41 protein-coding genes and 3 rRNA genes (2 of these 44 cut by a window edge) are annotated in these 57,671 nt (G+C 70.5%); 37 read left to right on the plus strand and 7 right to left on the minus strand.

Features of this window, described 5'->3' with window-relative positions:
• The 3 genes from ACSMTC_RS24910 to ACSMTC_RS24920 all read left to right on the plus strand — a co-directional run.
• Positions 1 to 937, plus strand: the 3' portion of a protein-coding gene (locus tag ACSMTC_RS24910) for a gamma-aminobutyraldehyde dehydrogenase (protein WP_436561938.1). It extends 539 nt beyond the left edge of the window; 937 of the gene's 1,476 nt are visible here — the last part of the coding sequence; its start codon lies beyond the left edge, outside the window; it ends in the stop codon at positions 935 to 937.
• Positions 938 to 1,101: 164 nt separating this feature from the next.
• Positions 1,102 to 2,460: an aspartate aminotransferase family protein gene (locus ACSMTC_RS24915; RefSeq protein ID WP_436561939.1), complete on the plus strand. Its 1,359-nt coding sequence runs from the start codon at positions 1,102 to 1,104 to the stop codon at positions 2,458 to 2,460.
• Positions 2,461 to 2,566: 106 nt separating this feature from the next.
• Positions 2,567 to 3,721 (plus strand): ABC transporter substrate-binding protein, encoded by a 1,155-nt coding sequence (locus ACSMTC_RS24920; RefSeq protein ID WP_436564800.1) that lies wholly within the window; start codon positions 2,567 to 2,569, stop codon positions 3,719 to 3,721.
• Between the two features lie 7 nt (positions 3,722 to 3,728).
• On the opposite strand, the gene ACSMTC_RS24925 is transcribed toward ACSMTC_RS24920, so the two are convergent.
• A complete protein-coding gene (locus ACSMTC_RS24925; RefSeq protein WP_436561940.1) occupies positions 3,729 to 5,378 on the minus strand; it encodes a PucR family transcriptional regulator in 1,650 nt (549 codons plus the stop codon).
• 296 nt (positions 5,379 to 5,674) lie between these two features.
• Here ACSMTC_RS24925 and ACSMTC_RS24930 point away from each other — a divergent pair, with 296 nt between their 5' ends.
• From ACSMTC_RS24930 to ACSMTC_RS25015, 18 genes are all read left to right on the plus strand, one after another.
• Positions 5,675 to 7,192, plus strand: a complete 1,518-nt coding sequence (locus ACSMTC_RS24930) for a gamma-aminobutyraldehyde dehydrogenase (protein WP_436561941.1) — start codon at positions 5,675 to 5,677, stop codon at positions 7,190 to 7,192.
• Positions 7,189 to 7,734, plus strand: a complete 546-nt coding sequence (locus ACSMTC_RS24935) for a hypothetical protein (RefSeq protein ID WP_436561942.1) — start codon at positions 7,189 to 7,191, stop codon at positions 7,732 to 7,734. The genes ACSMTC_RS24930 and ACSMTC_RS24935 overlap by 4 nt, the downstream gene beginning before the upstream one ends.
• Entirely contained in the window at positions 7,731 to 8,879 is a 1,149-nt protein-coding gene (locus ACSMTC_RS24940) for an ABC transporter ATP-binding protein (RefSeq protein WP_436561943.1), read from the plus strand. The genes ACSMTC_RS24935 and ACSMTC_RS24940 overlap by 4 nt, the downstream gene beginning before the upstream one ends.
• Positions 8,876 to 9,802 carry an ABC transporter permease gene (locus ACSMTC_RS24945; RefSeq protein ID WP_436561944.1) on the plus strand — a complete coding sequence of 309 codons (927 nt, stop codon included), beginning with the start codon at positions 8,876 to 8,878 and terminating at the stop codon, positions 9,800 to 9,802. The genes ACSMTC_RS24940 and ACSMTC_RS24945 overlap by 4 nt, the downstream gene beginning before the upstream one ends.
• Positions 9,802 to 10,605 carry an ABC transporter permease gene (locus ACSMTC_RS24950; protein ID WP_436561945.1) on the plus strand — a complete coding sequence of 268 codons (804 nt, stop codon included), beginning with the start codon at positions 9,802 to 9,804 and terminating at the stop codon, positions 10,603 to 10,605. The genes ACSMTC_RS24945 and ACSMTC_RS24950 overlap by 1 nt, the downstream gene beginning before the upstream one ends.
• Before the next feature lie 64 nt (positions 10,606 to 10,669).
• Positions 10,670 to 12,064 carry an NAD(P)/FAD-dependent oxidoreductase gene (locus tag ACSMTC_RS24955; protein WP_436561946.1) on the plus strand — a complete coding sequence of 465 codons (1,395 nt, stop codon included), beginning with the start codon at positions 10,670 to 10,672 and terminating at the stop codon, positions 12,062 to 12,064.
• A gap of 525 nt (positions 12,065 to 12,589) precedes the next feature.
• Positions 12,590 to 14,113, plus strand: coding sequence for a CoA-acylating methylmalonate-semialdehyde dehydrogenase (locus tag ACSMTC_RS24960; RefSeq protein ID WP_436561947.1), 1,524 nt, complete (start codon positions 12,590 to 12,592; stop codon positions 14,111 to 14,113).
• Positions 14,114 to 14,929: 816 nt separating this feature from the next.
• A 16S ribosomal RNA gene (locus ACSMTC_RS24965) occupies positions 14,930 to 16,453 on the plus strand.
• 284 nt (positions 16,454 to 16,737) lie between these two features.
• Positions 16,738 to 19,848, plus strand: a 23S ribosomal RNA gene (locus ACSMTC_RS24970).
• A gap of 81 nt (positions 19,849 to 19,929) precedes the next feature.
• Positions 19,930 to 20,046 (plus strand): 5S ribosomal RNA (rrf, locus tag ACSMTC_RS24975).
• The 16S, 23S and 5S rRNA genes sit together here, the layout of an rRNA operon.
• A 181-nt stretch (positions 20,047 to 20,227) precedes the next feature.
• Positions 20,228 to 21,667, plus strand: coding sequence for a sensor histidine kinase (locus tag ACSMTC_RS24980; protein ID WP_436561948.1), 1,440 nt, complete (start codon positions 20,228 to 20,230; stop codon positions 21,665 to 21,667).
• Entirely contained in the window at positions 21,619 to 22,272 is a 654-nt protein-coding gene (locus ACSMTC_RS24985; RefSeq protein ID WP_436561949.1) for a response regulator transcription factor, read from the plus strand. Before ACSMTC_RS24980 ends, ACSMTC_RS24985 begins: the two co-directional genes overlap by 49 nt.
• 192 nt (positions 22,273 to 22,464) lie before the next feature.
• The gene (locus tag ACSMTC_RS24990) at positions 22,465 to 24,225 is read left to right on the plus strand and encodes a DUF2637 domain-containing protein (protein WP_436561950.1); all 1,761 of its coding nucleotides are present in this window, start codon (positions 22,465 to 22,467) and stop codon (positions 24,223 to 24,225) included.
• Between the two features lie 227 nt (positions 24,226 to 24,452).
• Entirely contained in the window at positions 24,453 to 25,739 is a 1,287-nt protein-coding gene (locus tag ACSMTC_RS24995) for a DUF6986 family protein (protein ID WP_436561951.1), read from the plus strand.
• Between the two features lie 175 nt (positions 25,740 to 25,914).
• Positions 25,915 to 26,568, plus strand: coding sequence for a YigZ family protein (locus ACSMTC_RS25000; RefSeq protein ID WP_436561952.1), 654 nt, complete (start codon positions 25,915 to 25,917; stop codon positions 26,566 to 26,568).
• Positions 26,569 to 26,848: 280 nt separating this feature from the next.
• Positions 26,849 to 28,894, plus strand: coding sequence for a hypothetical protein (locus tag ACSMTC_RS25005; protein ID WP_436561953.1), 2,046 nt, complete (start codon positions 26,849 to 26,851; stop codon positions 28,892 to 28,894).
• A 347-nt stretch (positions 28,895 to 29,241) separates the two neighbouring features.
• Positions 29,242 to 30,852, plus strand: coding sequence for a restriction endonuclease (locus ACSMTC_RS25010; RefSeq protein ID WP_436561954.1), 1,611 nt, complete (start codon positions 29,242 to 29,244; stop codon positions 30,850 to 30,852).
• A gap of 443 nt (positions 30,853 to 31,295) precedes the next feature.
• On the plus strand, positions 31,296 to 32,051 hold the full coding sequence (locus ACSMTC_RS25015) for a ZIP family metal transporter (RefSeq protein ID WP_436561955.1): 756 nt from the start codon (positions 31,296 to 31,298) through the stop codon (positions 32,049 to 32,051).
• Positions 32,052 to 32,078: 27 nt separating this feature from the next.
• On the opposite strand, the gene ACSMTC_RS25020 is transcribed toward ACSMTC_RS25015, so the two are convergent.
• Positions 32,079 to 32,978: a LysR family transcriptional regulator gene (locus ACSMTC_RS25020; RefSeq protein WP_436561956.1), complete on the minus strand. Its 900-nt coding sequence runs from the start codon at positions 32,976 to 32,978 to the stop codon at positions 32,079 to 32,081.
• A gap of 126 nt (positions 32,979 to 33,104) precedes the next feature.
• On the minus strand, positions 33,105 to 33,584 hold the full coding sequence (locus ACSMTC_RS25025; RefSeq protein WP_436561957.1) for a MarR family winged helix-turn-helix transcriptional regulator: 480 nt from the start codon (positions 33,582 to 33,584) through the stop codon (positions 33,105 to 33,107).
• A 227-nt stretch (positions 33,585 to 33,811) separates the two neighbouring features.
• On the opposite strand from ACSMTC_RS25025, the gene ACSMTC_RS25030 reads away from it, so the two are divergent.
• On the plus strand, positions 33,812 to 34,135 hold the full coding sequence (locus tag ACSMTC_RS25030) for a DUF2218 domain-containing protein (protein ID WP_436561958.1): 324 nt from the start codon (positions 33,812 to 33,814) through the stop codon (positions 34,133 to 34,135).
• Between the two features lie 34 nt (positions 34,136 to 34,169).
• Here the strand turns inward: ACSMTC_RS25030 and ACSMTC_RS25035 are convergent, their stop codons facing one another.
• Complete coding sequence (locus ACSMTC_RS25035) at positions 34,170 to 34,787, minus strand: phosphatase PAP2 family protein (RefSeq protein WP_436561959.1); 618 nt, start codon at positions 34,785 to 34,787, stop codon at positions 34,170 to 34,172.
• Positions 34,788 to 35,183: 396 nt separating this feature from the next.
• The gene (gabT, locus tag ACSMTC_RS25040; protein WP_436561960.1) at positions 35,184 to 36,542 is read right to left on the minus strand and encodes a 4-aminobutyrate--2-oxoglutarate transaminase; all 1,359 of its coding nucleotides are present in this window, start codon (positions 36,540 to 36,542) and stop codon (positions 35,184 to 35,186) included.
• 230 nt (positions 36,543 to 36,772) lie between these two features.
• Between gabT and ACSMTC_RS25045 the strand changes: the two genes are divergently transcribed.
• The 8 genes from ACSMTC_RS25045 (at position 36,773) to ACSMTC_RS25080 (ending at position 48,240) form a co-directional block, all read left to right on the plus strand.
• On the plus strand, positions 36,773 to 38,824 hold the full coding sequence (locus ACSMTC_RS25045; RefSeq protein ID WP_436561961.1) for an ATP-binding protein: 2,052 nt from the start codon (positions 36,773 to 36,775) through the stop codon (positions 38,822 to 38,824).
• 183 nt (positions 38,825 to 39,007) lie between these two features.
• Positions 39,008 to 40,579: a PucR family transcriptional regulator gene (locus ACSMTC_RS25050; protein ID WP_436561962.1), complete on the plus strand. Its 1,572-nt coding sequence runs from the start codon at positions 39,008 to 39,010 to the stop codon at positions 40,577 to 40,579.
• Positions 40,580 to 40,920: 341 nt separating this feature from the next.
• On the plus strand, positions 40,921 to 42,363 hold the full coding sequence (locus ACSMTC_RS25055; RefSeq protein ID WP_436564801.1) for an aldehyde dehydrogenase family protein: 1,443 nt from the start codon (positions 40,921 to 40,923) through the stop codon (positions 42,361 to 42,363).
• Positions 42,364 to 42,466: 103 nt separating this feature from the next.
• The gene (gene dxr / locus ACSMTC_RS25060) at positions 42,467 to 43,696 is read left to right on the plus strand and encodes a 1-deoxy-D-xylulose-5-phosphate reductoisomerase (RefSeq protein ID WP_436561963.1); all 1,230 of its coding nucleotides are present in this window, start codon (positions 42,467 to 42,469) and stop codon (positions 43,694 to 43,696) included.
• Positions 43,697 to 43,742: 46 nt separating this feature from the next.
• Positions 43,743 to 45,047: a M50 family metallopeptidase gene (locus ACSMTC_RS25065; protein ID WP_436561964.1), complete on the plus strand. Its 1,305-nt coding sequence runs from the start codon at positions 43,743 to 43,745 to the stop codon at positions 45,045 to 45,047.
• Positions 45,048 to 45,188: 141 nt separating this feature from the next.
• Entirely contained in the window at positions 45,189 to 46,349 is a 1,161-nt protein-coding gene (gene ispG / locus ACSMTC_RS25070) for a flavodoxin-dependent (E)-4-hydroxy-3-methylbut-2-enyl-diphosphate synthase (protein ID WP_436561965.1), read from the plus strand.
• Between the two features lie 175 nt (positions 46,350 to 46,524).
• Positions 46,525 to 47,400, plus strand: a complete 876-nt coding sequence (locus tag ACSMTC_RS25075) for a GNAT family N-acetyltransferase (protein ID WP_436564802.1) — start codon at positions 46,525 to 46,527, stop codon at positions 47,398 to 47,400.
• Positions 47,401 to 47,670: 270 nt separating this feature from the next.
• Positions 47,671 to 48,240, plus strand: a complete 570-nt coding sequence (locus ACSMTC_RS25080) for a GNAT family N-acetyltransferase (RefSeq protein WP_436561966.1) — start codon at positions 47,671 to 47,673, stop codon at positions 48,238 to 48,240.
• Here ACSMTC_RS25080 and ACSMTC_RS25085 read toward each other — a convergent pair.
• Positions 48,213 to 49,136, minus strand: a complete 924-nt coding sequence (locus ACSMTC_RS25085; RefSeq protein WP_436561967.1) for an aminoglycoside phosphotransferase family protein — start codon at positions 49,134 to 49,136, stop codon at positions 48,213 to 48,215. The two genes, ACSMTC_RS25080 and ACSMTC_RS25085, sit on opposite strands and share 28 nt — an antisense overlap.
• 299 nt (positions 49,137 to 49,435) lie before the next feature.
• On the minus strand, positions 49,436 to 50,530 hold the full coding sequence (locus tag ACSMTC_RS25090; protein WP_436561968.1) for a ferritin-like domain-containing protein: 1,095 nt from the start codon (positions 50,528 to 50,530) through the stop codon (positions 49,436 to 49,438).
• Between the two features lie 277 nt (positions 50,531 to 50,807).
• On the opposite strand from ACSMTC_RS25090, the gene rimP reads away from it, so the two are divergent.
• The 7 genes from rimP to ACSMTC_RS25125 all read left to right on the plus strand — a co-directional run.
• Complete coding sequence (gene rimP, locus ACSMTC_RS25095; RefSeq protein WP_436561969.1) at positions 50,808 to 51,356, plus strand: ribosome maturation factor RimP; 549 nt, start codon at positions 50,808 to 50,810, stop codon at positions 51,354 to 51,356.
• A gap of 47 nt (positions 51,357 to 51,403) precedes the next feature.
• The gene (gene nusA, locus ACSMTC_RS25100) at positions 51,404 to 52,405 is read left to right on the plus strand and encodes a transcription termination factor NusA (RefSeq protein ID WP_436561970.1); all 1,002 of its coding nucleotides are present in this window, start codon (positions 51,404 to 51,406) and stop codon (positions 52,403 to 52,405) included.
• A gap of 64 nt (positions 52,406 to 52,469) precedes the next feature.
• Positions 52,470 to 52,769 carry a YlxR family protein gene (locus ACSMTC_RS25105; protein WP_436561971.1) on the plus strand — a complete coding sequence of 100 codons (300 nt, stop codon included), beginning with the start codon at positions 52,470 to 52,472 and terminating at the stop codon, positions 52,767 to 52,769.
• A gap of 196 nt (positions 52,770 to 52,965) precedes the next feature.
• Entirely contained in the window at positions 52,966 to 56,109 is a 3,144-nt protein-coding gene (infB, locus tag ACSMTC_RS25110) for a translation initiation factor IF-2 (protein ID WP_436561972.1), read from the plus strand.
• A 133-nt stretch (positions 56,110 to 56,242) separates the two neighbouring features.
• Complete coding sequence (locus tag ACSMTC_RS25115; RefSeq protein ID WP_436561973.1) at positions 56,243 to 56,539, plus strand: DUF503 domain-containing protein; 297 nt, start codon at positions 56,243 to 56,245, stop codon at positions 56,537 to 56,539.
• Between the two features lie 153 nt (positions 56,540 to 56,692).
• Entirely contained in the window at positions 56,693 to 57,136 is a 444-nt protein-coding gene (gene rbfA / locus ACSMTC_RS25120; protein ID WP_436561974.1) for a 30S ribosome-binding factor RbfA, read from the plus strand.
• Between the two features lie 179 nt (positions 57,137 to 57,315).
• Positions 57,316 to 57,671, plus strand: the beginning of a protein-coding gene (locus tag ACSMTC_RS25125) for a DHH family phosphoesterase (RefSeq protein ID WP_436561975.1). It continues 619 nt past the right edge of the window; the window shows 356 of its 975 coding nt (coding positions 1-356); it begins with the start codon at positions 57,316 to 57,318; its stop codon lies beyond the right edge, outside the window.

Here is a 57,671-nt window from a genome sequence, read left to right on the forward strand (position 1 = left end):
GGGCAACACCGTGGTCCTCAAGCCCTCGGACACCACCCCGGCCTCCACCGTGCTGCTGGCCGAGATCATCGGCGGCGTGCTCAAGGAGCTGGAGCTCCCGGCCGGCGTCTTCAACGTGCTCTGCGGCGACCGCGAGACCGGCAAGCTGATGGTCGAGCACAGGACCCCCGCGATGGCCTCCATCACCGGCTCGGTCCGGGCAGGCATCCAGGTCGCCGAGTCGGCGTCCAAGGACGTCAAGCGGGTGCACCTGGAGCTGGGCGGCAAGGCCCCGGTCGTGGTCTTCGAGGACGCCGACATCGCCGAGGCCGTCGAGGGCATCTCGGTGGCCGGCTTCTTCAACGCCGGCCAGGACTGCACCGCCGCCACCCGGGTGCTGGTGCACGAGTCCATCCACGACGCCTTCGTCGAGGCGCTCGCCAAGGCCGCCGCCGACACCAAGACCGGCGGCATCGACGACGAGGACGTGCTGTACGGCCCGCTGAACAACGCCAACCAGCTGAAGCAGATCTCCGGCTTCATCGAGCGGCTGCCCGCGCACGCCAAGGTCGAGGCCGGTGGCCACCGGGTCGGCGAGGCCGGCTACTTCTACGCTCCGACCGTGGTCTCCGGCCTGAAGCAGGACGACGAGATCATCCAGCACGAGGTCTTCGGCCCGGTCATCACCGTGCAGAAGTTCACCGACGAGGACCAGGCCGTCGAGTACGCCAACGGCGTGGAGTACGCGCTCGCCTCCTCGGTCTGGACCAAGGACCACGCCCGCGCCATGCGGATGTCCCGCCGCCTGGACTTCGGCTGCGTCTGGATCAACACCCACATCCCGCTGGTCGCCGAGATGCCGCACGGCGGGTTCAAGAAGTCCGGCTACGGCAAGGACCTGTCCTCGTACGGCTTCGAGGACTACACCCGCGTGAAGCACGTGATGACCGCGATCTAGCAGGTCCCCACCGATCGGGCCCTGCCGCCCGATCCCATCCGCGGCCCAGGGCCCGGGCCGTTCGTACGGCCCGGGCCCTGGGCCTGTCAGGCTGTCGCCACAGGGGAGAACCGTCTGACACGATGCAACTGCAGGCCTGCGGAGCGATTCCCTACGCTTGCGCCATGAGCATCCCCACCGCTGACCCTGCCGCCGGGCAGGCCGTCAAGGCCGCCGACCGCGCGCACGTCTTCCACTCGTGGTCCGCCCAGGCACTGATCGACCCCCTCGCGGTGGCCGGTGCCGAGGGCTCGTACTTCTGGGACTACGACGGGAACCGCTACCTCGACTTCTCCTCGCAGCTGGTGAACACCAACATCGGGCACCAGCACCCGAAGGTGGTCGCCGCGATCCAGGAGCAGGCGGCGAAGCTCTGCACCATCGCGCCCGGCTTCGCGGTGGAGTCGCGCAGCGAGGCGGCCCGGCTGATCGCCGAGCGCACCCCGGGCGACCTCGACAAGATCTTCTTCACCAACGGCGGCGCCGAGGCGGTGGAGAACGCCATCCGGCTGGCCCGGCTGCACACCGGCCGGCACAAGGTGCTCTCCGCCTACCGCTCGTACCACGGCGCCACCGCCAACGCGATCGCGCTGACCGGCGACCCCCGCCGCTGGGCCAGCGAGACCGGGGTGTCGGGCATCGTGCACTTCTGGGGTCCGTACCCGTACCGCTCCAACTTCCACGCCGAGAACGAGGCGCAGGAGTGCGAGCGCGCGCTGGCCCACCTGGAGCAGACGATCGCCTTCGAGGGCCCGGGCACGGTGGCCGCGATCATCCTGGAGACCGTGGTCGGCACGGCGGGCATCCTCGTCCCTCCGGCCGGCTACCTGGCCGGGGTGCGGGAGATCTGCGACCGGTACGGGATCGTCTTCATCCTGGACGAGGTGATGGCGGGCTTCGGCCGGACCGGTGAGTGGTTCGCCGCCGACCACTGGGGTGTGGTGCCCGATCTGATGACCTTCGCCAAGGGCGTGAACTCCGGGTACGTCCCGCTGGGCGGGGTGGCGATCTCCGCCGAGATCGCGGCCACCTTCGCCGAGCGGCCCTTCCCCGGCGGGCTCACCTACTCGGGACACCCGCTGGCCTGTGCCTCCGCCGTCGCGACCATCGAGGTGATGGCCGAGGAGGGCATTGTCGAGAACGCCAGGCACATCGGGGAGAATGTGCTCGGCCCCGGCCTGCGCGAGCTGGCCGAGCGCCACCCGTCGGTCGGCGAGGTGCGCGGCCTCGGTGTCTTCTGGGCGCTCGATCTGGTGAGGAACCGCGAGACCCGCGAGCCGCTGGTGCCGTACAACGCCGCCGGTGCCGACAACGCGCCGATGGCCGAGCTGGCCGCCGCCTGCAAGAAGCAGGGCCTGTGGCCCTTCGTCAACATGAACCGCTTCCACGTGGTTCCGCCGTGCACCATCACCGAGGAGGAGGCCAGGTCCGGTCTGGCGATCCTTGACGAGGCGCTCACGCTGACCGACGCGTACACCGTCTGACGACTGCGTACCGACGCGGCCCCGGGCACCCCCATGGCCCGGGGCCGTCCCCTGCCCCGCCCTCCTCCCCACGTTCTCTGCCCAGGAGTACGCCATGCGCTCAACCATGTCCCGCCGCGCCGTCCTCGGTGCCACCGGTCTGTTCGGCGCGGCCGCGCTGTCGGGCTGCGGCATCCCCGCCGCGTACGTACCGGAGGAGCGGCGCTCGACGCCGGACCGCTCGGAGCGGGACAGGACGCTGACCTTCTCCAACTGGACGCAGTACATCGACGTCGACAAGGCAGGTCACCGGCCCACCCTGGAGGAGTTCACCAGGCGGACCGGCATCGCGGTCACCTACACCGAGGACATCAACGACAACGACGAGTTCTTCGGCAAGATCAGCCCGGTGCTGGCCCAGGGCGGCAATCCGGGCCGGGACCTGATGGTGATCAGCGACTGGATGGCCGGACGCTACGTCAACCTCGGCTGGGTGCAGACGATGGACCGGGGCCGGATGCCGAACGTCACCAAGTACCTGGACCCGCAGCTGCGGAACCCCGCCTTCGATCCCGGGCGGAAGAGCAGCGTGCCGTGGCAGTCGGGCATCACCGGTATCGCCTACAACCGCAAGGCGCTGGGCCGGGAGATCAAGTCCACCGCCGACCTGTGGGCGCCGGACCTTAAGGGCCGGGTCACGCTGTTCTCCGGGATGGACGAGGCACTGGGCCTGCTGATGCTCTCCCAGGGCACCGACATCACCAGGTTCACCGCCGACGACGCCCACAAGGCGATGGACCTGGTGCAGAAGATGGTGGACCGCAAGCAGATACGCCGGTTCACCGGCAACGACTACACCAGTGACCTGGCCTCCGGCGCGGCGATAGCCTGCCAGGCGTACTCGGGGGACGCGATCCAGCTGAAGGCGGACAACCCGGACATCGAGTTCGTGGTGCCCGAGGAGGGCGCGGAGCTCTGGGCCGAGAGCCTGATGATCCCGAACAAGGCCGAGCACAAGCAGAACGCCGAGCTCTTGATCGACTACTACTACCAGCCCGAGGTGGCCGCGAAGCTGGCCGCGTTCGTGCAGTACATCTGCCCGGTCCCGGCCGCGCGAGAGGTGCTGGCCCAGAGCGATGACCAGGACACCGCGGCGCTCGCCGACGAGCCGCTGATCTTCCCGACCGACGAGATCCGGCGCAAGCTGCACACCATGCGGGACGTCAAGGCCGACGAGCGGCCGGGCCTCCACCAGGTCTGGGGCAAGGTGGCGGGCGTCTGAGCGGCCGTCAGCGCCGCACCGCGTCCAGCGCGAGCAGCGCGACGTGCAGGGAGAGGCAGGACTCCACCTGGTCGAGGTCGACGCCCAGGATGCGCTCCACCTTGTGCAGCCGGTCGTAGAAGGACGGCCGGGACAGGTGCGCCGCATCGGCGGCCGCCGACTTGTTGCGGCCCTGGTCCAGGTAGATCCGCAGCATCCGCACCAGCTGACCGCCGTGCTCCGCGTCGTACGCGAGCAGCGGGCCCAGCTCGCGCTCGACGTAGGTCTGCAGGCGGGCGTCGTCGCGCAGCAGGTGGAGCAGACCGCGCAGCCGCACGTCCGGCAGACGGTAGTAGGAGGAGGTCCGGCTGCCGTCGTGGAGAGCGGCGTCGGCGACCTGGGTGGCCTCCAGCAAGGTGCGCCGGGCGTCCCGGACCGAGCCCACCGAGGAGCCCACGGCTATCACCGGCTCGGGTGCGGGGGCCGAGGCGTCCCGGGAGCTCTCGGCCACCAGCCGGCGCAGCGCGGTGGCGAAGGAGTCCAGCGCGGTGTGCTCGTCCTGCTGTGAGCCGAGCGCGATCAGCACGCCGACGCCCTCGTCGTCCAGCGCGCCGACCAGGGCGGTCAGCCGGCAGGTACGGATCGCGCCGGCGGCCAGCTCGGTGAAGTCGCGCAGTCTGGCCTGGGCCTCCAGGGCGGCCGGGATCGGTCCGCTGCGCCGGCGCAGCACCACCCCGACCAGTCGGCGGCTCTCCAGCGGCACGCCCAGCGCCTGGGCTCGCAGGGCCACCTCGGAGACGGTCAGCGAGTGGGTGAGGATGCCGGAGAGCAGGGTGCGGTGGGTCTGCCGCTCCAGGCTCTCCCGGTCGCGGACCACCAACCGGTTCAGGGCCAGGGTGGCGGCGCCGCGCTCCAGCAGCATCGCGTGCGGATGAGGGGTGCCGACGGGCAGCGGTACGGGCTCCTCGACCAGCACCAGCCGGCCCCAGTCCTGGCCGCGCGCCCCGACCGCGGTGACCAGCCAGCCGCTGCGCGGGTCGTAGCCGGTGCGGCCCTGCGGGCCGACCCCGCGCGAGCGGTGCTCCCAGCCCTCCAGCAGCTCGCTCTCCGAGCGGCCGGCCGGGTCATGGGTGAGCACCTGGTGCGCCAGGTTCTCCAGCACCACCGGACGGCCGGCCATCCGGGCCACCTGGCGGACCACCTCGGCCGGTTCGGCGCCCTCGACGGCCAGTTCGTTGAAGACCTGGTGGACCGCCTCCGAGGTGCGCAGCTGCTCCAGCTGGGCGTTGACCACCAGGGCGTGCACCGCCTCGGTGACGGCGACGAAGCGCAGCTCGCGGCGGAGCGCGACCAGCGGCAGTCCGCGCTGCTCGGCGGCGTGCACCAGGGCGCGCGGCAGGGTGTCGAAGTAGCGCCGGCCGAACTCGATGACCAGCCCGGCGACCCCGACCTCGTCCAGCTCCCGGACGTACCTGGCGAGCCCGTCGCGGTCCTCGGGCAGTGCGATGCCGGTGGTCAGCACCAGCTCACCGCCCTGGAGCATGCCGGCCACGTCGGGCAGCTCGCTGACGTGCACCCAGCGCACCGGGCGCTCCAGCTGGGCCGCGCCGGCCACCACCTCGGGCAGACCGCGCCGCATCACGTCCAGGTCGAGTACTCGGGCGACGGTGGGGAGCATCGCGGACCTCCAGAGTGGTCAGGGTGTCAGGAAAATCATCCATCGACCGGACGTTCTGTCGGCCTTGCATGTTGTAAGGCCGTTGCCGGGCGGCCTGCCGGAGTGACCCTTGTCACCTCTGTGCCCCAGCGGGCAAGGTCAGCGGAACGGTAAGCGGAGCAAGCCGGGCATCACCGCCGAATCCGTGGCGTGACCAGAAGGCGACAGCGGAATCCCTTGTGGACGCCAGGGGTACCTGCCAGGATCGCGCATCCTGGTGGGCGGCCGTCGAATCACCGGGCACATGGAGGAACCTGATGGACCTGACCAGTCTCAGCGCGGGCGCGCAGTACATCGCGGGCCGGCTGACCGAGGGCACCGGCACGGAGCCTTTCCAGGTCGTCAACCCCGCCGACGGCAGTGTGGTGCGGGAGGTCCTGCTCGCGTCCGCCGCCGACGTGGACGCGGCGGTCGCCGCCGCGAAGGCCGCCCTGCCCGAGTGGGCCGGTGCCACCCCCGGGGCCCGTTCGCAGGCGCTGCTGAAGCTGGCGGGCGTGCTGGCCGGGCGGGCCGAGGAGTTCGCCCGGGTGGAGACCGCTCAGACCGGCAAGCCGATCAAACTCTCCACCGAGTTCGACGTGCCGGGCACCATCGACAACACGTCCTTCTTCGCCGGAGCGGCCCGCAATCTGGAGGGCAAGGCGGCGGGGGAGTACTCCGGCGACCACACCTCGTACGTGCGGCGCGAGGCGATCGGCGTGGTCGGGTCCGTCTCCCCCTGGAACTACCCGCTGCAGATGGCGGCCTGGAAGATCCTCCCGGCGATCGCCGCGGGCAACACCATCGTGCTCAAGCCAGCCGAGCTGACCCCGCTCACCTCGCTGATGTTCGCCCAGGCGTGCACCGAGGCGGGCATTCCGGACGGCGTGGTGAACGTGGTCACCGGGGCCGGGCGCACCGCCGGTGAGCGGCTGGTCTCCCACCCCGACGTGGCGATGGTCTCCTTCACCGGCTCCACCGCGGTCGGCAGGCGGGTCGCCGAACTGGCCACCGCCACCGTCAAGCGCACCCACCTGGAGCTCGGTGGCAAGGCCCCGTTCGTGGTCTTCGACGACGCCGACCTGCAGGCCGCGGTGCACGGCGCGGTGGCCGGCGCCCTGATCAACAGCGGCCAGGACTGCACCGCCGCGACCCGCGCCTACGTCCAGCGCCCGCTGTACCAGGCCTTCGTGGCGGGTGTCGCCGAGCTGTTCGAGACGATCCGTCTGGGCGACCCGCTGAACCCGCAGACCGACCTCGGCCCGCTGGTCTCGTACACCCATCGGGACCGGGTGGCGGGCTTCGTCGAGCGTGCCCGCTCCCAGGGCGCCACCGTCGTGACCGGCGGACGGGCCCTGGACAAGGGGCACGACGGCACGGACCTGACCCTCGGCGCGTACTACCCGCCCACCCTGATCACCGGTACCGCCCAGGACAGCGAGGTGGTCCAGGGCGAGATCTTCGGCCCGGTGCTGGTGGTGCTGCCCTTCGACAGCGACGAGGAGGGGCTGCGGCTGGCCAATGACACCCCGTACGGGCTCGCCGCCTCCGCCTGGACCGGAAACGTCCACCGTGCGCTGCGCGCCACCCGGGAGATCGCGGCCGGCTGCGTCTGGGTGAACGACCACATCCCGATCCTCAGCGAGATGCCGCACGGCGGCTACAAGTCCTCCGGCTACGGCAAGGACATGTCGCAGTACTCCCTGGACGAGTACACCCAGGTCAAGCACGTCATGTACGACACCACGGCGGTGGCCCGCAAGGACTGGCACCGCACGGTCTTCGGAGACAGATGACCCGGCCGCTCAGGGGCGTGGACGGCAGGCGGATCCGCGAGTTCACCGGAAACGACTACGGTCGGCAGCTGTCCTCCGGGGACATCGCCGCCTGCCCGGCCCGGGGCGGCGAGCTGATCCGGCTCCGGGCGGACGGAACCGGCACCGAGTTCGTCATTCCCGAGCAGGGGTGTGCCGCCTCGACCGGCTACCTGCCGATCCCCGCCAGGGCTCGGCACGAGAAGAACATCGAACTGCTGATCGACTTCTACTATCAGCAGAAGATCGCAGCCGAACTCACGGCAGGGATCAACCACGTGTCCCCGGTCGCCGGCACCAAGGACGAGCCCGCCAGGCTCGCCCCCGACGTCGCCGAGAACCCACTGATCGTCCCACCCCTGGAGACGGCCACCAAGGTCCACGCATTCCGTACCCTCTCCGAGGCGGAGGAGACGGACTCCGGGGCAAGTTCTCCATGCCGATCGGCGCCGAACCGATCGGCGCCCGACCCCCACATCGGCCCCTGCACCTGTAGTACGGCACCTGACAGAGAGACACCATGACGACTGAGCAGCTGCGCGACGCGGCTTCGGCCGGCGGTGACGTCCGCCTCACCGGCATAGGCAAGACCTACGGCGACTTCACCGCCGTCCATCCCCTGGACCTCACGGTGCCCCAGGGCTCCTTCTTCGCCCTGCTCGGTGCCTCCGGCTGCGGCAAGACCACCACCCTGCGGATGATCGCCGGTCTGGAGGAGCCCACGACCGGCACCGTCGTGATCGGCGGGCAGGACGTCACCGCACTGCCGCCCTACAAGCGCCCGGTGAACACCGTCTTCCAGAGCTACGCGCTCTTCCCGCACCTCGACATCTTCGAGAACGTCGCCTTCGGCCTGCGCCGTCGCGGCAAGAAGGAGGTCAGGAAGCAGGTCGAGGAGATGCTCGACCTGGTCGAGCTCGGACCGCTGGCCCGGCGCAAGCCGCACCAGCTCTCCGGCGGCCAGCAGCAGCGCGTCGCGGTCGCCCGCGCACTGATCAACCACCCCCAGGTGCTGCTGCTGGACGAGCCGCTCGGCGCCCTCGACCTCAAGCTGCGCCGCCAGATGCAGCTGGAGCTCAAGCGGATCCAGACCGAGGTCGGCATCACCTTCGTCCACGTCACCCACGACCAGGAGGAGGCCATGACCATGGCCGACACCATCGCGGTGATGAACGGCGGCCGGGTCGAGCAGCTCGGTGCCCCCGCCGAGCTCTACGAGAACCCCGCCACCACCTTCGTGGCCAACTTCCTCGGCCAGTCCAACCTGATCCCCGCCGAGGTCACCGGCCGCAGCGGCGAGGACCTGCTGCTCAGCGCCGCCGGGGTCCGGCTCGCCGTGCCCAAGGCCCGCTGCTCCACCGAAGCCACCCGGATCCACCTGGGCGTGCGCCCGGAGAAGATCACCATCTCGCACGCCGACGAGACCGTCCCCGAGGGCCGGAACAAGATCACCGGCACGGTGTCCGACTCCAGCTTCATCGGCGTCTCCACCCAGTACGTGGTCCGCTCCGAGGCCGGCCAGGAGATCGCCGTCTTCGAGCAGAACATGGAGCGCGACAGCCGGATCACCCCCGGCGCCCCCGTCGTCCTGCACTGGAACCCCGCCCACTCCTTCGGCCTCGACGCCTCCCAGGCGATCGACGCGGGCACCGGGGAGGAGACGGCGTGACCACCACCACCGAGGCCGCACCGCCCCAGGTGATACCCCTCCCCGACGCGCCCGGAAAGCGCCGCAGGCTCACCGCCTACTGGCTGCTGCTCCCCGGTATCGCCTGGCTGGTGGTCTTCTTCGCCGTGCCGCTGCTCTACCAGGCGTCCACCTCGCTGCAGACCGGTTCGCTGGAGCAGGGCTTCAAGCTGACCTGGCACTTCGCCACCTACTGGGACGCCCTGAACGAGTACAAGTGGCACTTCGTCCGCTCGTTCAGCTACGCGGCCATCGCCACCGTGCTCTGCCTGGCGATCGGCTACCCCCTCGCGTACACCATCGCCTTCAAGGCCAACCGGCGCTGGCGGAACGTCATCCTGATCCTGGTGATCGCGCCGTTCTTCACCAGCTTCCTGATCCGCACCCTGGCCTGGAAGACCATCCTCTCGGACAGCGGCCCCGTGGTGGGCGCGCTCAACAGCCTGCATCTGCTGAGCCTCACCGACGCCGTCGGCCTGACCTCCGGCCACCGGGTGCTCGCCACCCCGCTCGCCGTGGTCTGCGGTCTGACCTACAACTTCCTGCCGTTCATGATCCTGCCGCTCTACACCTCGCTGGAGCGGATCGACCCCCGGCTGCACGAGGCCGCGGGCGACCTGTACGCGCGGCCGTTCACCACCTTCCGCAAGGTCACCTTCCCGATCTCGCTGCCCGGTGTGGTGGCGGGCACGCTGCTCACCTTCATCCCGGCCTCCGGCGACTACATCAACGCCCAGCTGCTCGGCTCGCCGAGCGAGCAGATGGTCGGCAACGGGATCCAGAAGCAGTTCCTGAACGTGCTCGACTACCCGAGCGCCGCCGCCCTGAGCTTCATTCTGATGGCCCTGATCCTGGGCATGGTGACCGTCTACATGCGCAAGGCCGGGACGGAGGAGCTGGTCTGATGTCCCGAGTCTTCAAGTGGATCCGCGAGCACCTGGTGGTGCTGGCCGGCATCCTCGCCCTCGCCTACCTGGTGCTGCCCAACCTGGTGGTCTTCGCCTTCTCGTTCAACAAGCCCGCCGGCAAGTTCAACTACGAGTGGTCGCAGTTCTCCACCGACGCCTGGACCCACCCGTGCGACGTCGCCGATATGTGCGGCTCGCTCTCGCTGAGCCTGCAGATCGCGACGCTGGCCACCATCGGCGCCACCGTGCTCGGCACCATGGTCGCCTTCGCCCTGGCCCGCTACCGCTTCCGAGGCCGGGCCGCCACCACCGCGCTGATCTTCCTGCCGATGGCCATGCCCGAGGTGGTGATGGCCGCCTCGCTGGGCACGCTCTTCCTCAACATGCGGATCCAGTTCGGCTTCCTGACCATCCTGATCGCGCACATCATGTTCTGCCTCAGCTTCGTGGTCACCGCGGTCAAGGCACGTGTGATGTCCATGGACCCCCGGCTGGAGCAGGCCGCCCAGGACCTCTACGCCACTCCGACCCAGACCTTCCTGAAGATCACCCTGCCGCTCGCCGCCCCCGGTATCGCGGCCGGCGCGCTGCTCAGCTTCGCGCTCTCCTTCGACGACTTCATCATCACCCAGTTCAACTCGGGCCCGACCACGGTCACTTTCCCGATGTTCGTCTGGGGCGCCTCCCAGCGCGGTATCCCGGTGCAGGTCAACGTGATCGGTACCGCGATGTTCATCGCCGCGGTGGTGCTGACGATCGCCGGCCAGTGGGTCGGCAACCGTCGGAAGGCGCGGTCCTGACCCATGTTCCATCTCTTCCACCACTACTGATCACTACAAATCATTAGAAAGTAGCTGATACAGCATGGACTCTGCCCGTGCGCTCAGTGATGCTCAGCCCACCCCCTTCTGGCTGGAGGACCCCGGTCGGCCGCAGGCCCTGCCCGCGCTGGTCGGTGACACCAAGTGCGACCTGCTCGTCGTCGGTGGCGGCTACTCCGGCCTGTGGACCGCGCTCATCGCCAAGGAGCGCGACCCCTCGCTGGACGTCGTCCTGGTCGAGGGCCACGAAGTGGGGTGGGCGGCCTCCGGGCGCAACGGCGGATTCTGTGCCGCCAGCCTGACCCATGGTTTCGGCAACGGCCTGGCGCGCTGGCCCGGCGAACTCGCCGAGCTGGAGCGCCAGGGCACGGCCAACCTCCAGGCCATCGAGGACACCCTCAAGCGCTACGGCATCGACGCCGAGTGGGAGCGCACCGGCGAGATCGACATCGCCACCCAGCCGCACCAGCTGGAGGAACTGCACGAGGTCGTCGAGGCCGTCGGCCAGTACGGCATAGAGCTGACCTTCCTCGACACCGACGCACTGCGCGCCGAGGTCGACTCGCCCACCTTCCTCGGCGGCCTCTGGGACAGGAACGGCGTGGCCATGCTCCACCCCGCCAAGCTCGCCTGGGGCCTCAAGGAGGCCTGCCTCACCCAGGGCGTCCGCGTCTTCGAACGCACCAGGGCCCTGGACCTCTCGGAGTACGGCAGCGGCATGGCCGTCCGTACCTCCTACGGCCGGGTCTTCGCCCGCCGGGTCGCGCTCGGCACCAACGTCTTCCCGAACCTGGTGAAGCGGGTGCGGCCGTACATCGTCCCGGTGTACGACTACGCGCTGATGACCGAGCCGCTCACCGGGGAACAGCTCGCCGCCGTCGGCTGGGCCAACCGGCAGGGCCTCAGCGACAGCGCCAACAAGTTCCACTACTTCCGGCTCTCCGCGGACAACCGGATCCTCTGGGGCGGCTACGACACCATTTACCACTACGGTGGCCAGGTCCGAGCCGAGTACGACCAGCGGCCGGAGACCTTCCGCACCCTGTCGCGGCAGTTCTTCCAGACCTTCCCGCAGCTGGACGGCATCCGCTTCACCCACGCCTGGGGCGGTGCGATCGACACCTGCAGCCGCTTCTCCGCCTTCTTCGACACCGCCTACAAGGGGCGCGTCGCCTACGCGGCGGGCTTCACCGGGCTCGGCGTGGGCGCGACCCGGTTCGGCGCGGAGGTCATGCTCGATCTGCTGGCGGGCGAGCTGACCGAGCGGACCGCACTGGAGATGGTCCGCAGCAAGCCGCTGCCGTTCCCGCCCGAGCCGGTCCGCTGGGCCGGGATCGAGATGACCAAGTGGTCACTGGACCGATCCGACCACAACGGCGGGCAGCGCAACGTCTGGCTGCGTGCGCTCGACCGGCTCGGCCTCGGCTTCGACAGCTGACGCCAAGGTGCCGGCCCGGATCCGCTGCTCCGGTGCCGGTCAGGAGCTGATGCTCCGCTGTAGGTATGGGGGCGCGTTCCACTCTGGGACGCGCCCCCAATCCGTTCGCCCAATCCGTCTGTGCTCCGACCGCGAACGGGTGAGAACCGCAGCCGGCTCTCCTCTTCTTCCCGGTGACCGTCCGATTCCCCGCAGCCGTCGAAAACCTGCCGTCTGGGAGAAGACGCCGTACCGAAGGAGGCGCTGTGGAGAGCGGAAGAAGGCCGAACCGGCCGCCCTGGAACCGGCCCGGGCCAAGGCCGAGCTACCCGACAGGGCGGTCGGTGCCGTCAGCAGGCAGGCCCTCCGACGACCTGTAAGGCTGAATCCCGGATCCCCGTCATGCTGTTCGTTGAGCCCGGAGCCCCCGGTCCGCAGACTGGAATCGGGCGCGGCAGCGCCGAAATCCGGTCGCCCGGCCGAGGCCGGGAGGCGCCGCACAAGGGCCGGCGGCAGGCGAGCCGTACGGGACTTCGGAGGATTACCTTGAGCAAGCACATCACCCACTGGATCGACGGCGCACCCGTCACCACCGCCGCCGCCGCGCCGCGCCGGGGTGACATCTTCGACCCGGCCACCGGCCAGGTGACCGGCCAGGTGGACTTCGCCGAGATCGCCGAGGTCGACCAGGCGGTGGCGGCCGCCGCCTCGGCCTTCGCCGAGTGGCGCAACGCCTCGGTCGCCAAGCGCACCCAGGTGCTCTTCGCCTTCCGCGAGCTGTTCAACGCCCGCAAGGACGAGCTCGCCTCGATCATCGTCTCCGAGCACGGCAAGGTGCACTCGGACGCACTCGGCGAGCTGGCCCGCGGCCAGGAGGTCGTCGAGTTCGCCTGCGGCATTCCGCAGTTGGCCAAGGGCGGCTTCACCGAGCAGGCGTCCACCGGTATCGACGTCTACTCGATCCGCCAGCCGCTCGGCCCGGTCGCGATCATCTCGCCGTTCAACTTCCCGGCCATGGTGCCGATGTGGTTCTTCCCGATCGCCATCGCGAGCGGCAACACGGTCGTGCTGAAGCCCTCGGAGAAGGACCCGTCCGCCGCCAACTTCCTTGCCCAGCTGTGGAAGGAGGCCGGACTGCCCGACGGTGTCTTCAACGTCGTCCACGGCGACAAGGTGGCCGTCGACCGGCTGCTGGAGCACCCCGACATCAAGGCCGTCAGCTTCGTCGGCTCCACCCCGATCGCCCGCTACGTCTACGAGACCGGCACCCGCTACGGCAAGCGCGTGCAGGCCCTCGGCGGTGCCAAGAACCACATGCTGGTCCTCCCGGACGCCGACCTCGACCTCAGCGCCGACGCCGCAGTCAACGCGGGCTTCGGTGCGGCCGGCGAGCGCTGCATGGCCGTCTCGGTCCTGGTCGCGGTCGACCCGATCGGCGACGCGCTGGTCGAGAAGATCAAGCAGCGGATGGCGACCCTCAAGGTCGGGCCCGGCTGCAACGGCGACTCGGAGATGGGCCCGCTGGTCACCGGCCAGCACCGCGACAAGGTCACCTCCTACGTCGAGTCCGGCATCGCCGACGGCGCCGAGCTGGCCGTCGACGGCCGGAAGCACGTGATCGCCGCCGAGGACGCCACCGGCACCCCGACCGCCGACGGCTTCTGGCTCGGCCCCACCCTGTTCGACCACGTCAAGCCCGGCATGTCCGTCTACAACGACGAGATCTTCGGCCCGGTGCTGTCGGTCGTCCGGGTCTCCTCCTACGAGGAGGGCCTGGCGCTGATCAATGCCAACCCGTACGGCAACGGCACCGCGATCTTCACCAACGACGGCGGCGCTGCCCGGCGCTTCCAGCACGAGGTGGAGGTCGGCATGGTCGGCATCAACGTCCCGATCCCGGTACCGGTCGCCTACTACTCCTTCGGCGGCTGGAAGGCGTCCCTGTTCGGCGACGCCCATGCCTACGGCCCCGACGGCGTCCAGTTCTTCACCCGCGGCAAGGCCGTGACCCAGCGCTGGCTGGACCCCTCGCACGGGGGGATCAACCTGGGCTTCCCGACCAACACGTGAGCCGCGGGCCCTTGTCGGGATGACCTCCGGGCGAACGGCGGTCCGGCGGTTGGGGCTGTACAGGCCGTAAGCCACCGGGTGGTGCGGTCGCCTGGTCGCCCGGTAGTGAGGGCCGCTTGACCGTGAGAGCTGCCTGGTACGACTTCGCACTCGGTGGATGTGCGGGGCGGACCAGGCAGCTCTCACGGTTTGCATCGGGTCGCGAAGAAGGGTAGTGTTCTCTAGTCGCTCGACAGGGAGCACCGGACACGCATCGGCGCGGACGGTCCCGGGGCGGCCAATCCTCTGAAACACCACTTCTTCTGTTCGAGCCGAGTCGTGCATTGTTGCGGCTTGGTGCGAATTGTCGTGTTGTTTTTCTGGATTGTGGCTGGATTCGCTTTTCGGAGCGGGGGTCGGCTAAAGTTTTGAACGTCGGACGGGCCGTCAGGTCGGGTCCGGCGGAAAGCCTCCTGAAGGCCGGGAAGCGCAAAAGGCTCTGATAGAGTCTGGAACGCCGAAAGGCCGAAGGAAAGCGGATCGGGTGAGTGAAACTCCGGAAAACGGAGCGGAAAACATCTGATAAGCTGGAAACACGAAAGAACGAAGCGCCCGGAGGGCCCGCTGGAAGGCGGCTCGAAGGAAGCGTCCGTTCCTTGAGAACTCAACAGCGTGCCAAAAGTCAACGCCAGATATGTTGACATCCCCGGCGAGACCATCCGGTCTTGTTGGAGATTCCTTTTGTAATACACAGCGAGGACGCAGTGCGCGGGATCACCTCATTCCGGTGGTTGCCGTGCCGCTCAACGCGAGTGTTGACCCGATCACGGGTAATCATTCACGGAGAGTTTGATCCTGGCTCAGGACGAACGCTGGCGGCGTGCTTAACACATGCAAGTCGAACGGTGAAGCCCTTCGGGGTGGATCAGTGGCGAACGGGTGAGTAACACGTGGGAAATCTGCCCTGCACTCTGGGACAAGCCTTGGAAACGAGGTCTAATACCGGATATGACCTTCCTCTGCATGGGGGTTGGTGGAAAGCTCCGGCGGTGCAGGATGATCCCGCGGCCTATCAGCTTGTTGGTGGGGTAATGGCCTACCAAGGCGACGACGGGTAGCCGGCCTGAGAGGGCGACCGGCCACACTGGGACTGAGACACGGCCCAGACTCCTACGGGAGGCAGCAGTGGGGAATATTGCACAATGGGCGAAAGCCTGATGCAGCGACGCCGCGTGAGGGATGACGGCCTTCGGGTTGTAAACCTCTTTCAGCAGGGAAGAAGCGAAAGTGACGGTACCTGCAGAAGAAGCACCGGCTAACTACGTGCCAGCAGCCGCGGTAATACGTAGGGTGCGAGCGTTGTCCGGAATTATTGGGCGTAAAGAGCTCGTAGGCGGCCTGTCGCGTCGGATGTGAAAGCCCGGGGCTTAACCCCGGGTCTGCATTCGATACGGGCAGGCTAGAGTGTGGTAGGGGAGATCGGAATTCCTGGTGTAGCGGTGAAATGCGCAGATATCAGGAGGAACACCGGTGGCGAAGGCGGATCTCTGGGCCATTACTGACGCTGAGGAGCGAAAGCGTGGGGAGCGAACAGGATTAGATACCCTGGTAGTCCACGCCGTAAACGTTGGGAACTAGGTGTTGGCGACATTCCACGTCGTCGGTGCCGCAGCTAACGCATTAAGTTCCCCGCCTGGGGAGTACGGCCGCAAGGCTAAAACTCAAAGGAATTGACGGGGGCCCGCACAAGCAGCGGAGCATGTGGCTTAATTCGACGCAACGCGAAGAACCTTACCAAGGCTTGACATACACCGGAAACTGGCAGAGATGTCAGCCCCCTTGTGGTCGGTGTACAGGTGGTGCATGGTTGTCGTCAGCTCGTGTCGTGAGATGTTGGGTTAAGTCCCGCAACGAGCGCAACCCTTGTTCTGTGTTGCCAGCATGCCTTTCGGGGTGATGGGGACTCACAGGAGACTGCCGGGGTCAACTCGGAGGAAGGTGGGGATGACGTCAAATCATCATGCCCCTTATGTCTTGGGCTGCACACGTGCTACAATGGTCGGTACAAAGGGCTGCGATGCCGTGAGGCGGAGCGAATCCCAAAAAGCCGGCCTCAGTTCGGATTGGGGTCTGCAACTCGACCCCATGAAGTTGGAGTTGCTAGTAATCGCAGATCAGCATGCTGCGGTGAATACGTTCCCGGGCCTTGTACACACCGCCCGTCACGTCACGAAAGTCGGTAACACCCGAAGCCGGTGGCCTAACCCGTAAGGGGAGGAGCCGTCGAAGGTGGGACCAGCGATTGGGACGAAGTCGTAACAAGGTAGCCGTACCGGAAGGTGCGGCTGGATCACCTCCTTTCTAAGGAGCACATAGCCAGATCTGAGCGAATGCCTCAGATTGGTTGCTCATGGGTGGAACGTTGACTATTCGGCACGGTTCGGAAGCTTCCGCTAGTACTGCCCTTTGGGGCGTGGAACGTGGTGTGTGACTGGATTGTGTCGGGCACGTTGTTGGGTCCTGAGGGAACGGCCGTATGGCTGTTACCTCGAGGATGCCGGTCCTACTGACAGCATGGCTTGTCCGTGTCGTAGGTGGGTGACTGGTCGTTGTTTGAGAACTGCACAGTGGACGCGAGCATCTGTGGCCAAGTTTTTAAGGGCGCACGGTGGATGCCTTGGCACCAGGAACCGATGAAGGACGTGGGAGGCCGCGATAGTCCCCGGGGAGTCGTCAACCAGGCTTTGATCCGGGGGTTTCCGAATGGGGAAACCCGGCAGTCGTCATGGGCTGTCACCCGCTGCTGAACACATAGGCAGTGTGGAGGGAACGCGGGGAAGTGAAACATCTCAGTACCCGCAGGAAGAGAAAACAACCGTGATTCCGGGAGTAGTGGCGAGCGAAACCGGATGAGGCTAAACCTTGAGCGTGTGAGACCCGGCAGGGGTTGCGCTTGGGGGGTCGTGGGAATGAGCTTCAGTCGTCTGCCGGCGGCTGGGCGAGTCAGAAACCGTATGGGTAGTCGAAGGACATGCGAAAGGTCCGGCGTAGAGGGTAAGACCCCCGTAGACGAAATCTGTACGGCTCGCTTGTTCATCTCCCAAGTAGCACGGGGCCCGAGAAATCCCGTGTGAATCTGGCGGGACCACCCGCTAAGCCTAAATATTCCCTGGTGACCGATAGCGGATAGTACCGTGAGGGAATGGTGAAAAGTACCGCGGGAGCGGAGTGAAATAGTACCTGAAACCGTGTGCCTACAAGCCGTGGGAGCGTCGTCACTTCGGTGGCCGTGACTGCGTGCCTTTTGAAGAATGAGCCTGCGAGTTTGCGGTGTGTAGCGAGGTTAACCCGTGTGGGGTAGCCGTAGCGAAAGCGAGTCCGAATAGGGCGACCCAGTTGCATGCCCAAGACCCGAAGCGGAGTGATCTAGCCATGGGCAGGTTGAAGCGTGGGTAAGACCACGTGGAGGACCGAACCCACCAGGGTTGAAAACCTGGGGGATGACCTGTGGTTAGGGGTGAAAGGCCAATCAAACTCCGTGATAGCTGGTTCTCCCCGAAATGCATTTAGGTGCAGCGTCGCGTGTTTCTTGCCGGAGGTAGAGCACTGGATAGGCGATGGGCCTTACCGGGTTACTGACCTTAGCCAAACTCCGAATGCCGGTAAGTGAGAGCGCGGCAGTGAGACTGTGGGGGATAAGCTCCATGGTCGAGAGGGAAACAGCCCAGAACACCGACTAAGGTCCCTAAGCGTGTGCTAAGTGGGAAAGGATGTGGAGTCGCAGAGACAACCAGGAGGTTGGCTTAGAAGCAGCCACCCTTGAAAGAGTGCGTAATAGCTCACTGGTCAAGTGATTCCGCGCCGACAATGTAGCGGGGCTCAAGCACATCACCGAAGTCGTGTCATTGCAGCAATACTCCTAACGGGGGCTGTGATGGGTAGGGGAGCGTCGTGTGCCGGGTGAAGCGGCCGAGGAATCGAGTCGTGGACGGTATACGAGTGAGAATGCAGGCATGAGTAGCGATACAAGAGTGGGAAACTCTTGCGCCGATTGACCAAGGGTTCCTGGGTCAAGCTGATCTGCCCAGGGTAAGTCGGGACCTAAGGCGAGGCCGACAGGCGTAGTCGATGGACAACGGGTTGATATTCCCGTACCCGCTTTGAAGCGCCAACGCTGAACCCTCTGATGCTAAGCCCGTGAAGCCGTCCCGGAGTCTTCGGACAAAGGGGAGTGGTGGAGCCGGTGACCCGAGGTGGTAGTAGGTGAGCGATGGGGTGACGCAGGAAGGTAGTCCAGCCCGGGCGGTGGTTGTCCCGGGGTAAGGGTGTAGGACGTAGGGTAGGCAAATCCGCCCTGCAATAGTCTGAGACCTGATGCCGAGCCGATTGTGGTGAAGTGGATGATCCTATGCTGTCGAGAAAAGCCTCTAGCGAGTTTCATGGCGGCCCGTACCCCAAACCGACTCAGGTGGTCAGGTAGAGAATACCGAGGCGTTCGGGTGAACTATGGTTAAGGAACTCGGCAAAATGCCCCCGTAACTTCGGGAGAAGGGGGGCCATTCCTGGTGATGAGTCTTGCACTCTGAGCTGGGGGTGGCCGCAGAGACCAGCGAGAAGCGACTGTTTACTAAAAACACAGGTCCGTGCGAAGCCGTAAGGCGATGTATACGGACTGACGCCTGCCCGGTGCTGGAACGTTAAGGGGACCGGTTAGTCATGATTCGTCATGGCGAAGCTGAGAACTTAAGCGCCAGTAAACGGCGGTGGTAACTATAACCATCCTAAGGTAGCGAAATTCCTTGTCGGGTAAGTTCCGACCTGCACGAATGGCGTAACGACTTCTCGACTGTCTCAACCATAGGCCCGGTGAAATTGCATTACGAGTAAAGATGCTCGTTTCGCGCAGCAGGACGGAAAGACCCCGGGACCTTTACTATAGCTTGATATTGGTGTTCGGTTCGGCTTGTGTAGGATAGGTGGGAGACTTTGAAGCTGTGACGCCAGTCATGGTGGAGTCGCCGTTGAAATACCACTCTGGTCGTGCTGGATGTCTAACCTGGGTCCGTGATCCGGATCAGGGACAGTGTCTGGTGGGTAGTTTAACTGGGGCGGTTGCCTCCTAAAGGGTAACGGAGGCGCCCAAAGGTTCCCTCAGCCTGGTTGGCAATCAGGTGTTGAGTGTAAGTGCACAAGGGAGCTTGACTGTGAGACTGACGGGTCGAGCAGGTACGAAAGTAGGGACTAGTGATCCGGCGGTGGCTTGTGGAAGCGCCGTCGCTCAACGGATAAAAGGTACCCCGGGGATAACAGGCTGATCTTCCCCAAGAGTCCATATCGACGGGATGGTTTGGCACCTCGATGTCGGCTCGTCGCATCCTGGGGCTGGAGTAGGTCCCAAGGGTTGGGCTGTTCGCCCATTAAAGCGGTACGCGAGCTGGGTTTAGAACGTCGTGAGACAGTTCGGTCCCTATCCGCTGTGCGCGTAGGAGTGTTGAGAAGGGCTGTCCCTAGTACGAGAGGACCGGGACGGACGAACCTCTGGTGTGCCAGTTGTTCTGCCAAGGGCATGGCTGGTTGGCTACGTTCGGGAGGGATAACCGCTGAAAGCATCTAAGCGGGAAGCCTGCTTCGAGATGAGCACTCCCACCTCCTTGAGAGGGTAAGGCTCCCAGTAGACGACTGGGTTGATAGGCCGGATATGGAAGCCTCGTGAGGGGTGGAGTTGACCGGTACTAATAGGCCGAGGGCTTGTCCTCAGTTGCTCGCGTCCACTGTGTTGTTCTGAAACAACGACCCCGACCCTGTGTGGGTTGGTGCGGTTGATAGTTTCATAGTGTTTCGGTGGTCATAGCGTGAGGGAAACGCCCGGTTACATTCCGAACCCGGAAGCTAAGCCTTACAGCGCCGATGGTACTGCAGGGGGGACCCTGTGGGAGAGTAGGACGCCGCCGAACAATTATTCAGAGCCGTGGCTCCCAGTGATTTCACTGGGAGCCACGGCTTTTTCTATTTTCATACCGATGGCTGGGGGTGGTGCTAGGTCCACCTCAAAGTCGGGTCCAGGGACCAGTGCGCCCGCGGAACGGCCTGGCCAGACTGATACCCGAAGCGCAAGGAACGAGCGGAGGGGTCCGGATGGCGAGTCAGAGCCTGCCGGCGGTCGTCAGGTGGACGGGCGTGGGGCGAGAGCGGGCAGTAGAAGGGCTGCAAGCGCAGCTCCGGTGTCTGCAGCTGGTGTTTCAGGCCGGGTTGGCTCCGTTCGTGTTGCTGACATGGGCGGTGCTGGTGCTTGCCGGACTGTTTTCGGCGGGGCCGTCCGATGGTCAGGCGGATCCACTGTTCGCCTTTGTAGCCCTGCTCGCCTGGCCGGTGGGGTTGGTCTGGGGGAGCAGGCTGAACACCCGTTGGTCGCGGCACCGGGCGGAGCTGTGGTTCGGCATACGAATTCCGCAGCGCTATGCGGAGACCCCGAGCCCGACCCAGGACGAGCGAGGGCACTGGTGGACGGGGCATTCGTACCACCGGGACAGGAGGACGGCCGAGTTGGCGCTTTTCGTGCGCACGGTGGCAACGGATCCGCAGACCTGGCGCGATCTCAAGTGGCTTGCGGCGAACCTGGCAGCGGCCGTGGTCATGGCGCTGCCCTGCCTGGGACTTCTGGCGATCGGGGTGGTCACGGCGATTGTCCAGCTGCTGGCCGCGTACGGGGGTTTCAACCCGTCGACCGTCTTCTCGCCCTCTTCGATCCCGGCCGCTCTGGGGGACTTGGCCGTGGCCGTAGTGGGGTTGGCGATCGCGGCCGGCGGTCTGCTGGCAGCGCCGCACGCGGTTCGGCGGTACGGGCCGTGGATGCAGCGGGTGCTCGACTCGGAATCACCGAACGGCTGGGATAAGGCCCGGCTGACCCGGCGAGTGGAGCATCTCACCACCACACGGGCCGACGCGGTCGGCAGCCAGGCCGCGGAACTCCGTAGGATCGAGCGGGACCTGCACGACGGGGCACAGGCCCGGTTGGTGGCGATCGGGATGACACTGGGCACGATCGAGCACCTGATGGAGAACGACCCGGAAGGCGCACGGCAACTGCTGGCAGAGGCGCGCCAGTCCTCTGCCAAAGCCTTGCAGGAACTTCGCGACCTGGTGCGCGGTATACATCCGCCCGTACTGGCCGAGCGCGGGCTCGGCGATGCCGTGCAGGCACTCGCCCTCGACGGCGCACAGAGTACGGAAGTGACCGTGAGCCTGCCGGCCAGGCCGGAGGCGTCGGTTGAGGCGGCGGCGTACTTCTGCGTCAGTGAACTGCTGGCCAATGCCGCCAAGCACTCGGGGGCCCAGCAGGTCTGGGTGGACATCCTCTTCCGGGCCGGTCAGTTGCGGATCACCGTGACGGACGACGGGCACGGCGGGGCCAAGCCGGAGCGTGGAAGCGGACTGCGCGGTATCGAGAGGCGGTTGGGTACCTTCGACGGAGTCATGTCGCTCAGCAGTCCGCCGGGCGGTCCGACCACGATCACCATGGAGTTGCCGTGCGTGTTGTCCTCGCAGAGGACCTCTACCTCCTCCGGGAAGGCCTGACCCGCCTGTTGGAGGCGCATGGCTTCACCATCGCGGCGGCGGTCGAGACGGGTCCCGAGTTGCTGGAGGCCTTGCTTGAGCACCGACCCGACGTCGCGGTGGTGGACGTCCGGCTGCCTCCGACGCTCACTGATGAGGGGCTCCAGGCGGCGCTGGCCGCGCGTCGGGAGATACCCGGTCTGCCAGTGCTGGTTCTCTCGCAACACGTCCAACAGCTTTATGCACGCGAGCTGTTGGCGGACGGCTCCGGTGGGATCGGGTATCTGCTGAAGGACCGGGTCTTCAACGCGGGCCAGTTCATCGACGCCGTCCGCCGAGTGGCCGCCGGGGGCACTGCGATGGACCCGGACGTCATCGGCAAGTTGCTGCAGAGCCGATCCCGTTCGGAGCCGCTCCAGAGGTTGTCGCCGAGGGAGCGGGAGGTACTGGAACTGATGGCGGAGGGCTGCTCCAACTCCGCCATCTCGGCCCGACTGAGTGTCAGCGACGGAGCAGTGGCCAAACACATTGCCAATATCTTCACCAAGTTGGAACTGACCCCCGCAGATGACGCCAATCGCCGGGTCCTGGCGGTCCTGGCGCACCTCAACGGTGCTCCTTCGTAGGCGCTTCGGCCTGGCTTCGCGCGGAGGCCGGCCGTGGTTGGAACGCGCTTCCGAGTAGTATCCGGTTGGCCGAGACGGTCGGTCGTGCGGCGATCCGGTACCCGTGCAGTGATCCCGTACCCGATGATGAGTGTGGATCCGGCAGCGACAGTCGCGCACGGCAGCAGCCGAGTCCCAGGGGTTGATTAACGAATGGCACGTCCATCCCTTACCCGCGCCCACCGGGCCCTGCTCGGTGTGGTCGCGGCCGGCGCCTGCGTGATCTCGGGCATCGGGTTTGCGGGTTCGTACAACGCGGTTCGCGAGCTGGCGCTGGAAAAGGGCTTCGGCACGTTCGCGTATGCCTTCCCGATCGGTGTGGACGCAGGAATCGTCGTCCTGCTGGCGCTCGACCTGGTGCTGACCTGGCTCCGAATACCCTTTCCGCTCCTGCGTCAGACCGCCTGGCTCCTGACCGGTGCCACCATCGCCTTCAACGCTGCGGCCTCCTGGGGCGACGCGCTCGGGATGGCGATGCACGCAGTCATCCCGGTGCTGTTCGTCGTGGTGGTCGAGGCGTCCCGGCATGCGGTCGGCCGGATAGCGGCGATCACTGCGGACCGGCACATGGAGTCGGTCCGCCTGATGCGCTGGGTGCTCTCGCCGGTACCGACCTTCCGCCTCTGGCGTCGGATGAAGCTCTGGGAGCTGCGTTCGTACGACGAGACGGTCCGGCTGGAGCAGAACCGGTTGGTGTACCGGGCGCAGCTTCGGTTCCGCTATGGGCGAGGCTGGCGGCGCTCGGCGCCGTTCCAGGCGCTGCTGCCGCTGAAGCTGGCGAAGTACGGTGTCCCGCTCGACCCGAGCATCCTGGACCGGATCGACGGTCCACTTGACTCGGCCAAGGCGGCGGTTCAGGCCGGGGCTGTGGCCCAGCCCGTCCCAGCCGCGCCCACCGGGGCCGGACAGCTTGAGTCCGGACAGCCGGCCGCCGCGCAGGCTGCTTCCGCGCAGGCGGCAGCAGTTCAGGCGGCAGCTGTTCAGGCGGAGGCCGCCCGGGCAGCGGGCACGTCGGCAGCAGGCACGTCAGCAACAGGCGCGCCGGTAGCGGCAGCGCAGGTCGTGGCAGAGCAGGCGCCGACGGTGCCCGGTGCGCCGGTGTCGGCGGCGGTTGCGGTACCCACACTGGCGAAGCTCGCGGCCGTGCGGCTGCGTGACGCCAACGATCCGTCAGCGGAGGAAGCCGCGCCCGCTCCGGTCCAGTCGGAGCTGAACGTCTGGGCCGCGCGTGTCGTCCCGACGAATGCGCAGCCGGGCGGGACCGCCAACACGGCGAGGATGCCCGGGCAGGCGTCGCCCTGGTTCAAGCCGCCGCGTGACCCCCGGCCGGCGCCCCAGGAGACGGATCCGGTCGTTCAGGTGCCACTGGCGGCCGTGGCAGGTGTCGGAGCGGTGGCCACCGAGGCGGGTCAGCCGATGGCCGCGCAGGCTGCCGGTTCGCAGCCGACCGGTTCGCAGCCGGCCATGCCGCAGGGGCCGCGAGGGCCGAGGCCGGTCCGGCTGGAGCAGCTGGTGCCCGAGGCCGCGGCTGGCGCCGAGCCGTCCGTGCACCCGACGGCCCCGCAGGTGCCGATGGCTGACGGACAGTCGGTAGGTATCGGAGGCGGACCGGTTGCCGAGTCCGTGGCCGAGGCTCCGACCGAGGCAGGGGCCGTGATGGCGCCCGCGGTCGAGCAGGAGGAACAGGACCGCCGTCCCGCGGCCTCCCCGCTCGACCCCGATGTCTGCTTCGAGGCCCTGATCGGCTACATCGACCAGTACGGGCACCAGCCGCAGCCGAAGCGGTTCGCGCAGTACCTGTCCGCCGAGTACGGAGTGGTCGGCTCCCGCCCGGACGGCTCGGTGAACCTGACCGAGGTCGACCAGATCTGGGAGCAGCTCCAGGAGCGGTACATCGCTTCCGGACGGGACTGACCGACGGACCGGGCTGGACCGACCAGCAGCCCAGCCAACGACAGCCCCGCGAACGGCAGTCCAGCCAACGGCAGTCCACGACAGCCCAGCGAACGACAGACGGCGGCCGCGCACCAAGCGCGGCCGCCGTCCGTCGTTCGGGCCGCCGTTGACGCCTGGGTACCCCGCCACTACCTTCGCATCAAAGGTCAACAAAATGTTGAACACCTCTCGGTGGAGGAGCCCCGATGTCGCAGGCAGAGGTGGACGGTAACAAGCCCGCGGACGCGTCGTTCTCGACTGCCGCCCGCGCCGCTGTGGAGGCGCTGCTCGCGCCGGTCGACGCGGAGCTGGCTCGCCGCTACCCGGGGGACCCGGGTACTCGTCAGCCGGTGCACACGGTGTACGTCCCGGCCGACGCCTTCGACGCCGACACCGTGCGGAACTGGGGCCGCGAGGCACTGCTGGCCTTCGACACCCATGCCGCCACCCCTGCCGAACTGGCGGCCGCACTCGGTGTTCCGGCCGACGACCTGCTCGCCGACGTGCACGCCCGGGTCCGTGCCAAGCTGGTGCGCGAGCCGATCGAGGACCTGCGGATCGATTTCGAGGACGGCTACGGCCCGCGACCTGATGCCGAGGAGGACGCCGCCGCGGTCCGAGCCGCACGGCTGGTCGCCGCCGCCGTGGCGGACGGTACCGCACCGCCGTACATCGGGATCCGGATCAAGTGTCTGGAGGCGGCGGTCCGGGACCGTGCCATCCGCACCCTGGAACTCTTCCTCGCCGCGCTGCTGGCCGAGGGAGGCCTGCCGGAGGGCCTGGTGCTCACCCTCCCCAAGGTGACGTACGCCGAGCAGGTCACCGCGCTGGTACGGCTGCTGGACGACTTCGAGCGGGGTGCGGGCCTGCCGGCGAAGCGGATCGGCTTCGAGATCCAGATCGAGACCACCCAGGCCATCCTGGGTCCCGATGGCAGGGCCACCGTCGCCCGGATGATCGACGCGGCCGAGGGACGGGCCACCGGTCTGCACTACGGCACCTTCGACTACAGCGCCTCGTGTGGGGTCAGCGCCGCCTACCAGGGCCCGGACCATCCGGTGGCCGACCACGCGAAGGCCGTGATGCAGGTGGCCGCGGCCGGTACCGGGGTGCGTCTTTCGGACGGTTCCACCAATGTCATCCCGACCGGTCCGACCGAGCGGGTGCACGCGGCCTGGAAGCTGCACCACGGCCTGGTCCGCCGCTCGCTGGCGCGCGCCTACTACCAGGGCTGGGACATGCACCCGGCGCACCTGCCGACCCGCTACACCGCCGTGTACGCGTTCTACCGCGAGGGGCTGGCGGTCGCCTGCGCCCGGCTCGCGGCATACGTCACGAAGGCCGCCGGGAACGTGATGGACGAGCCGGCCACGGCCAGGGCGCTCAGCGGCTACGTTCGGCGCGGCCTGGACTGCGGAGCGGTGGACCTGGCGGAGGTCACCGCGCTGTCCGGCCTGGACCGCGAGCAGCTGGACGCGCTCGCGGGCCGCTGACTCCGGTGCGGTGCAGGGCACCGGGGCCGTCCCGCCTCCTGCGACCGTCCCCCTCCGGTGATCGCCCCGGACGGAGGCCTCCGGTGCCGACGCCGGCCGGTGGTTAAGCTGGCGGGGGCGGACCAGACCCCGCCAGCTTTCCTTCCGCCCCCCAGCCATGGAGATCCACCCCGCCATGTCGGAGCCGAGCCCGAGTCCCAAGCCGTACCTCACGATCCGGCGCTCAGGCACCCATGAGATCGAGATCAAGAAGTCCCGGTTCATCTGCCACCTCGCCCGGGTCGCCGACGAGGAGGAGGCGCAGGCGTTCATCGCCGGAATCCGCAAGCAGTGCTGGGACGCCCGGCACAACTGCACGGCCTTCGTGGTCGGCGGCGAACAGCCGCGTGAGCGCTCCAGCGACGACGGCGAGCCGGGCGGTACGGCCGGGGTGCCGATGCTGGAGGTACTGCGCAGGCGCGGGCTGACCGACACGGTCGCCGTGGTGACGCGGTACTTCGGCGGGATCAAACTGGGTGCGGGTGGCTTGGTACGGGCGTACGGGAGCGCGGTCTCCGAGGCGATCGACTCGATCGGCCTGCTTGAGCGCCGTCCGGTACTGCTGCTCGCGGTGGCGGTGGACCACACCAAGGCGGGTCGGCTGGAGAACGACCTGAGGGCGGCCGGCTATGTGGTGCGCGATCTGGGCTACGAGGCGGCCGGGGTGCGGATCGAGGTCGGGGTGCCCGAGCCGGAGGTGACGGCGTTCCACACCTGGCTCGCGGAGGCGACCGGGGGCGCGGCCCAGGCCGTGGAGGCCGGGCGGACCTTCGTCGAAGTCCCGGTCTGAGGCCCGGTCCGGAACCCTTCGTCCGAAATCCTGCCGCAGGCAGGATGTTTGAGCGTAGGTCACCTCGATGTGCCAGTGCCACCCGGCGCTATGGCGTTCGCACGACGGCCATATGACACTCGAACGAATTAACAATGCCAGGAGCTGGAACTTCCGCTACCGGGGATGGCGTTTCCTGAGCAAGGATCCGCCCCCCGGCGCTGGGCCCGGCGGAATCCGTAGACCGAATCATCGATGGAGGACTTCAGACCCCACCACCGCACCACGGGAGGTACCGCGCATGACTCCTGAGCACACCCCGTCCACGGGCCAGACATCCGATTCGCACGGGCAGTTCGGCCAGGCCGTGCCCTACCGGATGACAGTCACGACTCCCCGGCCGTACCGGGAGACGGTCGCCCTTGCAGACCAGCAGTTGGCGGCCTGGCTGAAGGAGGAGGGCTGCGAGGAGCCCCCGCCGAGGGCGGAGCCGCCCTGGGCAGCTGATCCGCCGCCGTCGTCCGCCGAACGTCTCCGCCTCGGTGAACGGATCCTGCTGGATCGCGACTTCGGCCCACTGTGGGCTCCCGTGCCAGCCCGGGCCGACCAAGCCCGTCTGGCGGATCCGCCGCTTCCGGCCGTCCTCCCGTCACAGGCCGGTTCGCCGGGCCGGGCGCCGGCGGAGCAGGCGGAGCCCGAGGAGAGCCGAGTCGTCGGCCACTACACCCGCAGCCGCCTCCGGATCCCCGCCCCGCACGGCACCCACCAGCTGACCCTCACCATAGCCACCACCGCTCCCTCCGCCGCCTCTCCGTCCACGACCTCTGAGCGCGCCACCCCTCCGTCCACGACCTCTGTGTCCAGCACCTCTGCATCCGCCCCTGCTTTCGACGCGGCCGCTTCCGAAGCCCCCGATGCCGCCCCCCTGACCTGGGTCCGCCTGGAGGCCGAGCACCTGGTCTCCGGCCCGGGGGTGAGGACGGCAGGCCGTGTCCCGGTTCCCGAGTTGGCCCGCAGGCTTCTCCCGCTGCTCGATGCGACGGACGGTTCGGCCGCCGTCGGCACGTCGGCCAGGCTGGTCACACCGGCCGACCTCGACGCCCTGATCGACGAGCTGTGCGACCCCGAGCGCCGTCTCCCCACCGTCGTCGCCAGCGTCCCTTCCGGTGTCCCGCTCGACGACTGGCTCCCCGGCACGGTCGAGCCGCTGATGCGTCAGCTGACCGGCCTGGCCGTGCTCTACACGCTGGACCACGCGGCCCTCCCGCTGTTCAACGTCGCGTTGGAGTACCACAAGGTGTACGGCGGTGCGGTCCGTACCTATCTGCCCGAGGTGGACCCGGCGTCCCGGACGGACGGCCATCGCCACCCGGTGCTGGCCCGGCAGCGGATCGAGGAGGACGTCCGCCGCGCCGCCGCCCTGCTCGCCCGTGAGCCCCGCCGGGTGGCCGCGGAGCTCCGCCCGGTGCCCCTGCTGCTCGCCGTTCCTCCCCTGCAGGTCCCCGCCGAGGCGCGGAAGGCCGCGCGTCCGGAGCCGTCCCTGCCGGCCCAGCAGACCTGCGACACCCGGCCGCTGCAACAACCGCAGCAGCCACACCGCTCCGATCCGTCCGGAACCCCCGAGGCGGTGGCCCACCACTGCGCCGAGGACCTGCAGTTGCAGTTGCTCGGCCGCAGCCTGAACATCCACCGGCGACGGGAGCACTGGGGCGAGGCCGAGGAGCAGTACGGCGCACTCCGGCGGACGCTGGTGCAGGTCCGGGCGGTGACGGCCGGCGGGAGGCTGTGCACGGCCACCACCCCCGACCTGCTCGACCGCCTCCGGGCCGCGGGCCGGGAGGCCGGCCGGTACCTGGACTCGGCACCCGCCACCTTCGGCGAACTCGTCGACCGTTTCGGCGAGTTCCCGCTGGTGGAGTTCACCGGAGACCAGAAGGAGACCCTCGCTCTGGACGGCCAGTCCGACGGGGCCGGGTGGGCCCGGCTCGCCTGGGACGGGCTGACGGCGCTTCAGGAGTACGCGGCGGCGGCCGTGCGCGGTGAAGCCCATGGCGACTTCAAGCAGTGGTGTGAGCACACGCCGCCCGGCTGCCACCACTTCCCGCCACGCAAGGCGGTGCGCGGCGAGTCGCGCACGGTGGAGAGCCACTCCAAGTGGAAGCGCGAGCGGATGCTTCCCGTACCGGAGTGCGTGGACATCTCCCGGCGCGCGTTCATGGGGGCGCACCTGCGGATCGGCGGTGGCCGGACGGCTCCCCGACTGCACTATCTGGACGACTGTTCGGGCAGCGGCCGGATCTACGTCGGCTACATCGGACTCCACCTCACCAACACCAGGACGAACTGAGCCCCGTAGCGGGGGCACCCGGGCCCCGGATCCGGTAGGTCCCGGTCGGTCCCGGGATGAACCGGCCGGTGGGAACCGGCCGGGAGGAGCCGGCCTGCGACCGGACGCCTGTCCGGTTCGGGAGGCCAGAGCCCCCACCAACTGAAGAGCTTGGCTGACCGGCGCGCCCGAACGGTGGACAATGCTGCCCAGGGGCCGCTGCCACGCGGCCCCGGCCGGCACCCGCCGACCGACAGCACCGCCGCCGGGCGGGCAGCGCCGACCGGCACGTCCGGGCGGCGGGCGAGCACGGCGGGGCCGGGGAGGCAGGCAGGCCCGAGCGCACGAGCATGGGGGAACGACCGTCGATGCAGTACTCACCCGAGGACCGGCCGGACGGTACTGCCACGGTCCTCCAACCCGGTTTCCTGGCCTCGGTCTTCCGTGATCTGGGGGCGGACGTGCTCGACGAGAGGGAGTCACCGGAGGAGCCGGCCGCCGCGCACGGACGCGCCGCCGCCCTGACCCACCATCGGACGCTCACCGTCCGGGCCGAGCACGAGCGCCTCGCCGACCTGCTGCGCCGGGCCGCGCTCCCGGTCTCCGCCATGGACTTCGAGAGCCAGCTGCGCAGTTACGAGCCCCGCCCTTACCAGGCCGGGGAGTTGGACCAGGCCGACGACACCGAGCCGCGCTGGGAGGACTACGCCCCGTCCGAGCCGCCCGCCGCCGACCCGGACGAAGCGCCCTCCCGCAGGCTGCTGGACTCCGGCTACCAGCGCGAGCTCGCCCAGGCCCGGCTGCGCCACCAGCGCGATCTGCGCGAGTGGCGCACCCGTCGGGCCGAGGCCGCCGACACCGGCGCGCTGGCCGCCAGGGCGGCGCACGAGCAGGCGGAGCAGGCCCGGGCGCGGGCCGTCCGCGAGTACAACGAGACACTGGAGGAGTGCCGTCGGGCCTACCGGCTGGCCGAACCGGCGGCGGTGGAGTCGCTGCTGGAGCGCGCCCTCGCCGCGGCCGAAGGCGCCACCCAGGACCTGCCCGCCCCATGCCGGGCGGTGTTCAGGCCGCTCACCCGTACCGCGGTGCTGGACCTCGACCTGCCTCCGCTGGACCGGGTGCCCTCGCTGTCCGGCTACCGGCTGACGCCCGCCGGCGAGATCGAGCCGGTGTCCCGCCCGTCGGCCGACCGGGCGGCGGACTACCTGCGGCTGGCCGCCCGCCTGGCGCTGCGCGCGCTCCAGGCGGCGGACGCCGTGGACACCGACGAGATACTGGCCGGGGTGGTACTCAACGGCTGGCTGCGCGAGACGCCCTCCGGCGAGCCGCTCTGCCTGTTGAGCGTGGACGCCGACCGCGACGCCCTGGCCCGCACCCGGCTGCTGCCACCGCACCCGGCCGCCGAGGGGCCGGGGGCGCCGGAGGAGTCCGCGGGGCACGGCTACGGCTCAGGCCCCGGCGACGGCGTCTACGCGGACGCCGAGCAGGACGAGGCGTTGGTGCGGCTGCGCGACCTGGCCGCCGCGGTCACGCCCGACCCGTACGCGCTCGCCGCCGTCGAGCCCAGTGGTATCGCGGGCTCCGCGGTGCCCTCGGCCGCCGAACTCTCGCCGAACGAATTCGCCTACGTGGTGCGGGAGTTGCTTACCTGGGGCGGACTCGCGGGCTGGAGCGTACGGCTGCGGGGGGCGGGCGGGCTGGTTGCCACCGGAGAGGGCGAGCCGGGCAGCGCACTGCCGGGCCGTTGGGTGGTGTGGGCCTCCAGAGGAGCGGAGCCGGTCACGGAGGAGGAGCTCAGGACCCTGGCGGAGGCGGTCCGGGAGGAGGGGGCCGACCGTGGCCTGCGGCTCACCAGCGGCCGCTTCTCCGAGGCCGCCCTCGACCTCGTGGGCAGCGCGCCGTACCAGCAGATCCATCTGGTGGACGGTGACGGCGTACGGGAGTTGGCGCAGACGCACCTCGGGCTGCCGCTCGCGTAGGGCGGGCAGCGTCAACCAGCCCGGGGCAGGACCCTGCCGCATGCGGCGGGTCGGCCGCGTCCGCCGACCGCGCTCGCACGCATCCTGACTCGCACGCGCATCCCGCCTCGCACACGCCCCTCCTGCCCGTCCCGCGCCCCGCAGCCGCCTTGGACCCCGCGTCCGCCTCGCGGCCCGTCCCCGATCGAGCCGAGCCCCCGCGCTCCTTGAGCGGCGCCTGGCGCCCTAGAGGGCGAGTACGGTGCGCAGTCACCCTGACGGGTTCTCCGGCGCGCCGGGGTGGGCGGACGGCGGCAGGCTTGGCGCAGGGTCCGGCGCGACCGGGCCCGGCCGGGCCGGCTTCGCCCGTGGGCAGCGGTCAGCGCAGCCGCCCGGCCATCACGAACGGCAGCCCTGCCGGTGCACCGCGGCGGACTGCTCTCGATCCCGGGGAAGTGAACGGGATGACCGCGGTACTCGTCGCTGCCGCCGCTTTTCTGACGACCCTGCTCGGCGGTCTGGTCGCCCAGCGGACCGGCGGCCGACGGCACGTGGTGCTCGGCTTCGCGGCCGGGCTGATGCTCGGGGTGGTGGCCTTCGATCTGCTGCCCGAGGCCGTGAACGCCGCACCCGGGGAACTCCACAAGGTGCCGCAGGCGCTGCTGATGTTCGCGGCCGGGTTCCTGGCGATCCACGTCGTGGAGCGCGCGGTGGCCATCCACCGGGGGCACGAGGGGGAGTACCCGGCCCACACCCACGGGCACGGCCGCGCGCACGGCGCCCGCCAGGGGGTCGGTCTCGCGGCCGCCTGCGCGCTGGTCGGGCACAGCGTGCTGGACGGTTTCGCGATCGGTGCGGCGTTCCAGGCCGGCAGCAGGGTCGGTACGGCGGTCGCTGTCGCGGTGGTGGCCCATGACTTCGCGGACGGCTTCAACACCTACACGGTCACCAGGATGTACGGAAACGACCGGGCGCGGGCGCTGGTACTGCTCGGGGCGGACGCGCTGGCGCCGGTGGCCGGGGCCGGGATCACCCTGCTGTTCACCATCCCGGACCACCTGCTCGGCCTCTACCTGGGCTTCTTCGCCGGGTTCCTGCTCTACCTGTGCGCCGCGGACATCCTCCCCGAGGCGCACAGCCCGTATCCCTCGCACACGACCCTGCTCTGCACGCTGCTGGGTGTGGGCTTCATGTGGCTGGTGGTGGGTTATGCGGACTGACTGGCCGGCCGTTGGCCGCCCCGGCGGTCACCGTGCCGCCCAGTGGCTCCGGATCGCCTCCAGCGCGGCGGTGATCGCCGGCCGCCGGGAGGTCTGGGTGCGCCAGAGCACGAAGACCCGCCGGCTGGGTTCAGGGACGACCGGGCGGGCGGTCACCCCGGGTGGCAGCGGCCCCCGGCCGAGCCGGGGCACCAGGCCGATGCCCAGCCCGGCCGCGATCAGCGCGATCTGCGTCTCGAACTCGCCGACCTGGTAGCGCACATCGGGTTCGTCGCCGGCCTCGCGCATGGTCCGCACCAGCCAGTCGTGGCAGATGTTCCCGGACGGCACACTGATCCAGCGCTGCCCGAGCAGCCGGGAGACCGGGACCACGGCCAGCTCGGCCAGCGGGTGGCCGGCGGGCAGCAGCAGATCGACCGGGTCGATGCCGAGGTCCATCCGGGAGACCCCCTCGTGGACCGGGAGCGGTACGGTCGGCCAGTCCTGGACCAGCGCCAGGTCCACCTCGCCGCGGGCCACCAGTTCCGCGGCCGGATAAGGGTCGGCCTCCAGCAGCCGTATGTCGAGGTCGGGGCAGCGCTCGCGCAGCTCGGCCAGAGCGCCTGGCAGCAGCCCGCGCGCGCCGGTCGCGAAGGCCGCGAGCATCAGCCGCCCGAAGGGCCGGCCGCGCTGCTCCTCCAGCGTCACTTCGGCCTGTTCGACCAGGGCGAGAACGTGTTCGGCGGTTTCGGCCAGCCGCCGGGCGGCGTCGGTGAGGACCACGCCCCGGCCTTGGCGCTCCAGCAGGGTGGTCCGGGTCTCGCGTTCCAGTTTGGCGATCTGCTGGGAGACCGCCGAGGGCGTGAAACCGAGTGCGGCGGCCGCGCCGCCCACCGAACCGTGCACCGCGACCGCGTGCAGGGCCCGGAGCCGTCCGAGATCCAGCATGCAGTGATGCTAGAGGGCTTGTCCGACAGTCCTCGGCGCGGATCGGCCCGCGCCCGCCCTCGCGCCCGCCCTCGCGCCCGCCCCCGGGGTGACCCGACCGGTGGCCCGCGCCGTCGGTGACCGGGCTCAGCGTGCCGGGCGCCGGGACGGTACCGAGTCGTACGCCGCTTCGGCGGTCCGCAGCGCCTGGAGCAGCGCGTCCTGGTCGCTCGGGCTGATCGGGGCGAAGTACTCCTGGGCGACCTCGTGCCTGACCTGGTGGATCCGCTCCAGGGCCGCGCGGCCGGCGGGGGTCAGCACCACGCGGACGGCACGCCGGTCGGCCGGGTCCGGGGTGCGCGCGACCAGGCCCGACTCCTCCAGCGCGTCCACCACCGTGGTGGCCGAGCGCGGGGCGATGTGCAGGTGGTCGGCGAGCTCGCTCAGCCGCATCGCCTCGCGGCCCTCGTGGTCGGGGGCGTGGGCCAGCACCCGCAGCGCGCGGGCCTGGGCGGGGGTGATGCCGTAGGGCTCCAGCCGGGTCATGGTCCGCCGCCGGATCCGCTTCATCGCCCGGGTCAGAGTGTCGGCGAGCTCCGCGGCGGTGTCGACGGACGAGGTGGTCATGGCGGGCTCCCGGCTCGGGTGTGCCCCCGGCCGAGGCTGGGGGAGGGTGAGGTCAGGGTATCGGGCCTTTCCGAGGTGTGGTCCCAACAACATCTTGAGTCAGACTCAGTATCTGGGTTAGCGTGGGCCCGGGTAAGGTCACCCTTAGTCGCCTTGCCGAGATCGCCATGAGGATCCCGGGTCGCGTTCCGCGCGCCAGGGAGGATCCCCCGAACCCTGGAGTGCGCATGTCCCGTTCCGAAGCCCGTGTCGCCACCGACCGCCCGGCGCGCTACGGCAAGCAGCTGGCGGCCCATATGGGGCGCAAGATCGAGGCCGAGTGGTCCGAGGAGACCGGCCGCGGCCGGCTGGTCTTCCCCGCCGGTACCGCGACCCTGGTGGCCGAGCCGGACGCGCTGCTGCTCACCGTCGAGGGTGCGGCCGAGAGTCTGCCGGGTCTGGAGGACGTGGTCGGACGCCATCTGGTGCGCTTCGGCACTCGTGACGAGCTGGTGGTGGAGTGGCGCCGCGACGGCGGCGAGCCCGGCCTGGTCCACCGCAACGAGGAGTAGCCCGGCGTGCCCGCGCCCGGTGGGCAGGGCCGGGTCAGCGACGCCTGACCCAGCGGTCCAGGCCCCACAGCACCATCCCGGCCAGGCACCAGCTGGCGGTCACGTCCAGCAGCCAGTGGAAGTCGCTCCACACCAGGCCGGCGCCCACCCCCAGGCAGAGCAGTGCGGTCCCCGCGTGGAGCCACCGGCGGGCCGCCGCCGCCATGGTGCGCCCGAGCAGCAGGGCTCCGACCCCGTACGCGATCGCCGAGGTGGCGGTGTGTCCGGACGGGTACCAGCCCCACTGGCCGGATGCGAGTGGCAGCCCGAGCGGCCCCGGCCGGGCGAACCAGCTCTTCGCCGGTACGACCAACGCCGGGATCAGTACGGCGGCCAGCGCGGCCGTCGGCAGCGGCAGCCACCAGCGCCGCATGCCGCCGCGCCACTGGCGCCAGGCGGCCAGTCCGGCCGCGCCGAACAGTACCGGGATGGCCGGAACGGAGCTGCCCAGGTCGGCCAGCAGGACGCCGAAGCGGTCGAGCGCGGAGCTGTGCAGCCGGTGGTGCAGCGTGTGGACCGCCCGTTGGACGGCGGTGTCCAGGCCGAGCAGTGGCCCGTGGACGGCGACCTGCCAGGAGATCGCGGTCAGCACGACGAGGAGCGTCAGGGGCACGACAAAACGAGAGAGCCGCCCCGGAGCAGGGGGGAGAGCTCCGAGGCGGCTGTGGTGATCGCCGTTCCGTGCGCCCCGGGGGGTGTGGGCCGGACGGTCGGTCGATCGGTCTTCGGGACCGGCTGCCCCGGGCGGGGCGGCGGGTCGTGTCGCGAAGGGTTGCAGCTCGCTGTCCATCTGTCATGACAGTACGTCAAAGCCGATACGGAGCCGAGGAGATCCGTCGGTTCCGCACAGCATCTTCACCAGCCGTGGGGCAACCTCCACGGCCGGATGACCGTCTGCGGCGCCGCGGTCGTCCGCAGTCGAACGGATGAACGGACCCGGTCCGCCGACCGGGTCCGTTCATCCGAGTAGCCGGCCGGGCCGACGACTCCGGGGGCAGGCGCCCTGGGCTCAGGCGCCGGTGAAGGTGCCGTCGATCGAGAAGGCGCCCTCGATGATGTCCAGGCCCTCGTTGAGCAGGTGCTCCGGGATCACCAGCGGCGGCAGGAAGCGCAGCACGTTGCCGTAGGTGCCGGCGGTGAGCACCACCAGGCCCTCGGCGTGGCAGGCCTTGGCGATCGCGGCGGTGGCCTCCGTGTTGGGGTCCTTGCTGCCCGGCTTCACCAGCTCGACGGCGATCATGGCGCCGCGGCCGCGGACCTCGCCGATGATGTCGAACTTCTCCTGCATCGCCCGCAGGCGGCCCAGCATGATCTCGCCGATCCGCTGCGCCTTGCCGTTGAGGTCCTGCTCCTTCATGGTCTCGATGGCGCCCAGCGCGGCGGCGCAGGCCACCGGGTTGCCGCCGTAGGTGCCGCCCAGGCCACCGGCCTGCGCGGCGTCCATGATCTCGGCGCGGCCGGTCACGGCGGCCAGCGGCAGACCGCCGGCGATGCCCTTGGCGGTGGTGATCAGGTCCGGGACGATGCCCTCGTCCTCGCAGGCGAACCACTGGCCGGTGCGGCAGAAGCCGGTCTGGATCTCGTCCGCGACGAAGACGATGCCGTTCGCCTTGGCGAACTCGACGATCTTCGGCAGGAAGCCCTTGGCCGGCTCGATGAAGCCGCCCTCGCCCTGGAGCGGCTCGATGATGATCGCCGCGACGTTCTCGGCGCCGATCTGCTTGTTGATGATGTCGATCGCCTGGGCGGCGGCCTCGGCGGCGCAGTTCTCGGCGCCGGTCAGCCAGCGGTAGGGGTAGGCGACCGGAACGCGGTAGATCTCCGGGGCGAACGGGCCGAAGCCCTGCTTGTACGGCATGTTCTTCGCCGTCAGGCCCAGGGTGAGGTTGGTGCGGCCGTGGTAGCCGTGGTCGAAGACCACCACCGCGGAGCGCTTGGTGTACGCGCGGGCGATCTTCACCGCGTTCTCGACGGCCTCGGCGCCGGAGTTGAACAGCGCGGTGCGCTTCTCGTGGTCACCCGGGGTCAGCTCGTTGAGCTGCTCGGCCACCGCCACGTAGCCCTCGTACGGGGTCACCATGAAACAGGTGTGGGTGAAGGCGGCCAGCTGCTCCGTCGCCTTGGCGACGACCGCCTCGGCGCTGTTGCCGACGCTGGTCACGGCGATACCGGAACCGAAGTCGATCAGCGAGTTGCCGTCCACGTCCTCCAGCACACCGCCGCCGGCGCGCGTGACGTACACCGGGAGGGTGGTGCCGACACCGGCGGCCACCGCGCCCAGCTTGCGAGCCTGCAGCTCCTGGGACTTCGGGCCGGGGATCGCGGTGACCAGGCGGCGCTCCTGCGGGAGCTGCGTTGCAGCACTCATGCTGTTCTCCAAGTTTCTCAAGGCGCGGTCCTCGCAGGCTAAGGCCGTGTCACAGACGCGGGCATGCGCCACTCGGTAGCAGTTGCGCCTTCCGACTTGTCCTGTCCGGCCAGCGCGCGCAGGGCGGCTGGCGTAAGGCTCCGCTCCACTACATTGAGCGCGGGAGTGTCGCTGGTTCGGCGGCATGGGTATGGCACAGCCGGGCGGGCACAGGGAGCGGGGCCGGGGACATGGGACTGGACGGCACTCAGGGGAAATGGGCTGCACCGGAGGAACGGGCCTCGGCGGCCCTTCCGCAGCAGCGCAGCCAGCCCTTCGACCTGACCGCCTGGGTGAACGAGCCCCGGCCCGAGGCCGGGCCGGGCATCTACCGCTACGGCTACCGCCCCGTCGACCCGGACCGCGCCAAGGACGCCCGGGTTCCCGCCGGGCCGCTGCTGCTGCGCGCCGCGCTCAACCTGCTGGTCGCCTGGTTCGCCTACGTCTACGGTGTCGAACTCGTCCTCTACCTCGCCGGGCTGCTCGGACTGCTGGACGGGCTCGACCAGACCACCGCGCTGGTCGCGCTGGTCGCGGTGAACGCCGCCGTGGCCGCCGCCGTGATCAAGGTCTTCGGCCGGATGGGCCGCTGGCTGGAGGTCTGGCGCCGCTACGTCCTCCCGCTGCTCGCCCGCACCGTCACCCACGAGCAGCCCGATCCCACCGAGGCGGAGCAGCCCGCCGGGCCCGCCGATCCCTGGCGCCTGCTGCGGAACGGCGGTGCCCCGCTGGCCGCCCAGCGGCTCGACGGTGAGGCCGTCGGCGACGTCGACTACATCCGGATCCACCGGGCCTGGGAGGCCGTCCTCGGCGAACCCGCGCTGCTGTCCGCCTTCACCGAGGAGGTCGCCGCGCGCGGCGGGGCCGCCTGCGCGCACCCCTCCGAGGTCCGCGACCTGCCCGGGCGCGGCGCCCGGCACGACCTGCTCACCCGTCAGCTGCGGCTCGGCACCACCCAGGACGTGGTCAAGAACCCGCTCGCCCACCGCAGCGCCGGGCTCTCCCTCGACCCGGCGGTCCTCGGCACCTCGCTGCTGGCGGTGGGCCCGGCCGGCACCGGCAAGACGGCCAGGCTGGCCCGCCCGGTCGCCGAGGCGCTCTGCCTCCAGGCCCTGGCCGGGACGGCCTGCGCGGTGGTGGTCGGTGCGGCCGACGCCGACCTCGGGCCCGACGAGTGGTACGACGTGGTGATCGCCCCCGGCGACCCGGGCTCCGTGTACGGGCTGGACCTGTTCGGGGGCGCCGGGGAGGTGGAGGAGGCGGCGGCCCGGCTGGCCGACGCGCTGCTCCCCGACGAGCTGTCGGCCCGTGCCGAGAACGCCAGGACCGCCCTGCAGCAGATCGTCGGCCCCTTCCACGCCGCCCACCGGCGCTACCCGGGCGTGCGCGAGCTGCGTGCCCTGCTCGGCGGCGACCCCGACGGCTTCGCGGCCCTGGAGAAGGCGCTGAACGCCGTCGGGCTGCTCGCCGTGCACCAGCCCGACCTGCAGCACCGGGTGCGCCAGCGCGGCCGGGCCGACGACCCCGGCACGCTGCTCGCCGACCGGCTGGCGCTGCTCGACCGGCCGGCCTTCGCGGAGTGCTTCCCCGGGCCCGGGCCCGGCAAGCCGGCCTTCGCGATGCGGGTCCTCGACCACCCGCTGAGGGTCCGGGTCAAGCTGCCCGAGCGCAGCCACCCGGAGGCGGCGCGGATGCTCTCCCGGCTGGTGGTGGCGCAGTTCGTCCAGGCCGCCGGGGTGCGGCGGGAGCAGGCGCTGTTCGCGGGGCTGGTGGTGGACGACGCCTCGGCGGCGCTCGACGCCCACACCGTGCGCGGTCTGCAGCGGATGCGCAGCGCCAACGCGGGGGCGGTGCTGCTGCTGCGCACCCTGGTCGACCTGCCCGAGGCGCTGCGCACACCGCTGTTCGGGGCGGTCGGCTGCCGGATGGCCTTCCCCGGGATCGCTCCCTGGGACGGGAAGCTCTTCTCCGAGTCCTGGGGCACGCACCTGGTCGCCGAGACCTCGGTGACCCACACCCCGGACACCTCCGGCGGGCTGTTCCGCCGCTTCGGCCGGCTCGTCCGCAAGGCGCTCTCCGGGACGGCCGCCCAGACCGCGAGCGTCACCACCCGTGACGTGGAGCGCCACCGCTGGTCCCCCTCCGACCTCGCGCACGCGCTGCCCACCGGCCACGCGGTGATCTCGCTGACCACGGTGGCGGGCGAACAGGTTCCGCCGCTGCTGGTCGACCTACGCGGCTGAGCCGGTACCACCGGGCCGGGAGCGGAAGGAAACTGACGGTCCGAAGGGTCGGGTGGTGGTTTGGCCAGACTCCGCTACGGTGGATTCGGCCTCGCGGCTTGTCCGAGGCGTACATAATGGAGGCAGATTCCCCCCTCGCCTGATCGCAACGACGCGGCCGGGTCGAAAACACCGAAGGTCGGCATGCCCCCCACACTCGCCTCCGTCGTCCGCAACACGTCGCTCCACCTGACCGTGCTGGCCGGTGCGGACCACCTGGAACGGCCGGTCCGCTGGGTGCACACCAGTGAGCTGGACGACCCCACGCCGTTCCTTGAAGGCGGTGAGCTGCTGCTCACCACCGGCATCAAGCTCGGCAAGGCAGCCGGGCAGCTGCAGGCGTACGTGCACCGGCTGGCCGATGCGGGCGTGGTGGGTCTCGGCCTCGGGGTGGGCCTCTCGCACACCGAGGTGCCGCAGGCACTGGTGGAGGCGGCGGCGCAGCGAGGTCTGCCGCTGCTGCGGGTCCCGGAGGCGACCCCGTTCATCGCGATCAGCAAGACCGTCTCGGCGGCGCTCGCCGCCGAGCAGTACGAGGCGGTGACCACCAGCTTCGAGGCCCAGGAGGAGCTGACCCGGGCCGCGCTGGGAAAGGACGGCACCACCGCGGTGGTGCGCCGGCTGGCAGCCCGGCTGGGCGGCTGGGCGGCGCTGTACGACGGTTCGGGCGCGCTGTCCGCGGTGGCACCGGACTGGGCGGCCCGCCGGGCCGGCCGGCTGGCCGCCGAGGTGGACCGGCTGCGCCGCAGACCGGCGCCGTCCAGTGCCGCGCTGCAGGGCCGCGCGCCGGGGATCGACACCGCCGACGAGGACTACGTGGTGGTCCAGTCACTGGGGGCGGACCGCCGGCCCCGTGGCTTCCTGGCGGTCGGCACCGAGGACCGGATCACCCCGACCGAGCGGTACGTGCTCAACGCGGCCGTCGCTCTGCTCACCCTGACCCTGGAGCGCTCGCGCGAGCTGCGGCAGGCGGAGGAGCGGATGGGCGCGGCACTGCTGGGCATGGTGCTCGCGGGTGAGGTCGGCACCGCGCGACAGGTCGCGGCGGGTCTGTTCGGCGGGCTGCCGGAGGGCACCGTCAGGGTGCTGGTGGCGGGCGCGTCGACGGGGGCCGGGCCGGAGGCCGCCGAGGCGCTGAGCGAGCTGGGCGATCGGGCCGAACAGGCCGGCGGCAGGGTCGGCGAGCGGCTGCTGGTCTCCCGGGAGGACGGGCCGCACGGTCCCCGGCTGACGGTGCTGGCGGTGGACAACGGCGCGGCGCACCGGGCCTGCCTGGGCGCGGTGGAGGAGCACGAGGGCCTGGCGCTCGGCGTCTCGGCGCCGACCGGCCTGGAGGAGGCCGGGACGGCCTTCGCCCAGGCGGAGCGGGCGCTGGCGGTGGCGCTGCGCGGCGGCCGCCGGTCGGTGGACCACGAAGAGGTCGGCGCGGGTTCACTGCTGCCGCTGCTGGGCGAGGAGGCCGTGACGGCCTTCGCGGAGGGCCTGCTCCGTCCACTGCGCGAGCACGACCGTACGGCGCGCGGCGATCTGGTCGCCTCGCTGCGGGCCTGGCTCTCGCGGCACGGGCAGTGGGACGCGGCCGCCGCCGACCTGGGGGTGCACCGCCACACGCTGCGTTACCGCATGCGCCGGGTCGAGGAGTTGCTGGGTCGTTCGCTGGACGACACCGATGTCCGGATGGAGCTGTGGCTGGCCCTGCGGGCAGGCGAGGAGTAGGGCGCTCCGCCGGTACGTCCGCCGAGGGGCGAGGGAGGCCGGCCAGCGGCCCGGTGAGCCGCGCGAACGGGCGGGCACCAGGGGCGCTCCCGGCCGCCCCGCCCCGTTCCGAGGGGCGCTTCTTCCGCGGGCGGCCGGAGAGAACGGTGATCCCCGGGCTCCGTATGGTTCCCCACGACCGCCGGCCGACCCGCCCGCGAAAAATTTCCACTGTGTACTGGCATTCGAGCTGACCAGGACGTTGTGTCCAATCCGCTTTGCCGTTCGACACCCATACCCTCGGGTTCTGGCTCCATGGCCGTGGGGCACAGAGGTTGACGAGGGAGAGGGCCGGTATGACTGTGACCACCACCCATGAGTTCTGGCTGGCCGGCCGCCGGGCGTCCGGCGACGGGGACTTCGAGGTCCGTCATTCGTATGACGGCAGCCTGGTCGGCAAGGTCAGCGTCCCCACCGACGCGCAGGTCGAGGAGGCGGTCGCCGCCGCCACCGCCGCCCTTCCGGTCTTCGCCGCGACCCCCGCGCACGTACGTGCCGCCGCGCTGGACCACGTGGCCAAGCGCCTGGGCGAGCGCACCGAGGAGATCGCCCAGCTGATCACCGCCGAGAACGGCAAGCCGATCAAGTGGGCGCGCGGCGAGGTCGGCCGTGCCCTCTCGGTGTTCCGCTGGGCCGCCGAGGAGGCCCGCCGGACCAACGGCGAGACCATGCGGCTGGACACCGACCCGGGCGGCGTGGGCCGCTTCGCGCTGATCCGTCGCTTCCCGCGCGGTGTGGTGCTCGGTATCGCCCCGTTCAACTTCCCGCTGAACCTGGTCGCCCACAAGGTCGCCCCGGCGATCGCCGTCGGCGCCCCGATCATCATCAAGCCGGCCCCGGCCACCCCGCTGTCCGCGCTGGTGCTGGGCGAGATCCTGGCCGAGACCGACCTGCCGGCGGGCTCCTGGAGCGTGCTGCCGGTGCCGAACGAGAAGATGCCCGCCCTGGTCCAGGACGACCGTCTGCCGGTCATCTCGTTCACCGGTTCCGACAAGGTCGGCTACCAGATCATGGACTCGGTGCCGCGCAAGCACGTCACCCTGGAGCTCGGCGGCAACGCCGCCGCGGTCGTGCTCGCCGACTACTCCTCCGAGGCCGACCTGGAGTGGGCGGCCACCCGGATCGCGATGTTCTCCAACTACCAGGGCGGCCAGTCCTGCATCTCGGTGCAGCGCGTGATCGCCGACGCCTCGGTCTACGACGCGCTGGCGGAGAAGGTCGTGGCCAAGGTCCAGGCCCAGGTCACCGGTGACCCGAAGGACGACACCGTGGACGTCGGCCCGCTGGTGGACGAGAACGCCGCCAAGCGCGTCGAGTCCTGGGTCGAGGACGCCGTCGCCAAGGGCGCCAAGGTGCTCACCGGCGGAACCCGCGACGGCGCGACCTACGCCCCGACCGTGCTGGCCGAGCTGCCCGCCGACGCGATCCTGGCCCGCGCCGAGGTCTTCGGCCCGGTGCTCTCGCTGCACCGGGTGGACGGCGTGGACGAGGCCTTCGCCGCCGCCAACGACTCCGCGTACGGCCTGCAGGCGGGTGTCTTCACCCACGACCTGCAGACCGCCTTCCGGGCCCAGCGCGAGCTGGAGGTCGGCGGCGTGATCATCGGCGACGCCCCGTCCTTCCGCGCCGACCAGATGCCGTACGGCGGGGTGAAGGACTCCGGCGTCGGCCGCGAGGGTGTCAAGTCCGCCATGGAAGACCTCACCTACGAGAAGGTCATGGTCCTCACCGGCCTGGACCTCTGAGAAGGCCGCCGGCGGCCCGTCACCACGGTGTGGTGGCGGGCCGTCCGCCCGTCCGCCCCGGGCCCGCAACCGGGCGCCCGCCGGAGGGGACACAATGGACCGCATGAACTCGCTCGCTCACCCGCAGCTGCACTTCACCCCGGTCGTGAAGGACCCCTCCGGCCCCCGGGAGCTGGTGATCCTCGGCTCCACCGGCTCGATCGGCACCCAGGCCATCGACGTGGTGCTGCGCAACCCCGACCGGTTCAAGGTGGTCGCCCTCTCGGCGGCCGGCGGCCAGGTGGAGCTGCTCGCCGAGCAGGCGCTCCGGCTCGGCGTACACAGCGTGGGCGTCGCCCGCGAGGACGCGGTGCCCGCACTGCGCGAGGCACTGGCCGCCAAGGCCCAGGGCCGCCCGCTGCCGCAGATCCTGGCCGGGCCGGACGCGGCCACCGAGCTGGCCGCCGTCGAGTGCCACTCGGTGCTGAACGGGATCACCGGGTCGATCGGTCTGCGCCCCACCCTGGCCGCGCTGCGGGCCGGGCGGGTGCTGGTGCTGGCCAACAAGGAGTCGCTGATCGTCGGCGGGCCGCTGGTGAAGGCGCTGGCCAGGCCCGGCCAGATCGTGCCGGTGGACTCCGAGCACACCGCGATCTTCCAGGCGCTGACCGGCGGCAGCCGGGCCGAGGTGCGCAAGCTGGTGGTCACCGCCAGCGGCGGGCCGTTCCGGGGCCGCACCCGCGAGCAGCTGGCCGCGGTCACCCCCGAGGACGCGCTCGCCCACCCGACCTGGGCGATGGGCCCGGTCATCACCGTCAACTCGGCCACCCTGGTGAACAAGGGCCTGGAGGTGATCGAGGCGCACCTGCTGTACGACGTCCCGTTCGACCGGATCGAGGTCGTGGTCCATCCGCAGTCCATCGTGCACTCGATGGTGGAGTTCACGGACGGCTCAACGCTGGCCCAGGCCAGCCCGCCGGACATGCGGATGCCGATCTCGCTCGGCCTGGGCTGGCCGGACCGGGTCCCGGACGCCGCCCCCGGGTGCGACTGGACCAAGGCCGCCACCTGGGAGTTCTTCCCGCTCGACAACGAGGCCTTCCCGGCGGTGGAGCTCGCCCGCACGGTGGGTACGCTCGGCGGGACGGCTCCGGCCGTCTTCAACGCCGCCAACGAGGAGTGCGTCGAGGCCTTCCTGAACGGCCGCCTCGCCTTCACCGCGATCGTGGACACCGTGGCCAAGGTGGTCGCCGAGCACGGCACCCCCGCCTCGGGAACTTCCCTCACGGTCGAGGACGTCCTCCACGCGGAGGACTGGGCCCGCGCCCGGGCCACCGAGCTGGCGGCAGGCTGACAAACGGCACGTACGGCGAGCGGAGCGGCATGACGGAGGACGGGCAGTGACAACAGCGATGTGGGTGCTCGGCATTCTGCTCTTCCTGATCGGGCTGCTCTTCTCGATCGCCTGGCACGAGCTGGGCCACCTGTCCACGGCCAAGCTCTTCGGCATCCGGGTGCCGCAGTACATGGTCGGTTTCGGGCGGACCATCTGGTCCCGGCGCAAGGGCGAGACCGAGTACGGCATCAAGGCGGTCCCGCTCGGCGGGTACATCCGGATGATCGGGATGTTCCCGCCGGGGCCGGACGGGCGGATAACCCAACGGAGCAGCTCGCCCTGGCGCTCGATGATCGAGGACGCCAGGGAGGCCTCCTACGAGGAGCTCCAGCCCGGCGACGAGAGCCGGCTGTTCTACACCCGCAAGCCCTGGCAGCGGGTGATCGTGATGTTCGCCGGCCCGTTCATGAACCTGATCCTCTCGGTGGTGCTGTACCTCGGCTGGTTCATGGGCATCGGCCTGCAGATGCCGGTCCCGACCATCGCCACCGTCAGCGAGTGCGTCGTCCCGGCCGGATCGGCCACCGACACCTGTCCCAAGGACGCCCCGAAGTCCCCGGCCAACGCGGCCGGGCTCAAGCCGGGCGACACCGTGCTCGCCTTCAACGGCGACCGGATCAGCAGCTACAAGCAGCTCCAGGCCGACATCCGCAAGTCCCCCGGCCAGACCGTGACCATCCTGGTCGAGCGCAAGGGCGAGCAGGTCCCGCTCACCGCCGCGATCACCAGCAACACCGTCAACCCGGTCGACCGGGACGGCAACCCGGTCAAGGGCGCCCCCGTCCAGGCCGGCTTCCTCGGCTTCTCGCCGGCCGTCGGCGTGGTGCACCTGGGCCTGGGCCAGAGCGTCGACCAGATGACCACCATGGCCAGGCACGGCATCTCCTCGCTGGTCGAGCTGCCCGGCAAGATCCCCGGCCTGTGGCACGCCATCGTCGGCCACGACCCGCGCCCGGCGGACTCCCCGATGGGCATGGTCGGTGCCGCCCGGCTCGGCGGTGACGTCTTCGCGATGGACCTGCCGGCCACCCAGCAGCTCGCCTTCATGGTCCAGCTGCTCGCCGGGATCAACCTCTCGCTGTTCCTGTTCAACATGCTGCCGCTGCTCCCGCTGGACGGCGGCCACATCGCCGGCGCCCTGTGGGAGTCGGTGCGCCGCCGGATCGCCGGGCTGTTCCGCCGACCCGACCCGGGCCCGTTCGACGTCGCCAAGCTGATGCCGGTCGCGTACGTGGTGGCGGGCATCTTCATCTGCTTCACGGCACTGGTGGCGGTGGCCGACATCGTCAACCCCGTCAAGCTCAACTAGCCCCTGGCCGCCCGGGCGAATGTGCCCGGGGGACGGGCCGTGGCGTACCGTTGGTGGCCGGGTGTGCGGTTGTCGGCACACCCGGCCCGGCCGTTCGCGCGGCCGGCCGACGACACCTGACCCCTTGGGAACCCTGCGCACATGACCGCGATCTCGCTCGGTATTCCGTCCCTGCCGCACAAGCCGCTCGCCAAGCGCCGGTACTCCCGGCAGATCATGGTCGGCAACGTCCCGGTCGGCGGCGACGCGCCGGTCTCGGTGCAGTCCATGACCACCACGGTCACCGCCGACATCAACGCGACGCTGCAGCAGATCGCGCAGCTGACCGCCTCGGGCTGCCAGATCGTCCGGGTCGCGGTGCCGTCGCAGGACGACGCCGACGCGCTGCCGATCATCGCCAAGAAGTCGCAGATCCCGGTGATCGCCGACATCCACTTCCAGCCGAAGTACGTCTTCGCGGCGATCGACGCCGGCTGCGCCGCGGTCCGGGTCAACCCGGGCAACATCAAGGCCTTCGACGACAAGGTCGGCGAGATCGCCAAGGCCGCCAAGGACGCCGGGGTCCCGATCCGGATCGGCGTCAACGCCGGTTCGCTGGACAAGCGCCTGCTGGAGAAGTACGGCCGGGCCACCCCCGAGGCGCTGGTCGAGTCCGCGCTCTGGGAGTGCTCGCTCTTCGAGGAGCACGACTTCCGCGACATCAAGATCTCGGTCAAGCACAACGACCCGGTCGTGATGATCAACGCCTACCGCCAGCTCGCCGCCGCCTGCGACTACCCGCTGCACCTCGGCGTCACCGAGGCGGGCCCGGCCTTCCAGGGCACCATCAAGTCGGCCGTCGCCTTCGGCGCACTGCTGGCCGAGGGCATCGGCGACACCATCCGGGTCTCGCTCTCCGCCCCGCCCGCCGAGGAGATCAAGGTCGGCATCCAGATCCTGGAGTCGCTCGGTCTGCGCGAGCGCGGTCTGGAGATCGTCTCCTGCCCGTCCTGCGGCCGCGCCCAGGTGGACGTCTACAAGCTGGCCGAGGAGGTCACCGCGGGCCTGGAGGGCATGGAGGTGCCGCTGCGCGTCGCCGTCATGGGCTGCGTGGTCAACGGCCCGGGTGAGGCCCGTGAGGCCGACCTCGGCGTCGCCTCCGGCAACGGCAAGGGCCAGATCTTCGTGAAGGGCGAGGTCATCAAGACCGTCCCCGAGTCGAAGATCGTCGAGACGCTGATCGAGGAGGCCCTGAAGCTGGCCGAGCAGATGCAGCAGGAGGGCGTCGAGGCCGGCGCGCCCACCGTGGTCGCCGGTGAGTGACCTGTTCTGAGCGCCGCGGGGCCGTCCGTCCACGGACGGCCCCGCGGCGTGCTCCTTGGGACCGGCCGAGTAGGGTGCCGGGGGCCGACGCCCTCGGGCCGTGCACGGTCGCCTGTGCGACGAGCGGGGCTGGGCGAGTTCGATTGGTGAGGTGGCTGTGATCGATCGTGGTGTGATGCTCCCCGGGCCGTTCCAGGTCGCCCGCGCCCTTGCCGCCACCCGGATCCTGGACACCGCGGACCTCGACGACGCCCTGGAGATCCTGCGCCGCGACCCGGTGGCCAACGCCTTCGTCGCCACCCGGGTCGAGGCCGTCGGACTCGACCCCTGGCGGCTCGGCGGCGAGATGTGGGGCTGGTTCGACCAGGACGGCCGGCTGGAGTCGCTCTGCTACGCCGGGGCCAACCTGGTCCTGGTCAACGCCGGCCCCGAGGCCGTCAGGGCCTTCGCCGAGCGGGCCCGCCGACAGGGCCGCCGCTGCTCCTCGATCGTCGGACCCGCCGGACCCACCGCCGCCCTCTGGGCGCTGCTGGAGCGCAGCTGGGGAACGCCCCGTGAGGTCCGCGGCCACCAGCCGCTGCTCGCCACCACCGAGCCCGCCACCGGGGTGGAGCCGGACCCGCTGGTCCGCCGGGTGCGGAAGAACGAGATCGAGACCCTGATGCCCGCCTGCGTGGCGATGTTCACCGAGGAGGTCGGCATCTCCCCGCTGGCCGGCGACGGGGGCCTGCTCTACCAGGCCAGGGTTGCCGAACTGGTCGCCGCAGGACGGTCGTTCGCCCGTTTCTCGGAGGACGGCGAGGTGATGTTCAAGGCCGAGATCGGCGCGGTCACGGCCGGGGCCTGCCAGATCCAGGGGGTCTGGGTGGCACCCGAGCACCGCGGGAAGCGGCTCTCCGAGACCGGCATGGCCGCCGTGCTGGACTTCGCGCTGCGCGAGGTCGCGCCGGTGGTCTCGCTGTACGTCAACGACTTCAACGTCCGGGCGCGGGCCGCCTACCGCCGGGTCGGCTTCCGTGAGGTCGGCGCCTTCATGAGCGTTCTGTTCTGAGCGCGGTGCCGCTCGGGCTCCGGGTTTCCGCATCAGCGGGCCCGAGCGGGTCACCAGGCGGGGACAGTGGTAGTAACGTCCCGGTCGTGACTCCTCCCCGACCGCCGAAGCCGCGGGGCTTCGAGCCGGTCCGGCGGCCGGCGCCGGAGGGGCCCTGCCCGCTGCCGACGGGCGGGGACTGAGCGTACGGGCCGACCGCTCCGGAAGTGCCTTGGCATGGATTCGACCCCCGGCCGGCCGAGGCCGGTGGTCCCCTCGAAAGAAGGTCTGATGGAACAGCTCACCGAGGTGACGATCGAGGCCATCGACCTGGCCGCCTGGGCACCGTACGCGCTGGACGTGCAGGCGGTCGCCTTCGGACTGCGGCCCGAGGAGGTGGCGGTCCGGCTGCAGATCGTCGCGCGGCACGCCCAGCAGCCCGGGGTGATCGCACTGGGTGCGCTCAGCGAGGGGAGGCTGGTCGGTTTCGGCTACGGCATGCCCAACCAGCGCGAACACTGGTGGAGCACGGTGATCGAGCCCTATCTGGCCGCGCGCGGGCACGAGGACTGGCTGGACGGTGTGTTCGCCGTGACCGAGCTGCACGTCCTGCCCGGGTTCCAGGGCCGCGGCATCGGCAGCTCGCTGATCCGCACCCTGTGCGAGCGCTCCGGGCTGTCGCGCAGCATCCTCTCGGCCATCGACGCCGAGACCCCGGCCCGGCGGCTCTACCGCTCGCTCGGCTACCGGGACCTGGCCCGGCAGGTGATCTTCCCGAACACCGCCCGCCCGTACGCCGTGATGGGCGCGCGGCTGCCGCTGCTGACACCCGGTCAGAGCCAGGCGGCGAACTCCAGGTAGAGCTCGGCGCTCGCGGTGTCGCCGTACTCCAGAGCGCGCAGGCCGGCCGCGACGGTGCGGAACAGGGTCCAGCCGCGCAGCCGTTCGTGGTCCACCTCGACCGCGTCGGCGAGCTGGTGCAGCCGGCGGCGGGCCGCGGCGCGCGGGCCGGGGGAGCCGGCCAGGGTGTCCATCCGGTCCTGGGCCAGCCAGGCGAGGTCCCAGGCGCGTTCGCCCACCAGCGGTTCGGGGTTGACGGCCAGCCAGGGGGCCCGGTCGGCGGCCAGCACGTTGCCGTGGTGGAAGTCCCCGTGCAGCAGCACCTGTTCGGCTTCGCCGGCCAGCAGCCCGGCGGCCGTCTCCAGCGCCTCGTCGACCAGCGGCCGGGTCTCGGCGGCCGCGGGCAGGCCGCGGCGGCGGCGCAGTTCGGCCGACTGCTCGCCGGCCCGCTCGGCGAGCGAGGCGAACGGGTGCCCTTCGGCAGGCGGCACCCACAGCCGCTGGAGCAGGCCGGTGGCCTCCAGCATCGCCTTGGCCTCGGCGAGTGAGCGGAGCGGGATGTCGCCGTGCAGCCGCTCCAGCAGCAGCACCCCGGCGGCCGGGTCGGCGTCCAGCAGCAGGACGGCGCTGCGGCCGGCCCAGTGGCGCAGCGCCGCGTGCTCGTTCGCCGTGGCGGGGGTGACCGGCTGGGCCTTGAGGACGGCGAGCGAGTCGTCCGGGCGGCGGACGTAGGCGATCAGGCTGAGGCGGCCGCCGGGATCGGCGACCCGCTCCAGGGTGAGGTCCCAGCGGCTGACGTACCGGCGGACGGTCTCCGGGAGGGCGGACAGCCAGGCCTCGCCCGCCGGGCCGGTGGTGGCCCGGACGGTTGCCGCCAGACGTTCGGGGACGGTGAACTGCCCTGGTAGTGGCGACATGCTGGCCTCTCGCTCCGGTGCTTCCCCCTGTGGTTACCGCCTGCCCATTCTCGGCCCTCGGGGCGAAACCGCTGGTCAGGCGCACACGAAAATCGCCGGGGAACCCGGGGGACCACGGCGGCACGGGGCACCGCGGAAAGCGGAGGCGCCCGGTGAGCGAAGAGCCGTTCCCGGTACCCGCCTCGTGGTGCGGGCCGCAGCGCCCCGCCGACGATCACGGGCTCGACCGGTCCGCCGGTCCGGCAGGCGGTGGCCGCCGTGTCACGCGCCCCCGCGCGCCCGGTGGCACCGGGCGCTGGTCACCCCTTGGCGGCCGGCTGGTCCGGCAGGCCCGGGAGGGCGGAGAGGTCGGCGCCCCAGTGGGTGGCGCGCAGGGCGGTGTCGCGCAGGGCGGTGGCGGCACTCTGGCGCAGGGGCCCCGTGGTGGCGGCGACCAGACCGGCGTAGACACCGGTGAGCTGGGTCTCGATGTGGGCGGCGAGCTGCCCCGCGGTGGCGGCGCTGGTGACCGGGAAGGGCAGCCGGTAGCCCGGCGCGGCGGCGGTGGGGGTGGCGCCGGCGGAGCCGAGCAGCCGCTGCCACTCGTCGCGCTCGGCCTGGTGAACGGCGTACGAGGCGTAGCCGTCCTGGCGCTGCGGCCCGACGGGCAGCCAGGCTCCGACCACGCCGTACCCGTAGACGGCGGCGTGTTCGGCGGCCAGCGCGCTCTGCAGCGCGGTGGTGGAGGCGCTCGGCAGCGGCGCGGGGCTGCCGGAGGCGGACGGTCCGGTCGGGGTGGCGGCGGCCGAGGGAGCGGGGGCGGGCACGGTGATCGGCCCGCTGTCGCCGAGTGCGGCGGCGTGCAGTGCGTCCGAGGCCGAGACGGCGGCCAGCAGCTTGGCGAGGGCGGGCGAGGCGGCGTCCAGGTCGGCCAGACGGGCGCCCGCGGTCTGCCGTTCGGCGGCGGCGAGCGCGGCCACCGAGTTCACCGCACCGCCGGTCGGCCGGGTGCCGGGGGAGCCGCCCGGGCTCGGCGGGGTGCTGCTCGCGCTGGGCGGGGTGCCGCCGGGGGAAGCGCCAGCACTGGGCGGGGTGCTGCCGCCGGGGGAGGCACTGTCGCCGGGGGAGGGGAGCCCGGACGCCAGCGCGGTGCGGTGGGCGACCAGGTCGGCCCGGAAGGTCCGCAGCCGGTCCGCCTGGGCGGCGCCGGGCCCGGCCAGCACGGCGTCGTAGTCGGCGAGCAGGGCGTCGGTGGCGGCCACCGCCCTGGCCCGCAGCGGCAGGTCGGGATCGGGCCGGTCCGGGTGCCCGGCGCGGTCGCCGCCGCCACCGCCGCCACCGGTGCAACCGGAGAGGACCAGGGCGCCGGCGAGTAGGCCAAGAGCCAGCCGGGTCCGCCGGTTGGGGGACGGCATCGTCGTGCTCCCGCGGGGTCAGGGGGTGAGGTGACGTGGGAGACGGCGCCCCCCGTGCCGTGAATCATTACAGAACCGACACGGCCGCAACCGGAGATCACTGCTGTCACGTCAATGTGATGTTGCTCGCAATCCGGCCGTGGTGCTGCCCGGCAACAGGGTGCACCCGGCGGTCGCGTTGCTCGGCGGAATCGGCGGTTCCGGGGTTGACCGGATAGGCTTCGCGATGACTTAAGCACCTACCGACAACAGCAGACGCGGCCGAGGAGTCACCCGGATGAGCACCACCCCCACTGACCGGCTGCGCGCGCTGCTGGAGCCGCTGGCCGCCGAGGCCGGACTCGACCTCGAGGAGGTCAGGGTCACCCAGGCGGGCAGCCGTCGCCAGGTGCAGATCGACGTGGACGCCGACGGCGGTGTCGATCTCGACGCGATCGCCGAGTTCAGCCGCCTGGTCGGCCAGGCGCTGGACGACTCCGATGTGATGGGTGACGCCCCGTACCTGCTCGAGGTCGGCTCGCCGGGCGCGGAGCGCCTGCTCACCCAGCCGCGCCACTGGCGCCGGGCCGAGGGGCGACTGGTCAAGGCGAAGCTGGCGGACGGCAGTGAGATCGTCGCCCGGGTGCTGTCGGCCGACGAGGACGGCGCGCTGGTCGAGGTGCAGCCGGTCAAGGGCCGCGGCAAGGCCAAGGAGCGCCGCCTGGAGTACACCGAGGTCGGCAAGGCACGGGTCCAGGTCGAGTTCAACCGCAAGGACGACGAGAAGCTCCTGGACGAGTCCGAGGACCTCGGGCCGGACGACACCGACGACGCCTCCGACCACTGACGAGCAGGCTGAACCATGAACGTGATGAAAGAAGAGGAGGCGTAGCCGTGGACATCGACATGAGCGCCCTGCGTGGGCTGGTTACCGAGAAGGGCGTTCCGTTCGACCTGCTGGTCGAGTCGATCGAGTCGGCCCTTCTCATCGCCTACCACCGCACCGAGGGCTCCCGCCGCCGGGCCCGGGTCGAGCTGAACCGCAAGACCGGCCACGTCACCGTGTGGGCCCTGGAGGACCCCTCGGAGCTGGAGGAGGGCGTCGAGCCCAAGGAGTTCGACGACACCCCGAGCGGCTTCGGCCGGATCGCCGCCTCGACCGCCAAGCAGGTCATCCTGCAGCGGCTGCGCGACGCCGCCGACGACCAGACCTTCGGTGAGTACGCGGGCAAGGAGGGCGACATCGTCACCGGTGTCGTCCAGCAGGGCAACGACCCGAAGAACATCCTGGTCGACATCGGCAAGCTGGAGGCCATCCTCCCGCCGCAGGAGCAGGTCCCGGGTGAGGACTACCGGCACGGCACCCGTCTGAAGTGCTACGTGGTGGCGGTCCGCCGCGGCGTCCGCGGTGCCTCGGTGACGCTTTCGCGCACCCACCCCAACCTGGTGAAGAAGCTCTTCGCGCTGGAGGTGCCGGAGATCGCCGACGGGAGCGTGGAGATCGCCGCGATCGCCCGCGAGGCCGGTCACCGCACCAAGATCGCGGTCTGGTCCCGCAAGCCGGGCCTGAACGCCAAGGGCGCCTGCATCGGTCCGATGGGCGGCCGGGTGCGCAACGTGATGTCCGAGCTGCACGGCGAGAAGATCGACATCGTCGACTGGTCGGAGGACCCGGCCGAGATGGTCGCCGCCGCACTGTCCCCCGCGCGGGTGACGAAGGTGGAGATCGTCGACTACAACCAGCGCTCCGCCCGGGTGATCGTTCCCGACTACCAGCTGTCGCTGGCGATCGGCAAGGAGGGTCAGAACGCCCGCCTCGCCGCCCGTCTCACCGGCTGGCGGATCGACATCCGGCCCGACACCGAGGCCCCCGCCGGGGAATCATCTGCCGAGTAGTGAACGTTATAGCTGCCCTATCGTGATCGACGGGGCGGCACCATGTCCCTTCGGAGGGGTAGACTTGAGCGCGTCTGGCCGGACGCATGTCCGTGCATGCCCTGAACGCACCTGCGTGGGCTGCCGCAAGCGAGCGGCCAAACATGAGCTGTTGCGTGTCGTGGCGATCGAGGGCGTCTGTGCCCCCGATCCGCGCGGCGCACTGCCGGGGCGGGGTGCGCATCTGCACCCCGACCTGGCCTGCCTCGACCTCGCGGTACGTCGACGGGCGTTCCCCAGGGCCTTCCGGCTCCAGGGGGTGCTCGACACCGACGCTCTGCGCGCGTACGTCGGCGAGCGGGTAGGCGAGACCTCGGCGCCCTGATTTCTCAGGCGCGGCGAAGCACCACAGCAATGCGCAGTGCACGTAAGTACTCGTGCGCCGCGCGACACGTCAGGTACCTCGCGAGATGGAAGTAGGTCGAGATTGCGATGAGCACTCGATGAGTACGCGATGAGTACGCCCATGAAGTAGCGACAGTCCGGCGGACGATTACCCCGGACACGTAGACAGGAGCGAAGTGGCTAAGGTCCGGGTATACGAACTCGCCAAGGAGCTTGGCTTGGAGAGCAAGGCCGTCATGGCCAAGCTCACCGAGCTCGGTGAGTTCGTCCGTTCGGCGTCCTCGACGATCGAGGCGCCGGTCGTTCGTAAGTTGACTGACGCTTTGGGAGCGACGCCGCCTTCCGGTGGTTCCGCCGCAAAGCCTGGCCCGCGCAAGCCCGCGGCGCCCCAGCCCGCCGGTGCCGCCGGCGCGGCCGCACCCAAGCCGGGTGCCCCCACCCCCGGCCCGCGCCCCACGGCGACCCCGGGCCCCCGTCCGACTCCGGCCGTTCCCGCCGCACCTGCGGCTGCGGCCCCCGCCGCGCAGCGTCCGGCCGCGCCCACCCCGGGCCCGCGCCCGGCCGCGCGTCCCGCCGCGCCGGCTCCGGCCGCCCCGGTGGCTCCGGCGGCCGAGTTCTCCTCCCCGGCCCCGGCCGGTGAGGCTCCGGCCCGTCCGGCCACTCCGGGCCCGCGCCCGACCCCGGCGGCTTCCGGTGCCCGTCCGGGCCCGCGTCCGGCCGGTCCGCGTCCGGGCAACAACCCCTTCACTTCGGGCGGTGCCACCGGTATGGCCCGTCCCGGCGACCGCCGTTCCGGCGGTCAGGGTGAGCGTCCGCGTCCGGGTGCCGGTGCGCCCGGTGGCGAGCGTCCGCGTCCGGGTGGCGACCGTCCGCGTCCCGCCGCCGGTCCCGGTGGTGCCCCGCGTCCCGGCGGTGAGCGTCCGCGTCCGGGTGCCGGTGCGCCCGGTGGCGAGCGTCCGCGTCCGGGTGGCGACCGTCCGCGTCCCGCCGCCGGTCCCGGTGGTGCCCCGCGTCCCGGTGCTCCGGGTGCCGGTGCGCCGCGTCCCGACGGCATGCCCCGTCCGGCCGGTCCGCGTCCGGGTGCCCCGTCCCCGTCCGGCATGCCGCGCCCGAACCCGGGCATGATGCCGCAGCGTCCGGCCGGCCCCGGCCCGCGTCCGGGCCCGGGTGGCCGTGGCCCCGGTGGCCCCGGCGGCCGTCCGGGTGGTCCCGGTGGCGGCGGCGCCCGTCCGGGCTTCGCCGGCCGTCCGGCCGGTCCGGGCTCGCGTCCGGCCGGTGGCGGCTTCGGCGGTCCCCGTCCCGGTGGCGGTGCCCCCGGTGGCGGCGGTGGCTTCGGCCCGCGTCCGGGTGGCTTCGGCGGCCGTCCGGGTGGCCCGGGTGCCCGTGGTGGCACGCAGGGTGCCTTCGGCCGTGGCCCCGGTGGCCGTCCGGCCCGTGGCCGCAAGTCGAAGCGGGCGAAGCGCCAGGAGTACGAGGCCATGCAGGCCCCGTCCGTCGGCGGTGTGATGCTGCCTCGCGGCAACGGCCAGACGGTCCGTCTGTCGCGTGGTGCCTCGCTGATGGACTTCGCGGAGAAGATCAACGCCAACCCGGCCGCGCTCGTCTCGGTGATGTTCAACCTCGGTGAGATGGTCACCGCGACCCAGTCGGTCTCCGACGCGACCCTCGAGCTGCTGGCCGGCGAGATGGGCTTCGTGCTGGAGATCGTCAGCCGGGACGACGAGGACCGCGAGCTGCTGGAGTCGTTCGACATCGACTTCGGTGCCAACGAGGGCGGCGAGGCCGAGCTGGCTCCGCGTCCGCCGGTCGTGACCGTCATGGGTCACGTCGACCACGGTAAGACCCGCCTGCTGGACGCCATCCGCAAGTCCAACGTGGTGGCCGGCGAGGCCGGTGGCATCACCCAGCACATCGGTGCCTACCAGGTCACCACCTCGGTGAACGGCGAGGAGCGTCCGATCACCTTCCTGGACACCCCGGGTCACGAGGCGTTCTCCGCCATGCGTGCCCGTGGTGCCAAGTCCACCGACATCGCGATCCTGGTGGTCGCGGCCAACGACGGTGTCATGCCGCAGACGGTCGAGGCGCTGAACCACGCCAAGGCCGCCGGTGTGCCGATCGTGGTCGCCGTCAACAAGATCGACGTCGAGGGCGCCGACCCGACCAAGGTCCGCGGTCAGCTGACCGAGTTCGGCCTGGTGGCCGAGGAGTACGGCGGCGACACCATGTTCGTCGACATCTCCGCGCGCCAGGGTCTGCACATCGACGAGCTGCTGGAGGCCGTGGTCCTGACCGCGGACGCCTCGCTCGACCTGCGGGCCAACCCGGAGCAGGACGCGCAGGGTATCGCCATCGAGGCCCACCTGGACAAGGGCCGCGGCGCCATGGCGACCGTCCTGGTCCAGCGCGGTACCCTCCGCGTCGGTGACTCGATCGTGGTCGGCGACGCCTACGGTCGCGTCCGCGCCATGCTGGACGAGAACGGCAACAACGTCGAGGAGGCGGGTCCGTCCCGTCCGGTGCTGCTGCTCGGTCTGACCTCGGTGCCCCGCGCCGGCGACAGCTTCATCGTCGTCGAGGAGGACCGCACCGCCCGCCAGATCGCCGAGAAGCGTGCCGCCCGCGACCGCAACGCCGCCTTCGCGCAGCGTCGGGTCCGGATCTCGCTGGAGGACCTGGACAAGGCCATCGCGGCCGGCTCCATCGAGCAGCTCAACCTCATCATCAAGGGTGACGTCTCCGGTTCGGTCGAGGCCCTTGAGGACGCCCTGGTCAAGCTGGACGTGGGCGAGGAGGTCGAGCTCCGGGTGCTGCACCGCGGTGTCGGTGCCATCACCGAGTCCGACGTGGACCTGGCGATGGGCTCGGACGCCATCATCATCGGCTTCAACGTGCGTGCCGAAGGCCGTGCGCGCACCGCGGCCGAGCGCGAGGGCGTCGACGTCCGGTACTACTCGGTCATCTACCAGGCGATCGAGGAGATCGAGGCAGCGCTCAAGGGTCTGCTCAAGCCGGAGTACGAGGAGGTCCGCCTCGGCTCCGCGGAGATCCGCGAGGTGTTCCGTTCCTCCAAGTTCGGCAACATCGCCGGTGTGCTGGTCCGCGAGGGCCTGCTGCGCCGCAACGCCAAGGCCCGCCTCATCCGCGACGGCAAGGTCGTGGCGGAGAACCTCTCCATCGAGGGTCTGCGCCGCTTCAAGGACGACGCGACCGAGGTCCGCGAGGGCTTCGAGGCCGGTGTGACCCTGGGGTCGTTCAACGACATCAAGGTCGACGACATCATCGAGACCTACGAGATGCGCGAGAAGCCGCGCGCGTAAGTGCCGGTTGCCGGGGCCGGTCGGCGGGATGATTATCCCGTCGACCGGCCCCGGTCTCGCTGTGTAGGGTCCCTCGTACGCCCCTGTTCAAGGGGGTCCTACGAGGCCTTCAGGTCGGCGAGACCTGCCTTACATGTTCGTGGGAACACTCACCTTCGACCTGCTCCTCGGCGACGTCCACTCGCTCAAGGAGAAGCGTTCGATCGTGCGGCCCATCGTGGCCGAGCTGCAGCGCAAGTACAGCGTGTGCGCAGCGGAAACCGGGAACCAGAATCTGCACCGCAGGGCCGAGATCGGCCTCGCGGTGGTGTCCGGCGACGCCGGGTACGTCACCGAGATACTGGACAGCTGTGAGCGGTTGGTCGCCGGCCGCCCCGAGGTGCAGTTGCTCTCCGCGAGGAGGCGCTACCACCACGACGACGACGAGTGAGAGACCGGGGACGGTGGTGCGCGAGTCGCCACCGTCACACCGACGAGGACCGACAGCGCCCACAAGGCTGGGCGCGGGCAGGTACGTTGGGGCGTGGGCCCCACCGGGTGAAGCAGTGACCCGGGTACCGAGCCCACCGTACGAGGAGGCAACGTGACCGACACCGCAAGGGCGCGCAAGCTCGCCGACCGCATTCAGGTGGTGGTGGCCGAGACCCTGCAACGACGGATCAAGGATCCCCGCCTTGGCTACGTGACCATCACGGACGCCCGGGTCACCGGGGACCTGCGCGAGGCGACCGTCTTCTACACGGTCTACGGTGACGAGACCGAGCGCGAGGCGACGGCGGCAGCTCTGGAGAGCGCCAAGGGCGTGCTCCGCTCCGAGGTGGGCAAGCAGACCGGGGTGCGCTTCACCCCGTCGCTGACCTTCGTCGCGGACGCTCTGCCGGACACCGCCCGGACCATCGACGACCTGCTGGACAAGGCGCGGCTCTCCGACGCCGCCGTCCGCACGGCCGCCGCCGGGGCGAAGTACGCGGGGGAGGCGGACCCCTACCGGGTGCCGGCCGCCGAGCGCGACGACGAGGACGAGTAGCCATGACAGCCGAGCCGGTTCCGGCCGGCCAGGGGGCATCTTCCGCCGACCCGGCGGAGGGTGCCCTCGCGGTGCTTCCGGGGCCTCGCACTGAGTCACCGGTCGAATCCGCCGGGTCGGCCGACGATCCCGCCGGCCGACCCGGGCCGGCGGGCCCGTTCGAGGCGGAGTGGCAGCGCGTGGTCGAGGCCGTCCGGCGCGCCGGGACCATCGACCTGGTCTGCCACGTCAACCCCGACGGGGACGCGCTCGGTTCGGCGCTGGCCGCCGGGATCGCGCTGCGCCGGCTCGGCCACCGGGTACGGGTCTCCTTCGGCGACGACCCGCAGGTGATCCCCGAGTCGCTGTCCTTCCTGCCCGGACAGGAATTGATCGTCCCGGCCGCCGAGGTGCCGCGGATCCCCGAACTGGTGATCTGCCTGGACGTCGCGGCCGAGAGCCGGCTCGGACTGCTGCACGAGAAGGCCTTCGCCGCCCCCGTGCTGATCGTGCTGGACCACCACGCCTCCAACCCCGGCTTCGGCACCCACCGCCT

Source organism: Kitasatospora sp. HPM-01-4, from assembly GCF_051374625.1.
Classification (GTDB): domain Bacteria; phylum Actinomycetota; class Actinomycetes; order Streptomycetales; family Streptomycetaceae; genus Kitasatospora.

Coding starts and splice junctions, on each gene's coding strand:
- ACSMTC_RS24915 (WP_436561939.1), top strand. CDS start 1,102: ATGAGCATCCCCACCGCTGACCCTGCCGCCGGGCAGGCCGTCAAGGCC.
- ACSMTC_RS24920 (WP_436564800.1), top strand. CDS start 2,567: ATGTCCCGCCGCGCCGTCCTCGGTGCCACCGGTCTGTTCGGCGCGGCC.
- ACSMTC_RS24925 (WP_436561940.1), bottom strand. CDS start 5,378: ATGCTCCCCACCGTCGCCCGAGTACTCGACCTGGACGTGATGCGGCGC.
- ACSMTC_RS24930 (WP_436561941.1), top strand. CDS start 5,675: ATGGACCTGACCAGTCTCAGCGCGGGCGCGCAGTACATCGCGGGCCGG.
- ACSMTC_RS24935 (WP_436561942.1), top strand. CDS start 7,189: ATGACCCGGCCGCTCAGGGGCGTGGACGGCAGGCGGATCCGCGAGTTC.
- ACSMTC_RS24940 (WP_436561943.1), top strand. CDS start 7,731: ATGACGACTGAGCAGCTGCGCGACGCGGCTTCGGCCGGCGGTGACGTC.
- ACSMTC_RS24950 (WP_436561945.1), top strand. CDS start 9,802: ATGTCCCGAGTCTTCAAGTGGATCCGCGAGCACCTGGTGGTGCTGGCC.
- ACSMTC_RS24955 (WP_436561946.1), top strand. CDS start 10,670: ATGGACTCTGCCCGTGCGCTCAGTGATGCTCAGCCCACCCCCTTCTGG.
- ACSMTC_RS24980 (WP_436561948.1), top strand. CDS start 20,228: ATGGCGAGTCAGAGCCTGCCGGCGGTCGTCAGGTGGACGGGCGTGGGG.
- ACSMTC_RS24990 (WP_436561950.1), top strand. CDS start 22,465: ATGGCACGTCCATCCCTTACCCGCGCCCACCGGGCCCTGCTCGGTGTG.
- ACSMTC_RS24995 (WP_436561951.1), top strand. CDS start 24,453: ATGTCGCAGGCAGAGGTGGACGGTAACAAGCCCGCGGACGCGTCGTTC.
- ACSMTC_RS25000 (WP_436561952.1), top strand. CDS start 25,915: ATGTCGGAGCCGAGCCCGAGTCCCAAGCCGTACCTCACGATCCGGCGC.
- ACSMTC_RS25005 (WP_436561953.1), top strand. CDS start 26,849: ATGACTCCTGAGCACACCCCGTCCACGGGCCAGACATCCGATTCGCAC.
- ACSMTC_RS25010 (WP_436561954.1), top strand. CDS start 29,242: ATGCAGTACTCACCCGAGGACCGGCCGGACGGTACTGCCACGGTCCTC.
- ACSMTC_RS25015 (WP_436561955.1), top strand. CDS start 31,296: ATGACCGCGGTACTCGTCGCTGCCGCCGCTTTTCTGACGACCCTGCTC.
- ACSMTC_RS25020 (WP_436561956.1), bottom strand. CDS start 32,978: ATGCTGGATCTCGGACGGCTCCGGGCCCTGCACGCGGTCGCGGTGCAC.
- ACSMTC_RS25025 (WP_436561957.1), bottom strand. CDS start 33,584: ATGACCACCTCGTCCGTCGACACCGCCGCGGAGCTCGCCGACACTCTG.
- ACSMTC_RS25030 (WP_436561958.1), top strand. CDS start 33,812: ATGTCCCGTTCCGAAGCCCGTGTCGCCACCGACCGCCCGGCGCGCTAC.
- gabT (WP_436561960.1), bottom strand. CDS start 36,542: ATGAGTGCTGCAACGCAGCTCCCGCAGGAGCGCCGCCTGGTCACCGCG.
- ACSMTC_RS25045 (WP_436561961.1), top strand. CDS start 36,773: ATGGGACTGGACGGCACTCAGGGGAAATGGGCTGCACCGGAGGAACGG.
- ACSMTC_RS25050 (WP_436561962.1), top strand. CDS start 39,008: ATGCCCCCCACACTCGCCTCCGTCGTCCGCAACACGTCGCTCCACCTG.
- dxr (WP_436561963.1), top strand. CDS start 42,467: ATGAACTCGCTCGCTCACCCGCAGCTGCACTTCACCCCGGTCGTGAAG.
- ispG (WP_436561965.1), top strand. CDS start 45,189: ATGACCGCGATCTCGCTCGGTATTCCGTCCCTGCCGCACAAGCCGCTC.
- ACSMTC_RS25075 (WP_436564802.1), top strand. CDS start 46,525: ATGCTCCCCGGGCCGTTCCAGGTCGCCCGCGCCCTTGCCGCCACCCGG.
- ACSMTC_RS25080 (WP_436561966.1), top strand. CDS start 47,671: ATGGAACAGCTCACCGAGGTGACGATCGAGGCCATCGACCTGGCCGCC.
- ACSMTC_RS25085 (WP_436561967.1), bottom strand. CDS start 49,136: ATGTCGCCACTACCAGGGCAGTTCACCGTCCCCGAACGTCTGGCGGCA.
- ACSMTC_RS25090 (WP_436561968.1), bottom strand. CDS start 50,530: ATGCCGTCCCCCAACCGGCGGACCCGGCTGGCTCTTGGCCTACTCGCC.
- rimP (WP_436561969.1), top strand. CDS start 50,808: ATGAGCACCACCCCCACTGACCGGCTGCGCGCGCTGCTGGAGCCGCTG.
- ACSMTC_RS25115 (WP_436561973.1), top strand. CDS start 56,243: ATGTTCGTGGGAACACTCACCTTCGACCTGCTCCTCGGCGACGTCCAC.